At 44.7% G+C, this 57,671-nt stretch carries 52 protein-coding genes (1 of these 52 only partly in view); 27 read left to right on the forward strand and 25 right to left on the reverse strand.

The features are described from left to right. Window positions 1–168 precede the first annotated feature (168 nt). Both AC1DCV_RS13850 and AC1DCV_RS13855 read left to right on the forward strand, forming a co-directional pair. Window positions 169–1,188 (forward strand): VWA domain-containing protein, encoded by a 1,020-nt coding sequence (locus AC1DCV_RS13850; RefSeq protein ID WP_477023695.1) that lies wholly within the window; start codon window positions 169–171, stop codon window positions 1,186–1,188. Between the two features lie 11 nt (window positions 1,189–1,199). Continuing rightward, a complete protein-coding gene (locus AC1DCV_RS13855) occupies window positions 1,200–1,991 on the forward strand; it encodes a tetratricopeptide repeat protein (RefSeq protein WP_477023696.1) in 792 nt (263 codons plus the stop codon). Window positions 1,992–2,406: 415 nt separating this feature from the next. On the opposite strand, the gene AC1DCV_RS13860 is transcribed toward AC1DCV_RS13855, so the two are convergent. The 4 genes from AC1DCV_RS13860 to AC1DCV_RS13875 form a co-directional block, all read right to left on the reverse strand. Continuing rightward, on the reverse strand, window positions 2,407–3,555 hold the full coding sequence (locus AC1DCV_RS13860) for an efflux RND transporter periplasmic adaptor subunit (protein ID WP_477023697.1): 1,149 nt from the start codon (window positions 3,553–3,555) through the stop codon (window positions 2,407–2,409). A 25-nt stretch (window positions 3,556–3,580) separates the two neighbouring features. Continuing rightward, window positions 3,581–6,823 (reverse strand): efflux RND transporter permease subunit, encoded by a 3,243-nt coding sequence (locus AC1DCV_RS13865; RefSeq protein WP_477023698.1) that lies wholly within the window; start codon window positions 6,821–6,823, stop codon window positions 3,581–3,583. A gap of 128 nt (window positions 6,824–6,951) precedes the next feature. Next, window positions 6,952–8,367: a TolC family protein gene (locus AC1DCV_RS13870; RefSeq protein ID WP_477023699.1), complete on the reverse strand. Its 1,416-nt coding sequence runs from the start codon at window positions 8,365–8,367 to the stop codon at window positions 6,952–6,954. A gap of 112 nt (window positions 8,368–8,479) precedes the next feature. Beyond that, the gene (locus AC1DCV_RS13875) at window positions 8,480–9,343 is read right to left on the reverse strand and encodes a helix-turn-helix domain-containing protein (protein ID WP_477023700.1); all 864 of its coding nucleotides are present in this window, start codon (window positions 9,341–9,343) and stop codon (window positions 8,480–8,482) included. 164 nt (window positions 9,344–9,507) lie between these two features. On the opposite strand from AC1DCV_RS13875, the gene ispG reads away from it, so the two are divergent. From ispG to AC1DCV_RS13905, 6 genes are all read left to right on the forward strand, one after another. Beyond that, a complete protein-coding gene (ispG, locus tag AC1DCV_RS13880; RefSeq protein ID WP_477023701.1) occupies window positions 9,508–11,472 on the forward strand; it encodes a (E)-4-hydroxy-3-methylbut-2-enyl-diphosphate synthase in 1,965 nt (654 codons plus the stop codon). Between the two features lie 81 nt (window positions 11,473–11,553). After that, complete coding sequence (locus AC1DCV_RS13885) at window positions 11,554–11,895, forward strand: hypothetical protein (RefSeq protein WP_477023702.1); 342 nt, start codon at window positions 11,554–11,556, stop codon at window positions 11,893–11,895. Window positions 11,896–12,182: 287 nt separating this feature from the next. Beyond that, complete coding sequence (locus AC1DCV_RS13890) at window positions 12,183–13,184, forward strand: c-type cytochrome (protein ID WP_477023703.1); 1,002 nt, start codon at window positions 12,183–12,185, stop codon at window positions 13,182–13,184. Window positions 13,185–13,205: 21 nt separating this feature from the next. Next, entirely contained in the window at window positions 13,206–13,625 is a 420-nt protein-coding gene (locus AC1DCV_RS13895; protein ID WP_477023704.1) for a DsrE family protein, read from the forward strand. A gap of 9 nt (window positions 13,626–13,634) precedes the next feature. Then, a complete protein-coding gene (locus AC1DCV_RS13900; protein ID WP_477023705.1) occupies window positions 13,635–14,552 on the forward strand; it encodes a molybdate ABC transporter substrate-binding protein in 918 nt (305 codons plus the stop codon). A gap of 22 nt (window positions 14,553–14,574) precedes the next feature. Then, a complete protein-coding gene (locus AC1DCV_RS13905) occupies window positions 14,575–15,468 on the forward strand; it encodes a LysR substrate-binding domain-containing protein (protein WP_331961384.1) in 894 nt (297 codons plus the stop codon). A 16-nt stretch (window positions 15,469–15,484) separates the two neighbouring features. On the opposite strand, the gene AC1DCV_RS13910 is transcribed toward AC1DCV_RS13905, so the two are convergent. The 7 genes from AC1DCV_RS13910 to AC1DCV_RS13940 form a co-directional block, all read right to left on the reverse strand. Then, window positions 15,485–15,991 (reverse strand): GNAT family N-acetyltransferase, encoded by a 507-nt coding sequence (locus tag AC1DCV_RS13910; protein WP_477023706.1) that lies wholly within the window; start codon window positions 15,989–15,991, stop codon window positions 15,485–15,487. Between the two features lie 32 nt (window positions 15,992–16,023). Next, on the reverse strand, window positions 16,024–16,770 hold the full coding sequence (locus AC1DCV_RS13915) for a metal-dependent hydrolase (protein WP_477023707.1): 747 nt from the start codon (window positions 16,768–16,770) through the stop codon (window positions 16,024–16,026). A gap of 165 nt (window positions 16,771–16,935) precedes the next feature. Beyond that, window positions 16,936–17,427 (reverse strand): hypothetical protein, encoded by a 492-nt coding sequence (locus tag AC1DCV_RS13920; protein WP_441577639.1) that lies wholly within the window; start codon window positions 17,425–17,427, stop codon window positions 16,936–16,938. A gap of 127 nt (window positions 17,428–17,554) precedes the next feature. After that, a complete protein-coding gene (locus AC1DCV_RS13925; RefSeq protein WP_477023708.1) occupies window positions 17,555–18,046 on the reverse strand; it encodes a hypothetical protein in 492 nt (163 codons plus the stop codon). Window positions 18,047–18,179: 133 nt separating this feature from the next. Then, entirely contained in the window at window positions 18,180–18,650 is a 471-nt protein-coding gene (locus AC1DCV_RS13930) for a hypothetical protein (protein WP_477023709.1), read from the reverse strand. Further along, window positions 18,641–19,141, reverse strand: a complete 501-nt coding sequence (locus AC1DCV_RS13935; protein ID WP_477023710.1) for an RNA polymerase sigma factor — start codon at window positions 19,139–19,141, stop codon at window positions 18,641–18,643. The genes AC1DCV_RS13930 and AC1DCV_RS13935 overlap by 10 nt, the downstream gene beginning before the upstream one ends. Before the next feature lie 117 nt (window positions 19,142–19,258). Beyond that, window positions 19,259–19,765 (reverse strand): GNAT family N-acetyltransferase, encoded by a 507-nt coding sequence (locus tag AC1DCV_RS13940; RefSeq protein WP_477023711.1) that lies wholly within the window; start codon window positions 19,763–19,765, stop codon window positions 19,259–19,261. A gap of 144 nt (window positions 19,766–19,909) precedes the next feature. On the opposite strand from AC1DCV_RS13940, the gene AC1DCV_RS13945 reads away from it, so the two are divergent. The 3 genes from AC1DCV_RS13945 to AC1DCV_RS13955 are packed head-to-tail and all read left to right on the forward strand — an operon-like array spanning window position 19,910 to window position 22,776. Further along, a complete protein-coding gene (locus tag AC1DCV_RS13945; protein WP_477023712.1) occupies window positions 19,910–21,181 on the forward strand; it encodes an acetyl-CoA hydrolase/transferase family protein in 1,272 nt (423 codons plus the stop codon). Between the two features lie 26 nt (window positions 21,182–21,207). Next, entirely contained in the window at window positions 21,208–22,215 is a 1,008-nt protein-coding gene (locus AC1DCV_RS13950; protein ID WP_477023713.1) for a lipid A deacylase LpxR family protein, read from the forward strand. A 24-nt stretch (window positions 22,216–22,239) separates the two neighbouring features. Further along, entirely contained in the window at window positions 22,240–22,776 is a 537-nt protein-coding gene (locus tag AC1DCV_RS13955) for a hypothetical protein (protein WP_477023714.1), read from the forward strand. Here AC1DCV_RS13955 and AC1DCV_RS13960 read toward each other — a convergent pair. Continuing rightward, a complete protein-coding gene (locus AC1DCV_RS13960; RefSeq protein ID WP_441577631.1) occupies window positions 22,760–23,239 on the reverse strand; it encodes an SRPBCC family protein in 480 nt (159 codons plus the stop codon). The two genes, AC1DCV_RS13955 and AC1DCV_RS13960, sit on opposite strands and share 17 nt — an antisense overlap. A 137-nt stretch (window positions 23,240–23,376) precedes the next feature. On the opposite strand from AC1DCV_RS13960, the gene AC1DCV_RS13965 reads away from it, so the two are divergent. Together AC1DCV_RS13965 and recR are read left to right on the forward strand one after the other, a co-directional pair. Beyond that, the gene (locus tag AC1DCV_RS13965) at window positions 23,377–24,834 is read left to right on the forward strand and encodes an Ig-like domain-containing protein (RefSeq protein WP_477023715.1); all 1,458 of its coding nucleotides are present in this window, start codon (window positions 23,377–23,379) and stop codon (window positions 24,832–24,834) included. A 59-nt stretch (window positions 24,835–24,893) separates the two neighbouring features. Further along, complete coding sequence (recR, locus tag AC1DCV_RS13970; RefSeq protein WP_441577629.1) at window positions 24,894–25,514, forward strand: recombination mediator RecR; 621 nt, start codon at window positions 24,894–24,896, stop codon at window positions 25,512–25,514. Window positions 25,515–25,619: 105 nt separating this feature from the next. Here the strand turns inward: recR and AC1DCV_RS13975 are convergent, their stop codons facing one another. Next, window positions 25,620–25,838: a hypothetical protein gene (locus AC1DCV_RS13975; RefSeq protein ID WP_133807689.1), complete on the reverse strand. Its 219-nt coding sequence runs from the start codon at window positions 25,836–25,838 to the stop codon at window positions 25,620–25,622. Window positions 25,839–26,260: 422 nt separating this feature from the next. Here AC1DCV_RS13975 and AC1DCV_RS13980 point away from each other — a divergent pair, with 422 nt between their 5' ends. The 6 genes from AC1DCV_RS13980 to AC1DCV_RS14005 all read left to right on the forward strand — a co-directional run bounded on the left by AC1DCV_RS13980 (window position 26,261) and on the right by AC1DCV_RS14005 (window position 32,211). Continuing rightward, on the forward strand, window positions 26,261–27,277 hold the full coding sequence (locus AC1DCV_RS13980; protein ID WP_477023716.1) for a homocysteine S-methyltransferase family protein: 1,017 nt from the start codon (window positions 26,261–26,263) through the stop codon (window positions 27,275–27,277). 44 nt (window positions 27,278–27,321) lie between these two features. Beyond that, window positions 27,322–30,087 carry a methionine synthase gene (metH, locus tag AC1DCV_RS13985; RefSeq protein WP_477023717.1) on the forward strand — a complete coding sequence of 922 codons (2,766 nt, stop codon included), beginning with the start codon at window positions 27,322–27,324 and terminating at the stop codon, window positions 30,085–30,087. 162 nt (window positions 30,088–30,249) lie between these two features. Continuing rightward, entirely contained in the window at window positions 30,250–31,014 is a 765-nt protein-coding gene (locus AC1DCV_RS13990) for an exodeoxyribonuclease III (RefSeq protein ID WP_477023718.1), read from the forward strand. Between the two features lie 26 nt (window positions 31,015–31,040). After that, window positions 31,041–31,343, forward strand: coding sequence for a DUF4286 family protein (locus tag AC1DCV_RS13995; RefSeq protein WP_441578188.1), 303 nt, complete (start codon window positions 31,041–31,043; stop codon window positions 31,341–31,343). A 316-nt stretch (window positions 31,344–31,659) separates the two neighbouring features. After that, window positions 31,660–31,929: an HU family DNA-binding protein gene (locus AC1DCV_RS14000; RefSeq protein ID WP_029465307.1), complete on the forward strand. Its 270-nt coding sequence runs from the start codon at window positions 31,660–31,662 to the stop codon at window positions 31,927–31,929. Window positions 31,930–32,082: 153 nt separating this feature from the next. Continuing rightward, on the forward strand, window positions 32,083–32,211 hold the full coding sequence (locus AC1DCV_RS14005) for a 30S ribosomal protein THX (protein WP_331957710.1): 129 nt from the start codon (window positions 32,083–32,085) through the stop codon (window positions 32,209–32,211). Window positions 32,212–32,320: 109 nt separating this feature from the next. Here AC1DCV_RS14005 and pdxH read toward each other — a convergent pair whose 3' ends face one another. Further along, window positions 32,321–32,968 (reverse strand): pyridoxamine 5'-phosphate oxidase, encoded by a 648-nt coding sequence (pdxH, locus tag AC1DCV_RS14010; RefSeq protein ID WP_477023719.1) that lies wholly within the window; start codon window positions 32,966–32,968, stop codon window positions 32,321–32,323. A gap of 86 nt (window positions 32,969–33,054) precedes the next feature. On the opposite strand from pdxH, the gene AC1DCV_RS14015 reads away from it, so the two are divergent. After that, the gene (locus tag AC1DCV_RS14015) at window positions 33,055–34,173 is read left to right on the forward strand and encodes a DUF3298 and DUF4163 domain-containing protein (protein ID WP_477023720.1); all 1,119 of its coding nucleotides are present in this window, start codon (window positions 33,055–33,057) and stop codon (window positions 34,171–34,173) included. A gap of 106 nt (window positions 34,174–34,279) precedes the next feature. On the opposite strand, the gene pyrH is transcribed toward AC1DCV_RS14015, so the two are convergent. From pyrH to AC1DCV_RS14055, 8 genes are all read right to left on the reverse strand, one after another. Next, window positions 34,280–34,993, reverse strand: a complete 714-nt coding sequence (pyrH, locus tag AC1DCV_RS14020) for a UMP kinase (RefSeq protein ID WP_133807696.1) — start codon at window positions 34,991–34,993, stop codon at window positions 34,280–34,282. 200 nt (window positions 34,994–35,193) lie between these two features. Further along, window positions 35,194–36,018 carry a translation elongation factor Ts gene (tsf, locus tag AC1DCV_RS14025; RefSeq protein WP_441578191.1) on the reverse strand — a complete coding sequence of 275 codons (825 nt, stop codon included), beginning with the start codon at window positions 36,016–36,018 and terminating at the stop codon, window positions 35,194–35,196. A gap of 148 nt (window positions 36,019–36,166) precedes the next feature. Continuing rightward, window positions 36,167–37,171: a 30S ribosomal protein S2 gene (gene rpsB / locus AC1DCV_RS14030; protein WP_477023721.1), complete on the reverse strand. Its 1,005-nt coding sequence runs from the start codon at window positions 37,169–37,171 to the stop codon at window positions 36,167–36,169. A 103-nt stretch (window positions 37,172–37,274) separates the two neighbouring features. Further along, window positions 37,275–37,664, reverse strand: a complete 390-nt coding sequence (rpsI, locus tag AC1DCV_RS14035) for a 30S ribosomal protein S9 (RefSeq protein ID WP_079471350.1) — start codon at window positions 37,662–37,664, stop codon at window positions 37,275–37,277. Between the two features lie 14 nt (window positions 37,665–37,678). After that, complete coding sequence (gene rplM / locus AC1DCV_RS14040) at window positions 37,679–38,122, reverse strand: 50S ribosomal protein L13 (protein WP_079471351.1); 444 nt, start codon at window positions 38,120–38,122, stop codon at window positions 37,679–37,681. A 261-nt stretch (window positions 38,123–38,383) separates the two neighbouring features. Beyond that, window positions 38,384–39,769 carry a RagB/SusD family nutrient uptake outer membrane protein gene (locus tag AC1DCV_RS14045; protein WP_477023722.1) on the reverse strand — a complete coding sequence of 462 codons (1,386 nt, stop codon included), beginning with the start codon at window positions 39,767–39,769 and terminating at the stop codon, window positions 38,384–38,386. 14 nt (window positions 39,770–39,783) lie between these two features. Then, a complete protein-coding gene (locus tag AC1DCV_RS14050; RefSeq protein WP_477023723.1) occupies window positions 39,784–42,855 on the reverse strand; it encodes a SusC/RagA family TonB-linked outer membrane protein in 3,072 nt (1,023 codons plus the stop codon). Window positions 42,856–43,140: 285 nt separating this feature from the next. After that, the gene (locus AC1DCV_RS14055) at window positions 43,141–43,833 is read right to left on the reverse strand and encodes a zinc metallopeptidase (protein ID WP_477023724.1); all 693 of its coding nucleotides are present in this window, start codon (window positions 43,831–43,833) and stop codon (window positions 43,141–43,143) included. Window positions 43,834–44,391: 558 nt separating this feature from the next. Here AC1DCV_RS14055 and radA point away from each other — a divergent pair. From radA to AC1DCV_RS14085, 6 genes are all read left to right on the forward strand, one after another. Next, window positions 44,392–45,768 (forward strand): DNA repair protein RadA, encoded by a 1,377-nt coding sequence (gene radA, locus AC1DCV_RS14060; protein WP_477023725.1) that lies wholly within the window; start codon window positions 44,392–44,394, stop codon window positions 45,766–45,768. 35 nt (window positions 45,769–45,803) lie between these two features. Continuing rightward, window positions 45,804–46,493, forward strand: coding sequence for a ComF family protein (locus AC1DCV_RS14065; RefSeq protein WP_477023726.1), 690 nt, complete (start codon window positions 45,804–45,806; stop codon window positions 46,491–46,493). A 202-nt stretch (window positions 46,494–46,695) separates the two neighbouring features. Continuing rightward, a complete protein-coding gene (locus AC1DCV_RS14070; protein WP_477023727.1) occupies window positions 46,696–47,217 on the forward strand; it encodes a glutathione peroxidase in 522 nt (173 codons plus the stop codon). A gap of 127 nt (window positions 47,218–47,344) precedes the next feature. Next, window positions 47,345–47,896 (forward strand): hypothetical protein, encoded by a 552-nt coding sequence (locus tag AC1DCV_RS14075; RefSeq protein ID WP_477023728.1) that lies wholly within the window; start codon window positions 47,345–47,347, stop codon window positions 47,894–47,896. Window positions 47,897–47,929: 33 nt separating this feature from the next. Continuing rightward, window positions 47,930–49,069, forward strand: a complete 1,140-nt coding sequence (locus AC1DCV_RS14080; protein WP_477023729.1) for a DNA polymerase III subunit — start codon at window positions 47,930–47,932, stop codon at window positions 49,067–49,069. Window positions 49,070–49,216: 147 nt separating this feature from the next. Beyond that, window positions 49,217–50,779 (forward strand): PSP1 domain-containing protein, encoded by a 1,563-nt coding sequence (locus tag AC1DCV_RS14085; RefSeq protein WP_477023730.1) that lies wholly within the window; start codon window positions 49,217–49,219, stop codon window positions 50,777–50,779. Between the two features lie 437 nt (window positions 50,780–51,216). Here the strand turns inward: AC1DCV_RS14085 and AC1DCV_RS14090 are convergent, their stop codons facing one another. Further along, window positions 51,217–52,269, reverse strand: a complete 1,053-nt coding sequence (locus tag AC1DCV_RS14090) for a nucleoid-associated protein (RefSeq protein ID WP_477023731.1) — start codon at window positions 52,267–52,269, stop codon at window positions 51,217–51,219. A 154-nt stretch (window positions 52,270–52,423) separates the two neighbouring features. On the opposite strand from AC1DCV_RS14090, the gene AC1DCV_RS14095 reads away from it, so the two are divergent. After that, complete coding sequence (locus AC1DCV_RS14095) at window positions 52,424–53,323, forward strand: SMP-30/gluconolactonase/LRE family protein (RefSeq protein WP_477023732.1); 900 nt, start codon at window positions 52,424–52,426, stop codon at window positions 53,321–53,323. A 134-nt stretch (window positions 53,324–53,457) separates the two neighbouring features. On the opposite strand, the gene AC1DCV_RS14100 is transcribed toward AC1DCV_RS14095, so the two are convergent. Beyond that, window positions 53,458–56,481, reverse strand: a complete 3,024-nt coding sequence (locus AC1DCV_RS14100) for a glycoside hydrolase domain-containing protein (RefSeq protein ID WP_477023733.1) — start codon at window positions 56,479–56,481, stop codon at window positions 53,458–53,460. Window positions 56,482–56,598: 117 nt separating this feature from the next. Next, a protein-coding gene (locus AC1DCV_RS14105) for a RagB/SusD family nutrient uptake outer membrane protein (protein ID WP_477023734.1) crosses the window boundary here: on the reverse strand, window positions 56,599–57,671 show its 3' portion. It continues 412 nt past the right edge of the window; 1,073 of the gene's 1,485 nt are visible here — the last part of the coding sequence; the start codon falls outside the window, past its right edge — the gene reads right to left on this strand; its stop codon occupies window positions 56,599–56,601.

Here is a 57,671-nt window from a genome sequence, read left to right on the forward strand (position 1 = left end):
CCTCCTACATTTAAGGCGCACCCAACCTTGCAAAAGTGCACTCCAATAACAAGTGATCGTTAAAAAAACGATAAAACCCCACCTCAACGGCTTGCAATACGTGACAAAAAAATTATTTTTGATATCTTACCTGGTTTACTACCGGTAACGGATATCTTAAAATCGAATATGTTACGATTTCAGCATAGTGAATATTTATGGGCATTGGTGCTCCTGTTAGTATTACAGGTGGCCTTCCTGGGTGTATCCTGGTGGAAACGCCGTTCTATACGCCGTATTGGAGACCAGGCACTGGTAGAAAAGCTTTTTACCGGCTATTCCCGCAAACTGTTTGTATTAAAGTTCCTGCTTATCTTCCTGGCCTTCTTTTTTGGTGTAGTGGGCCTTGCTAACCTCCAGAAGGGTAGCCGCATGGAAAAGATCACCCGCAAAGGAGTGGATGTAATGATTGCGCTGGATGTAAGTAAAAGTATGCTGGCCACCGATGTACAGCCAGATCGCCTTACCCGTGCACGCCAGCTGATCAGCAAATTGATGGATAAGCTGGACAACGACCGCGTAGGCCTGGTGGTATTTGCCGGCAATGCCTATCTGCAAATGCCGCTGACGGTGGATTATTCCGCTGCCAAAATGTATCTCAGCACCGTATCTCCGGATATGATACCTTCACAGGGTACTGCTATCGGACAAGCCATACAGGTATCTGATGATGCTTTCAATAAAAAAGAACGTAAACATAAAGCCCTGATCATTATCTCCGATGGGGAAGATCATGACGAAACAGCAATACAACGAACTAAAGCCGCCTTCGAAAACGGCGCGGTGACTAATACCATCGGCATTGGATCGGTATCTGGTTCTCCCCTCCCCGACCCTGAAACAGGTGGTTATAAAAAAGACCGGGAAGGAAATACCGTTATCTCCAAGCTGAATGAAAACGAACTCAGATCTATTGCTGCTGCCGGTAAAGGTATTTATCAGCACCTGGATAATAATACAGACGATGTGGTGAATACCCTGGTGAATAAAATAGACAGCATGGAACAGAAAGAGTTTGGCGAAAATGTATTCACAGATTACAATAGTTATTTTCAATATTTCCTGGGCATCTGCCTGGCATTGCTGCTGATTGAATTTTTTATCCCTGAAGTACGTTTCAAACGTACGGCAGAAACACCCGCAGCTTAATACAACGGCTCATGAAAATTATTTTTATAAAATATTGTTTTATTACCACGGTAGCGCTGCTCTCCGGTGCCAGCCTGTTTGCTCAAAACGGCACCAATCAGTATATCCGCAAAGGCAACGAGTTGTATAAAAAACAACAATTCACCGATGCTGAAGCCAATTACAAAAAAGCACTGGAACAAAATGCCCAATCTGCGATAGGTAATTATAACCTGGGGAATTCCCTGTATCAGCAGAAACGCTACGATGATGCCCGTAAACAATATGCCAACACCCTGAAACTGGGCGATAAACCAGGCATAAAATCGGATGCAGACTACAACATCGGCAACACCTTTATGGAAGATAAAAAGTGGGAAGAAAGTATCAAATCCTACAAACAAGCCTTGAAAATAAATCCTTCCGATGAAGATGCCCGCTATAACCTCGCTTATGCACAGGCGATGCTGAAAAAGCAACAACAAGGCGGTGGTGGTGACGACAAGAAAGATAATAAGGATAAAAACAAAGACAAGAATAAGAACGACAAGAACAAAGACCAGGATAAAAACAAAGATCAGAACAAAGACCAACAGAATAAAGACAAGGACAAAAATAAAGACCAGAACAAGGACCAGCAGAATAAAGATAAAGATCAGGGTAAAGACAAAGAAGATCAGCAGAAACCAGAGCCACAGCCCAGCAAAATGAGCAAGCAGGAAGCAGAACGTTTACTGCAGGCATTATCACAGGAAGAAAAGAAATTACAGGATAAAGCGAAGAAAGTGAAGGGACAACCGGTGTCTAACGAGAAAGACTGGTAAGCATTTCATCCCTCATTATACATTAACGTCCAAAAGTAAGTCCACTTGCTTTTGGATGTTTTATTTAGCGGCAGAGGGTAATGTACCGGAGTAGCTCCATATCCACTGAAGGTATTGTAGGCCGGACATAAAAAAACCGGAACAAGAGTATTCCGGCCGTTTTACCTAAACCTACAATTGTTACACGATGGCAACAATTCTCTTTCGTGTTTTAAAGCAACAGCGCCCCCTTTACGGAAGCGCTGTAATGCCCATTCATCGCGAAGTAATTTGCCTGCTTCTTTTCTTTTTTTTACACTACTGTATATAGGCCGATTAATTGATTCTTCATCACTCGATTCATTTAACCTTTTATCTGATTCCTTAGCCAGTTCGATTCTTAATTCCGCAAATTACTTCCTCCTTTAAACACACATTATTTTGCAACTGCCTGTAAGGCTGTTCCTTCTTTTATTTCATCGCTGCCGTTTTGTACCAGTTGATCATTGTCTGATAAATCACCAAAAACTTCTACCAGTCCGTTAGATTCATTCCCACACTTCACTGGTATCCACACCGCTTTGTTGTTGACGGATTTGATCACAAATACTTTCTCTGAATTAGTGATGATGGCGGATTTCGGCACCACGTACACATCTTTCTTACCGGGCATGGGCATTTGTACTTCTGCATACATACCGGGCAGCAGTTTGGCGTTTTTGTTGGCCACATCCATCTCCAGTATTTCTGAGCGAAGCTTTACATCCAGACTACCGGCAATACGGTTTACTTTGGCGGTAAAAGTATCTCCAGGTAATGATTTCACGGTGAAACGAACATCTCCTGCGTGGGCCGCTTCGTCTGTATATATTTCAGGTACGGCTACGGACAAACGCAGTTTCTGCTGTTCTTCCAGGCGAAACAAAGGTCTGTCAGAACCTTTCCCCGCCGGGCCTACATAGGTGCCCGGATGTACGTTACGTTGACTGATAACGCCGCTGAAAGGTGCCCGGATCACGAGATAGCCCAACATCTGTTGCACTTCATGATAGGAAGACCGGGAGGATAATAACTCCGCGCTGTCTGCACTCATTTTCTCAAAAGCCATATCCAGGTCGTTGGGGGAAATGGTACCTGGCACTTTACTTGTTTTCAGCAAACGCTCGTAGGTAGCGCGGCTGGCACGGAACATGGCTTCTTTAGTGTGGAGGCGTGACTGCGCTTCCAGCAATTGTGTATTCATTTCAGGTGCATCCAGTGTAGCCAGCACCTGGCCGGCGAGTACCTGGCTTCCCAGATCTACATTCACATTTTTCACATAGCTATTTACCTTTGCATACAGGTCGGCAAACTGGAAAGGCTTTATTTCTCCCGGTAACCTGAGAGATGCATCCAGCTGGCTTTTCTGCAGGTGAATAATTTTCACCTGTACACTTTGATTCTCCGAAGTATTTTCATCATCTGCCCGGGAACTATGGCAGGAAGCAAAAAACAGCCCTATTGGTAACAACGCAGCAGCCGTCATGACCCGATACGACAGGCTGTATTTATTTATATTCATGATATTGGTATGTCGTTTAGTCATTATAGTTATACTTAAAACGGCGCTGTTAAACACGTTCCGCGCCGGGAACATAATACTGACTGTTTTCATCTTCCGGATCCAGCGACACCGATTTCACGGTAGTTTTCTGTTGTACCCAGGAGAAAATCAAAGGCAGAATAAACAGGGAAGCAAACGTACTGGCGATCAATCCGCCAATTACGGCACGACCCAATGGAGCCGTTTGATCACCCGCTTCACCCAAACCGGAAGCCATTGGTATCATACCCGCCACCATGGCGATACTGGTCATCAGGATGGGACGCAAACGAATAGAAGTACCTTCCAGCGCAGATCTGCGGGCATCATGATTTTCCAGCCGCAACTTCTCCGCATTTGTAATCAGCAGAATAGCATTGGCCACCGATACCCCCACCGACATGATAATACCCATGTAAGATTGCAGATTGAGAGTAGAACCGGTGATCAGCAACATGATCAGCGAACCGGCCAATACCGCAGGGATAGTAGAAATAACCACCAGCGCCACTTTGAACGACTGGAAGTTAGCTGCCAGCAATAACAGGATCACCACAATAGCTACCGCCAAACCGGATTGTAAGCTATCCAGCGTTTCTCCCAACAAATTCATCAAGCCGCGCTTTTCTACGGTAATACCACGTGGTGGCTCACCGGCACGCTTAATAGCCGCCGCAACTGCCGCAGAAGCATTGCCCAGATCTTTCTTATAAATATTAGCACCAATAGACACAATTCTTACGGCTCCGATACGATCATATTCTCCTACAATGGTATCCGGTGTGAGTGTAGCCACATCTCCCAATGAAGGGCGGGACTTATCTTTACTCACCGGGATAGCCGCCATATCATTGATACTGCTCATTTCATTTTCAGGTACAGATATCTGTACAAAATAAGAGGTGGCGTTTCGCTCATCCAGCCAGTTATTCTTTTCCGTAAAGCGGCTGGAAGAAGTCGATGCAGTCAGCGACTTGGCGATATCTGTTACGCTTACGCCCAGCTGCCCGGCCCTTTCCCGGTCGATGTTAATACGGATAGCCGGATAATCCATCGGTTGATTAATCTGTATATCACGCAGGTAAGGAATCTTTTTCATCTCTTCCATTACCTTCTTGGCAAACGGTACGCTTTCTTTCAGGTTTTTACCCATCACCGCAATTTCAATCGGCGTAGCGGCACCCTGGCTCATTACCTTGTCGGTCAGATCAATAGGCTCAAAGCTCATCTTCACTTCCGGCATTTGTTCGTGGATACGCTTACGGAGTTTCTCCTTAAACTCGTCCATATTCACCTTGTAATCCTCTTTCAGATTTACCTGTAGTACGGCCTCGTTAGGAGTGGCCATGAACAGGTAAATGGGATTGGTAGAATAGGACGAGGGATGTGTACCGATAAAGGAGGAGGTGATGTCGATGTTTTTAGCACCGACCATCTCCTTCAGAATCTCCGTTGATTTAATAAGCATGGTTTCCGTCCGTTCCAGGCGGGTTCCCGTTGGCTCTTTCAGGCGCAACTGGAATTGTCCGTTATTCAGTTTAGGTAAAATATCACGGCCTATAATACTTATGCAAAGGGCTACTATTCCGAGAACACCCAGGAAGTACGCACCTATGACTAGTTTCCGTCTTTTTAGTAATGTTTCCAGCCATCCGATAAAGCGAAGCTTAAACCGGTCGAAGCCTGAAATAGTTTTCGTGTGTTGTTTTTCATCTGCTATCTCTGTTTCTATATAGCCGGCTGTTTTATGCGCATCATTACTATGGACATGCGGACGGGCATGATGCTGAAATTTTTCTTCCTTCAACATCCAGTTCGCCAGGATAGGCACCAGTGTTTGTGACAGCAGGTAAGAAGCAATCATGGAAAATCCGATGGCCAGCGACAATGGCATGAACATCGCGCGGGGCACACCTGTCATGGTAAAGGAAGGTGCAAATACCGCGAGTATACATAGCAGGATCAGTAATTTCGGGAAAGCAATTTCCTGACATGCATGCCATACTGCCTGGGCTTTGGGCTTACCCATTTCCAGGTGCTGGTGAATATTTTCAATGGTAACGGTAGACTCATCTACCAGGATACCGATTGCGAGTGCCAGTCCACTCAGTGTCATAATATTGATGGTTTGCCCGAAGAGTTTCAGGAACATCACACCGATGATGATAGACACCGGAATAGTGATGATCACAATGTAAGCGCTACGGCGATCTCCAAGGAACAGCAGCACCATCAGGGCTGTCAGTACTGCACCAATTACCCCTTCACTGATCAAGCTTTTCACTGCATTGATCACATATACACTCTGGTCAAATACAAAAGATATTTTTACATCTTCCGGTAATAACTTCTGTATCTTGGGTAATGCATCTTTTAAATTATTCACCACCGTCCAGGTAGAAGCGTCTGCTGTTTTAATGATGGGCAGGTAAACAGAACGCTTACCATTAATAACTGCATAGCTACTGGTCACATCTGCCGCATCTTCTACTTTGGCTACATCTCTCACAAACACGGTAGGACCATCTCCCATTACCAGCGGAATATTTTCAAATTCCTTTACAGTGCGGATCACCGTATTAGCGGGGGTGAGATAGGTGATATCACCGATACGTACGTTACCTGCCGGAGATATCTGGTTATTATCTTTGATGGCGGCAACTACCTGGTCTGCCGTAAGATGGTGACTGCGCATCTGTTCCGGATCTACGTGAATTACGATGGTGCGGGAGTTACCACCAAAAGGTGCAGGTGAAGTAAGACCGGCAATACGGCTAAATGATGGTCGTACTACGGTCATGGCCAGATCCTGTAGTTCGTTATTGGAACGGGTAGGACTGCTCAGTGCCAGCTGCCCGATGGGCAAGGTGCTCGCATCAAAGCGAATGATAAAAGGCGGTTGCGTACCAGACGGCATCGCGGAGAATGCACGATTGGCCATGGCAGTCACTTCCGCCGCGGCTTGCGCCATGTTGGTCCCTTCATAAAAAGAGATCTTAATCATGGTGAGGCCCTGAATATTTTTGGCTTCAATATCCTTTACACCTGTTACATACAGGAAGAGGTTTTGATAGTTGGTAGCAATAAAACCTTCCATCTGTTGTGGCGACATACCACCATAAGGTTGTGATACGTAAATGGCCGGCAGGTTGAGGTCTGGGAAGATATCTATTTTAATATCCCGCGTAGATTTAATACCAAAAAACAAGAGGCCCATCACAACTACGATGATGGCTATTGGTTTTTGTAATGCGGTTTTAATCAGGTTCATGTGAGTTCGTTCAAAAATTGAAGGTTTTTATGGAGCTGTTAGCAGTTAGCTTTTAGCTTTTAGATTAGAGCGGATAACTTATGAAGCTAGTCGCTCTAATCTAAAAGCTAATAGCTAATAGCTAAAAGCTATAGCTGGCTTAGAAACAACTGCAAATCCCCTACTGTAGCAGATTTATAGAGTATTGCCTGCCATACGCCGTTGTAGGCAATATCTCTGTCTGTTTCCGCCCGGTTAATATTATACAGGGCCTGGGCCAGGTCTGCGATATTGGATAATCCGTTTTCATACAGGGTACTCTTCTGCAGAAATGCGTCACTGGCTGCTTTCAGGCCAACAGGCGCTTCCCGGTATTTCTTCACTGCATTATCTATTTGTTGTTCCGACAGTTGCAGCTGATGTTGCAGGCGGCTGTAGGTTTGATTGTATTCATTCTTCAATCCTTCTGTGGTATAGTGCTGACGGGCTACCTGCGAGTGCGTGCGCCAAAGATCTGTTACCGTCCAGGAAAGGTTGAGGCCCACGAGATAATTAGCTACCTGTGGTTTCACACCCGACCAGTATCCCTGGCTGTAGTGGCTCAGGTTAGCGGCGCTATAGTCGTAGTCAAAACCGGAGCCTCGCGTTTGCATCACACCCATGAATGATAGGCGGGGCATGGCGTTTTTGCTGATCAGTTGTTGATTGGCTTCACTCAGGGTAACGCGGGAGCTGAATAATTTCAGCAGTGGTTGTTCTTTCAAAGACACGGAATCCTGTGCTGATACTGTTTCCAGCAGCTTATTTGGAATTTTGGTAACGAAAGTGGTGTCCAGGATAAAGTCCTGTGCCGGTACATCCATCATTTCCGCCAGTTTGTTGCTCTGAGCATTTTCATAATTCACTGCATCCACCAGCGTCAGTTTGGCTTTGGATACTTCTGCGTTGGCGATGGAGCTGTCTACCCCGGCACTGAGGCCATTCAACGCGCGTGATACAATAATATGTTGCAGGTCCTGTGCACGTTTCAGGTTGGATTCCATGGAACCTCTCAAACGTTGCGCTGCCAGCAGATTGAGATACGCGCCGGCAATACGTATTTGTTGTTCAAATGTTTCCTGGTCCAGGTCTGCGCGGTTAGTATTCAGTTGTTCTTTAGCTGCCAATACTTTTGCGTGTTGGCGCCCAAACGTCACTACATCCCAGCTGATGTTAGCCAGATATAGTCCGCCAAAAGCGGCATTCCAGTTTTGCGTAGGCAGTGCCGGTCCGGAGGCGCCGGTCGTCCAGCCTTTGTAGCCCCACATCGGGCCATTTTCTCCATTCACAGTACCATAGCTGTTTTGAGCGGAAAGATTCAGATCAGGTAAGTATTCTCTTTTAACTGCGCTGATATTTTCTGTAGCTGCCTTAGCATAGTTTTCTTTTGCCTTGATGGACTGATAATTTTTCAATCCTGTTTGTAGTGCTTCCTGCAAGGTGAGCGGGCGGGTTTGACCCATCACAGCCGCCGAACTGCAACCTGCTGTAATGACCAGCAGGCAAAGCGGTTTCCAGATGTTCATATATTAATCTATAGCGTCTAAAAAAAGCCGTTGATAAGGGCTGGCAAATAAGTATGCAAATATAAACCGGGGTTAGTGGAGCATGTTAGGACAATTCAGCTATTGACTTGTACTATTTGAACATCATGTCCCGGAAATCCTGTGGAGAGATACCCGTATTATTTTTAAAAAAGCGGCTAAAGTAGGCAGGGTCTTCAAATCCAAGCTCATAGCAGATCTCCTTGACACTTTTATGACTAAATGCCAGGTTGCGTTTGGATTCGAGCACAATCCGGTCGTGCAATAATTCTGTCACTGTGCGACCGGTGGTGTCTTTCGTAATTTCGTTCAGTCTTTTTGGGGTAAGGGCAAAAGCGGCGGCATAAAAAGATACCTGGTGTTCACAATGGTAGTGTTGCTCCAGCAGGCGCCGGAGCTGTACTACCCGGGCATCGTGGGTAAGCGGCATCATGGTTTCTGTGGCATTGCGTTTCTTTTCCCTTTCCGCCAGCAATAAGAAGGCATTCAGGTAATGTTTCACAATACCCTGGCTGCAGTTGGGGGCAAAGTTTTTTTCTCTGCTCATCAGCTCAATCAACCCCTGCAAAGATGCAGTGGCATTGTCGCTGATCCGGATGGGCCCGTATCCGTGCCAGTTATCGAAAAGCGTCGTAAAGTCGTACAGTGTTTCTTTATCATGTTTGTTAGTGAAATAAAACTGTTCTGTAAAATACAGGAAGTAGCCTTCCCGTTCACAGTCCAGCTGATGTACCTGTCCGGGTCTGAGCAGAAAGATCATATTATCATCCACATCATACCACACGAAATCCACCATGTGCCTGCCTTTACCCTTTGTAAACCAGATAATCTGAAAGTGATCATGGCGGTGAGGCTGGTCTGTCAGTTCATTGCGGAACATGCCCAGTGATGCGATATTAAACTGCCCTTTAAATGGTAGCTGCTGATAAGGTATATCAATGCTTTTATTAACTAACATATGAAGGCTCAAATTTACGGCTTTATCCCCTATTTGTGTCGCCCTGCAACCACCGTTCGTGGAATTTAATGTAGCTTTAAGGTGAGCTCATATATGACCTCTTTTTTGACTTTTACTAAGCAGGTTTAGTTAACTTTGCTTCCGCAGGAAAACAAAACAAACGTATGCAACTTTATTGCGACTCTCTGACAGAATACAAGCGATTGGCCACACTGGAAGTTAAGGTGGGAGATCTTATTATCGGAAATTTTAACCCGATCCGCATTCAAACGATGACCACCACCGATACCATGGACACCGCCGCCACAGTAGCGCAAACGATCCGTTGTATCGAAGCTGGTGCAGAACTGGTGCGTATTACCGCCCCCAGTAAAAAAGAAGCGGATAACCTGCTCGTGATCAAAAACGAATTACGCAAACAAGGCTACAACGTTCCTTTGGTAGCAGATATCCACTTTACCCCCAATGCAGCAGAAATAGCCGCACGCATCGTAGAAAAAGTACGTGTGAACCCGGGGAACTATGTAGATAAGAAGAAATTTGAACAGATAGATTATACCGACAGTGAATACCTGGAAGAAATAGACCGCATCCGCGAACGTTTTTCTCCACTGGTAAAAATCTGTAAGGAATATGGCACCGCTATGCGCATCGGTACCAACCACGGTTCGCTGAGCGATCGTATCATGAGCCGCTACGGCGATACCCCCATGGGTATGGTGGAAAGTGCCATGGAGTTTTTGCGTATTGCAGAAAACCTGGACTACCGCAATATTATACTGAGCATGAAAGCCAGTAACCCACAGGTGATGGTACAGGCTTACCGTCTGCTGGTGCAAACCATGCAGCAGGAACTGGGCCACTGCTACCCGCTGCACCTGGGCGTAACAGAAGCCGGCGATGGTGAAGATGGTCGTATTAAATCGGCTATCGGTATCGGTACATTGCTGGAAGATGGCGTAGGTGATACCATTCGCGTATCCCTGACAGAGGACCCCGAATTTGAGCTGCCTGTATGTAAGGATATTGTGAAAAGATATGCTAACCGCAACGACTATACGACTATTCCACCGGTAACCACCGTGCCCTACTCTCCTTTTACATACCAGCGCCGCGAAACTACCCATGTGGAAAACATCGGGGAAAAACAGGTGCCTGTAGTAGTAGCAGATTACAGCGCAAAAGAACACCTGCAACCGGCAGATCTCACCGCCATCGGCTACCAATACGATGAACCCAGTGATAAATGGAATATCGGCGATGCAGCAGCAGACTACATCTACACCGGCAAACAACTGCCTTCCTTCGGATTGCCCGGCACTTTGCGGGTAGTGATAGATGCTCAATACTGGAATACTTTGGAAAATAAACTGGAGCTGGTTCCTTATTTCAATCCCCGGGAATATATACAGGCCTGTGAAGTTGATAAAAGAGCGCGCATTAATTTTGTTCAATACAACTGTAACTATCAGGAGCAAGACACGCTGCCCCATATGGAACTGCTGCGTTACCTGGTTCGGCCCAACATCGCTAACAGCACTGTGCTCGTAGCTTCTGCCACCGGAAGTAATGCCATGGCCGCTATCAGACGCCTGTTCATTACCTTGCTTGAAAATAACATCACCGTTCCTGTTATCATCCATAGTATCAGTCATCAGCCTTCGGCAGATGAACACCTGATCCACCACGCTACCGAAGCCGGGGCGCTGCTCCTGGATGGTTTCGGCGATGGACTGTGGTTAAGTAATGCGGATAACACCCCTGCACTACTCACTTTGAACAATGTAGCATTTGGTATTTTACAGGCTACCCGTACCCGCATTTCCAAAACAGAATATATTTCCTGCCCTTCCTGCGGCCGCACCCTGTTTGATTTACAGGAAACTACTGCCAGGATCCGGGCAGTAACCCATCACCTGAAAGGTGTGAAAATTGCCATCATGGGCTGTATCGTGAATGGTCCTGGTGAAATGGCCGATGCCGACTTTGGCTATGTAGGCAGCGGTGTAGGCAAAATCACCCTTTACCGGGGTAAAGAAATCGTGAAACGTGGCCTTAACAGTGATGTTGCCGTGAATGAACTGATTAACCTGATCCGCGAAAACGGTATGTGGGTGGAGAAAAACTAATTATTAAATATTGCTTAAAATGGCCTGTAGCGGATACAGCAATGAAGAAAAAAGCTTAAATTTTCGTAAAACATATTTGATATGAAAAAGCTCCTCACCGGATTGTTGGCCATGTTCATGGGTTTAACCGTAACAATGGCGCAAACACCTGCCACCGCGAAAAAAGAAGTAAAGGCCACTAAAACTAAAACAGAAAAGAAAGCAGAGAAAGCAGAAAAGAAAACAGCAGCAACAACAGCGCCTGCAACAGCTCCAGCTCCGGCAGCTACCGCCGCTAAAACAAAGAAAGACGGTACGCCAGATAAACGCTTTAAAGAAAACAAAACTACTGCCGCTCCAGCAGCAGGACCTACCAAAAAAGATGGTACACCTGACATGCGCTACAAATCAAATAACAAAAACGCAGGAAAGAAGAAAGCGTAAGCTGATCATCTGAACTGAAGCTAAATAATTAATTTCCCCGAGAGGATGTATCATATGATACATCCTCTTTTTATTATTAACACACAACTCCTCCTTTACTCATACTCTTATTTTACCACTGATAACACCTGCTTTTTCATTCAAAAACATTTTCTCTATTTTGAGCACTTACGTTTTTAATCACTTGTTGTCAATAACTTATAGTTATCATTAATAGTTATTAGTTATTTGACTTCGCTATGGTGGCGCCCTACTTTTGTATCGTAATCCACCAACCTGTAATTTTAATGGAAACCAATAAGATTCAACGTTATAAGCGGATCCTATCCGGATCTTTTGCATGCCTGTTAATGTTAGTGATGCTACTCGGTATTGAAACATTGTTGCTTTGCACACGCGATTTAACTCACCCGGACATTCCAAAGGCACCTGCTGCGCTGGCAGCTGCAACACCCATATGGCGCCCACCAGCTGTTACTACCATTCCCAGCGGGGAAAAGGGGACTGCTATTCTTTACGGACAAGCACTGGTAAGTGAAACGGCCCGATACCTGGGACCCAAAGGTAGTGTGCGATCCATCACCAATGGGATGAACTGTCAGAACTGTCATTTGCAGGCCGGCACAAAACCATTCGGTAATAACTACAGTTTTACTGCCGCGTCCTACCCCAGATTCAGGGCAAGGTCCAACAGTACGGAAACACTTAATAAACGTATCAGCGACTGTTTTGAGCGTAGTTTAAATGGCACCGCACCAGACAGCAACAGCAAAGAGATGGTGGCTATAAAAGCCTATATTGAATGGCTGGGCAGTGAAGTAACGCCACAGGCAAAGCCGGATGGTAGTGGCATCAAAAAAATCGCCTTCCTGGCCCGTCCGGCAGATCCCCAAAAAGGCGCCCAGGTATATCAGCAACAATGCCAGAGCTGCCACGGCGCCAACGGAGAAGGAGTAAAAACGCCGGATGATATCACCTATACCTTTCCGCCACTATGGGGCCCGCACAGCTACAATGATGGCGCAGGATTATTCCGCCTTTCCAGCTTTGCCGGCTACGTGAAATACAATATGCCCTTTGGCGTAGATCATAATAATCCCCGCCTCACCGATGAAGAGTCCTGGGACGTGGCGGCATTCGTTAATTCACAACCAAGGCCGCATAAAGATCAGTCGGCCGACTGGCAGGATATAAAACGAAAACCTATCGACTTTCCTTTCGGACCCTACGCAGATGCCTACTCAGAGAAACAACATAAATACGGACCGTTTAAACCCATGCAACATTAATCGTTAAACAATAGAAGAACCATGAAGAAAGTAATGATCCTGCTCTGCCTCTTTAGCATATTGGGCACCCAATATGCCATGAGTCAGCGTAAAACGAAGTACAAGGCTATTTATCAGCTCAACAGCGATGACGATAAAGTGATCCGTAATACCCTGCGCAACATTAAAAATGCCCTGGAAGATCCGCGCCTGCAAAACAAAGTAACCATTGAATTGGTGGCCCATGGAAGCGGTGTTACTGCCTTCAAAAAAGATCATCCTTACGAATCATTGCTACAGGAACTGCAGACCAAAGGCGTGCTGATGGTAGAATGCGAAAACACCCTGCGGGAAAGAAATATCCCTAAAGAAGATTTGTTTCCCTTCATCAGTTACACTCCCAGCGGTAACGGTGAATTAATTATCAAACAAGCGGAAGGCTGGTCCTACGTACACCCATAAACGAAAAACATGAAATACTTTATAACAACGCTGATGGTAACCCTACTATTGGCAGGGGCGCTACATGCCCAGGATCATCACTTCGATCCCCCCTGGAATACACCACCAGCCGCGGGCGTGGCCTTTACTGTACCTGGCATCGATAACGTACCTGATTTATACGGCGACATTATCGATCCGCAACTGGTCATCTTTTTTGCAGGCAATCAGTTTATGGTCATCGATTCCCTGATCACTGATTTTAAGAAGACATATCCACAGTACAAGCGCGTATTTGCAGAAACATTGCCACCTGGCATACTGGCGCAGCAAATCCTCAGCGGATCGCTGGTATTGGGTAATCTGCGTATTGCCATACAACCGGACATCTATACCGCAGGCAAAGGCCGCATAGATCAGCTAAAGGATAGCTTCTCCCTGGTAAAAAATTATGCGGGCAACACCCTGGCCATTATGGTACCAAAAGGCAATCCTAAAAAAGTGAACCGTCTCGCTGACCTGGCCCGCAAAGACGTAAGGGTAAGCATGCCCAATCCCGCCTGGGAAGGCATCGGTAAGCGGATAGAAGAAGCCTATGTAAAAGCAGGTGGCACTATGCTGCAACAAACCATTATGAAAGATAAGGTAGCCAAAGGCAGCACCTATCTCACAAAAATCCATCATCGGGAAACACCTTTACGCATTCTGTACAAACAGGCAGATGCCGGCCCGGTATGGTTTACAGAAGCTTATTATCAGCAAATGATTGCCCACCCGGTAGACGTGGTAAGAATACCGGAAAAGGAAAACATCCGGGCCTCCTATTGGGCTGGTATCCTGAAAAGTGCACCACATCCGGAAGCTGCAAAGGCTTTTATGGACTTCCTGATGGGACCACAGGGACAGGGTATTTATAAACACTTTGGCTTTACGCCGCCTGAGTTGTAAGGTTATTTTGTATTTTTATTGCATGTTCGATTTCAGACTCAGGGTATTTCATACCGTAGCCAAACGCCTTAGCTTCACCAAAGCTGCAGAGGAGTTATACATTTCACAACCAGCTGTTACCAAGCATATACATGAGCTGGAGCAGCAATTGGGGATGGCTATGTTTGAAAGAATAGGCAACAAAATAAAATTAACCCGTGCCGGTTTGCTGGTGATGCATCATGCAGAAATCATTTTCACCGATTACCGCAACCTCGAATACGATGTAAATCAGCTCAAACATATGCAGGGCGGGCTGTTACCAATAGGCGCCAGCACCACTATTGCGCAATACCTGATACCACCCCTGCTCGCTAAATTCAACCAACGTTATCCGGATGTAAAAACATCCCTGACAAATGGTAATACTGAGCAAATTGAACAGGCCCTGTTTGAAAAAACTATACAGCTGGGCATTATAGAAGGTAGTTCTAAAAATCCGTTGCTGAAATATGTGGAGTTTGCGAAAGATGAAATTGTGCTGGTAGGCAATGTTAAACACCAGTATGGCACCGGGGAACCGTTGACAGCGGCTGACCTGAAAACCATTCCGCTGTTGATGCGGGAACATGGTTCCGGTACCCTGGAAGTGATCACGGAAGAACTGAAGCGCTTAAAACTAAAGATCACTGACCTGAATGTGGCCATGTATATGGGCAGTACGGAAAGTATCAAATCATACCTTCACCATTCGCCCTGTGCTGCATTTGTATCCTTACATGCAGTACAGCGCGAACTGGAGCTGGGAGAGTTTACCATTTTGCCGGTGAAAAACTTTAAGTTGGTAAGGAAGCTGCATTTCACTTATCTGCAGGGGCTTCAGGACAAACTTTGCCAGCTTTTTATCCGTTTTGCAAAGCAAAATATGACGGAATAACGACTACGTATCTACGCTATTTATTCAACAAATGCCAATGCAGCATTTCTCCTGAAGAAGCTATTTCTTCCATGCCCAGGTGTTGTAAAACTTTCATAGACGCAACGTTGGTAACATCGCACTCGGCAATCAGCTTTTTCACATGTGGCTGCCGGAATGCCCATGATACCAGGGCGGCGGCAGCTTCCTGCATATATCCCTGGCCCCGGTGAGATGGCAACATGGCATAGCCAATTTCCACTACCCCATTTTTATCAGGGCGTCCTTTAAAGCCGGCATCTCCTATCACCACTTTCTCATCTTTGGATACAATAATCCATAACATCCAGGGAAATGATTTGGGATCATGTTGCAGCAGCTCTATAAAGTGAGGCAATTGTTCTTTCAGATCCTCCTGTGGCCATTCTTCCGGTATGCCGGCCTCCAATACTTCGCGGGCATGAGGGTGCCGCAGATATATTTCCGTCAGCAAGGGCAAACGGCATGGATATATGAATAAGCGTGCAGTACTCAGGGGTAACATGAATCGGGATTTAACTATTCTTCTACATTTCGCTATCGGTATCTCGTTCTTATGATACTGGTATCTAGTATTTCTCCGGGCTTCAGCGCATGAATTTCCAATCGGTCTACATCTTCTGTTAAAGCCGCCAACTTTTCCGGAGTGCCGCTCAGTGTAGGCATGGTACCATAATGACAAGGAATTACATGCTTTACTTTCAACAGCCGGATGGCGAAAGCTGCTTCCAATGGCCCCATCGTGAAACGGTCACCAATGGGCAGAATAGCAATATCCGGCTCGTAAATTTCGCCTATTAATTCCATGTCGGCAAATACAGAAGTATCGCCGGAATAATAAACAGAAACATCATCGCTCATCCATACAATGAAACCGTTGCTGGCATGAGGATACCCGATCTTACCATCTGGCAGATTGATATGCGCAAAATGAAAAGCATTGGTCATCGTTATTTTTACATTCAGGATACTGACCGTACCACCGGCGTTCATCGGTTCAAAGACGTGATCCGGCACGCCTTGCTCCTGTAAATAAAAGCGTACAATGGGATTGGCAATTACCTTGGGAGATTTGGTACGTATGATATCTACTATTTTGCTATCCAGGTGATCACGATGCCCATGTGTAATCAATATCAGGTCTACCTTTTCCGGGATTGTCAGATCGGCTGGCATTGCCGGATTATTGGTATACCAGGGATCTATTAAAATAACATGTCCTTCGGGCGTGGTGATCTGGAAGCTGGCATGTGCCAGGAATTGAATTTGGGAATGCGTGCTCATAATTCTGGTGCTTGATTATTGCTGTCTAAATATACTATTTTTAGCTTTTAGCCATTAGCTTTTAGCTTTTAGAAAAAAATGCAGCGGAACATTTAAGCATATTGCTATACTTAAATGTTCCGCTGCATTTCTAAAAGCTAAAAGCTAATGGCTAACAGCTCTATACTATTTGCGTTGCAATGTGTAGATAATTGCCGCGCTCTTACTTTCGAAGTTTACATTTGCTCTCCAGGTCATCGTGCTACCTGCACTCACCACTTCCACTCTGTAGCCGGTTGTTACGTTTTTGGCTTTATCGCCACTGTACAGCTTTTTAAAGCCGAACATGGTAACACCACCTGATTTGGTCAATGTCCATGCAATATTTTGTGTTACTGCGCTGCAACCACCATCTGTAGAAGAAAGCGTGTAAGAACCACCTGCCCAGTTGTCAGGAAGTACCCACTGGCTACCGATAAAGCATTTTGCATTCGCTTCATCGAATACAGTTACTTTGGCATTGTCAGGAATACCTTCATATTTAATATCGGTTAATACCCAGTTACCCTTTACCGCGCTTTTGTTAATGTCTTGTGTAACACCTTGTTTTGGGGAGCAGGAAGATGCAAAAACGGCCACAATAGCCATCAGTAATGCTGCAAATGAAAATTTTCTCATGGGAAATTAGTTTGTGTGTTTAAATGCCATAGTATTCAACACGCAGTTATCAAATAAGGTTTATAACAGCACGAATACGGCGGCAAGTTCAGCATTTGCAAGAAACGTACCAAATGAAAGTGAGCCTTTAATGGGTGGCTGGTGCAGGATTGTTTACCACCGGGACTTTGAGCTTTATGAGCACGTCTTCCAGTTGTTCGGCGCGATGATAGAAATGCCAGGTACTGGCGGCGAGCGCCATCGTCAGCACTACAATGGCAATAAACGCGCAACGCCACCACATGCTCACAGATATGCGGCGGTTCCAGAAAGGCTCCAGGTGTATATATGTAGGGCCCGGGTTCGTATGTTCATGGTTGTTATAGTTCCCCCAACTTCGTTCCTTTGGGCCACTACTCCGCCGGATCCGCTGAAGTACAGTATTTCGCAGTTCATGGGGAGGATTTACCCCTTCTTCCAGCAACTTGTCCTCGAAACGAAGCTCTGCTGCTGTAATCTCCAGTTCCAATAGCGGATAAATCTGGCGTAGATGAAGTAATTCCTCTTCCTGTTCGGGAGAAGTAAGGCCAAGCAGGTAACGCTCTATAATGCCACTTTCTATATAGTTACTGATGTTCAAACTACGAGATTACGAAACGACTCAAATGCAAAAAATAATTAATAAATACCATGTCAATAGATACGTTAAATCCGAACATGGCGGATTCTCAAATTGAGAAAATATTTTTAATAACGATTTTCCAGCCGGAAAATTACGCTATTGTATTTTGTGTTTGTTCCTGTTTGGTTTGGTGGTGGAGATTGTCGCCATGCTGTTCCTGCGACATGCGGTATTTGAGGTAATAAAAGATAGCCAGGAAAAGAAATACTTTGGACATGATGAAGAAGATAATGAAAAATATCTTCCACCAGCGGTGAACGGTGATATGGCTCCCGTCTTTTGGTTGAATGTTAATAAAGGTATAGTTGGAAGAGGGATCCGAATAAGCATGCCCCTGCTCCCACCTGATTTTTTGCAGTACACGATCGCGCACTTCCGCGGGCGGAAGTGCAGGCTCATCAAATGCAGCCCTTTCCAAACGGCGCTCCACGAATTCCACTTCTGTATCCAGTTCAGGATATAGTTTTCTCATGTGTTGCAGCTCTTCTACTTCTGCTTCAGAAGCGAGGCCCAGCACAAAGGACTCGATAATACCGCTTTCTATGTAGAATTTTAGTTCCACGTATCTTTTAAGAATTGTCTGAAAGATTTCATTGCATCTCCCAGGATGTCATTTATTTGCTCTTCCGGCAGGGCCAGTAAGCGAGCTATCGTTGTGATTGATAATCCTTTAAAATAACTAAGCCGGAACACTTGCTGCTGGTCGGCTGGCAGCACTAAATAAAAACGTTGTAATACTCCTTCTTCCTGTTTCATCAGCTCTGATCCGGTTAACGCGGTTTCCGGCAGTGCTTCTTTAATGGCAAGCTCTCTTGCTTTGCGCATCAGCCACGCAAACAAAGTCTTGTAACCCGATGAATGAAATGTTGCAATGTGATGAAAGGCCCAGGTAAATACCCTTACAATTACATCATCCGCCCGCTCTCTTATTGGCACCAGCTGTAGCACCATACTATAAAGCGCTCCCGCGTAGCGGTCATACAACAACTCTTTTGCCGCAGGATCCCCTATTACTAATCGCTCAATGAGCACTTGCTCACTTATATGTGCCAAATCACGCCGCAAAGAAGTTGTGTACCAGGTTTTAGATTGCTAATATAGAAAATTAAAGCATGTACAAGTCACAACAGATAATATGAATTTATCAACATATAGAGCTAAAATGGATAACTATTGTCGTAAATCCTTGCTGTACAACCAGTATTGCTGCCCCAAAATAGGCTCCAACTCGCGAATCAGTGTAAACCCAAGTTTACCATAAAGGTGCCGGGCATCCGGCATTATGGTACTGGTATGCAACCCCAGGATTTTCTCTCCGTTGATGCCCGCCTGCTCAATACACATTTCTGTTAACCTGCGGCCAATCCCATGTCCCCGGTACCCGGGATGAACGCCCAAACGGCGGATATAGGCCCAGTCGGCAGGATAAAGAGGCGTTGGATTTCCGGATGGCACCAGGAATACCACACCTGCCAGTTCGTTGCCGGTATCGCAGACAAAGATGGTGGCAATACTCATCAGCTCATCCAGCATCTCCGGATCACTCATACTATGTTTCATTCTTTCCCAGTGCTCCGGCGCCAGCACGTTTTCAAACTGGCCGTAGCTCCGCATGGAAACCTCCCTGATAGCCACCGTATCTGCCGCCACTGCGGGTCTGTAATTTAGTATATCCATCACCGTTATTTCAAAGAGAAAGTCCAACAATTTCTGATGATTGTTTGTTGACAATAAGCAGTCACTAAAAATTAAATTTACGACATGACTTTACTCATAGTTATTTTTTTTGCTGCACGATAATTTTGGAGAAAATCATCCACTATGTCCTACACATCGATTAAAGCAGCTGTAGAGTTAATACAGTCCGGACACACCGTATTTATACACACCGCAGCAGCTACCCCCAGAGAACTGGTAAATGCAATGACCGCCCGCAGTCATGAGTTAAAACAAGTGCGCCTGGTAAGTATTCATACCGAATGGGAAGCTCCTTATGCTGAACCCGAGCATGCACATGCTTTTCAGATAGATGCTTTTTTTGTTGGTAAAAATATCCGCAAAGCAGTAAATGAAGGACGGGCAAATTATGTACCCATGTTCCTCAGTGAAATACCCCGCTACTTTCGTAACAGCGAACAACCAATTGATGTAGCACTTATATCTGTATCACCTCCCGATAAAAACGGGTATTGCACGCTGGGAGTATCCTGCGATGTGAGCAAGGCCGCCGTGGATGTGGCAAAGATTATTATTGCAGAGATAAATCCACAGATGCCACGGGTGCTGGGCGATGGTGTAATCCATATTTCCAGGATACATGCCGCCGTAGAAGTAGATTACCCAATTTATGCACAGAAAATTAATGCACCCAGTGATATAGAACTCTCCATAGGCCAGCATGTAGCCTCGCTGATAGATGACCGTGCGACCCTGCAAATGGGTATCGGCGGTATTCCCAACGCGGTACTGCAATGCCTCTCCAATCACAAAGACCTCGGTATCCATACGGAAATGTTTTCTGATGGTATTATTGACCTGGTAGAACGGGGAGTGATTACCGGCAAGTACAAAGCCGTACATCCCGGTTTGCTGATTTCCAGCTTTGCCATTGGCAGCCAGCGGTTATATAATTTTATGGACACCAACCTGATTATGCGGCTCATGGATGTAGAATATGTGAATAACCCAACTACTATCCGCAAAAACCCCAGGGTGACTGCTATCAATAGTGCTATCGAAATAGATATCTTCGGACAGGTATGTGCAGATTCCATTGGATTCAGACAGTACAGTGGTGTAGGCGGACAAATGGATTTTATGCGGGGAGCCGCTCTTTCTCAGGATGGCAAGCCCATTATAGCCCTCCCGTCTACCACCTCCAAAGGAATTTCCCGTATTGTATCCCGGCTGCAGCCCGGCGCCAGCGTAGTGACTACCAGGGCGCATGTACATTATGTTGTTACCGAATATGGTATTGCACACCTGATGGGGAAAAACCTCAAACAGCGTGCGCAGGCACTTATCAGCATTGCCCATCCGGACCACCGGGAACAACTACAAAAAGATGCGTTTGACATCTTCAAGGTATTCTGATTTCGTCCTCCTTAAATAGCCACTGCATGAAGAAATTGTTACTTCTCTTATTCCTTTGTGCCAGTGTAAGGGTAGCATCCGGGCAAATCACCCAGGATGCTACCAAACAATTACGTATATACGAAGATGATGACTTTTTTAATATATGGGGCCGGGGCACCGACCGGGGCTATAGCAACGGCTCTCAGGTCAGCTATCTTTATATGAAACAAAAGAAATCCGTTTTCCTGGACAAATGGATATTGCCAGTAGCCGGCAGCTATGCCATCAACGTATTTGAATGGGACCTGATGCAGATTATGATTACCCCCAACCAGATAGCAGATAGTAGTTTCATCCCCTCTGACTTTTATTATGCAGGCGCCTTGTTTGCCACGCATGGTCTTACTTCTTATAACCCCGAAAAAAAGTACAGTTTTCATTCCGAGTTTGTATTCGGCGTGATGGGCCCATGGGCGCTTTCCAAGGAAACCCAAACCTTCTTTCATCACCTTATTGGCTATCAGCCACCCCGGGGCTGGGAATACCAGGTGCCCAATGCACCGCTGATCAATTATAATTTCACCTATGAAATCATGTTGTGGAACCCCATCAAAAACCTGGAAATAGTAGGCAGCGCCAATGGAAAAATAGGCACCATGACTACCAGCATCAGCGCACTGTCCTATATCCGGTATGGTCTTTTTAATCCCTATTTCGGGAACCGGAACCTTGCAGCAGCTACCAGCAGAAGGTTTCAGTTATATGTCCTGGCAAGACCACAGTTTAGCTTCATTGCCTATAATGCCCTCCTGCAGGGCGGTATTTTCAGATCCCGGGACACTAACTTTGAACAATTGTCTGGCAGTCAGCAAACACATATGCGGCATTGGACCATTGGCATGGATTATGGGATAGGCATTGTGATTAACCGTATGAGCATCAACTATACGCAGAAAACGCGTACGGAGTGGATGAGCGGCACCGGGAAACATTCGGTGGGTAACATCACCCTGTTAATACCCATCTCCCGTAAAACTATTATTGGCGATTAACGTTATTTATCAAAAACATACTCCATGCATTTCAAATTGTTTGTACTTGCGGTTTGTACACTTGCCATCGTTTCCTGCGTGAACAGCGGAAAGAAAACGAATACCGACTCCACTGATAATGATACTGCGCTATCTGTGCAGGCATCTACTGAAAGCCAACTGGAGGTAAAACCGATATCGGGATACTTTCTGAAGAATACAATTAAGGTAAGTGACAGTCTTACCTACTGGATCATTGATAACCAGACGTCTTTTGACAGTTTATTCGGGATGGCTAAAACCATGAACAATACCATAGATAAGCCTGATTTTGGTACCTCGATCGTTATCGCTGCTACCATGCCCCCTACTTATTATGGCACCCAGATACAGCTGGAATCTGCTACTTCAGACAATGTAGATAACAACGCCACACTACACTTTGTGGCTACAGCCAATCCTGATAAAAGCTCGGCTGCTACCGTTCCTTTATGGCTGGGCGCTGTGCCTAAAACAGGTAAAAGCACCTTTAAACTGTTTACCGGAGATAATTTAACAAAAACCATTACTGAGCAGCAGTAGCCGGGCCAAAGATTTTCTCCACGGCTTTGTGCCTGTAGGTAAATAAGGACTCCAGCTGTTTTTTCACAAACAGGCCATGCGCGAGCTTTCCTAGCCATCCAAAGGGTAGGCGGTAATGTACAATGTCTGTCATATTAACGCCACCGGGTACTATCTGGAAATGGTGTTCATGATGCCAGATGCTGTAGGGGCCCACTCTTTGTTCATCTACAAAATAATCGAGATAGGCTACATGGGTAATTTCCGTCATCCACTCCAGGGGAATACCTGCTATGGGGGCTACGGTGTAAGTAATCACCTGCCCCGGATATACCTGACCCGTATAAGGAGGCGATGTAACGGTGAAGCGCATATAGGCGGGGGTAATATGTGGCAGGTTGCCTGGGGTGGAAAAATAGTTCCATACCTCCTCTGGCGTAGCCGGGATGAATTGTGTGCGCTGCAATAGATAGATACTGGCCATAATTTTAAGAAGCGGAAAGCGGAAAGCTCCCTAAGCGAAGATACAAGTGGATAGATTACCAATAACAGAATTGCTCATATCTTCGCTTAGGGAGCTTTCTGCTTTTTGCTTTCTGCTTTCTGCTTTATCTTCGTCATATGAATCAATTTTTCAGGGGCTGGGTTTTCTGGCTGATGTTTATTATCGTTTCCATTTCATTTACGCGATGCGCCAACATTGTACCACCCAGCGGGGGGCCGAGGGACAGTCTTCCTCCGGTACTGCTACAGGTAACGCCCCGCGATTCCACCCTTCACTTTCACAGCAAAAAAGTGGCGTTCATATTTGACGAATATGTGGAGCTGGATAATGTAAACGACAAGCTGATTGTGTCGCCTACGCTGAAACGCCCGCCCATAGTGACGGCCAAACTGCATACCGTTACCCTTGAAATCAAGGATACACTGGTACCCAACACCACTTATACTTTCAACTTTGCGGATGCCATCCGTGATATCAATGAACGCAATATTACCCAGGATTTCCAGTATGTGGTATCCACCGGCGACTACCTTGATAGTTTGCAGGTAAGCGGACACCTCATAGATGCAGAAAATGGCAGAGTAGATAGTAACGTAGCCGTGATGCTATATCGCGACCTGACAGACTCTATTGTTTCGAAGGAAAAACCGGTATACTACGCCAAAACCAAGGGGGATGGCTCTTTCCGGTTCAAAAATATTGCACCTGGTGCGTACAAGATCTTTGCATTAAAAGAAGAAGACCGTGATCTGCAATATAATCAGCCCACCGAGCAGATTGCATTTGTGGAAGAGCCRCTGGTACTGAAAGAAAGCAACCTTTCAGATGTGAATATGCTGTTGTTTATGGAAACAGACAGTACTATAAAACCACCACCAGAGCCCATAGACTCAACAGATATACAGCCGGAAGAAGACGAAAAGAAAAAGAAGAAATTACCTAAGTTAACGGCCACCGCCTCCCTGGAAGGCGGGCAGCAGGAATTGCCCAAGCCGCTGAAGATCACTTTTTCGCTGCCGCTCAGGAACCTTGACAGCAACCGGGTAATATTAGGAGAAGACAGTGCCTATACTCCGGTGACCTTTACCAACAATATGGACTCTACCAAAACGCAGTGGACTGTGGGTTATCCCTGGAAAGAAGGAACGCTGTACCGGCTCATTATTCCAAATGATGCCCCTACAGATACCGCAGGGCAACACCTGGCCAGGGCAGATACCATTAAGTTCAGCTCTAAAAAAGTGTCTGATTATTCCATTTTTGCAGTAACAGACCTAACCATCGGCGATAGTACCAGGAATGCTATCAACGATACCGCCATGCATTATGTAGTGCAGCTGGTGCAGGACAAAACCGTTAAATATTCCGGCACTATCGTGAACGGTAAATGGAGCCAGCGTTTCATTACGCCCGGTGAATACGAAGTGCGGTTGTTGCTGGATACCAATGGAAATGGTAAATGGGACCGGGGTAACTATTACTCCCACCCCAGGAAGCAGCCGGAGCGGGTGATCGTTATTGAAAAGATCAACCTCAAGTCCAACTGGACGCTGACAAAGAAAATAAGCATTTAAATAACGATAGCGGAGGGGACGGATTACTCCCTCCGCTGCAATATTCCTAACTTTGCACTATGATATTTTCGTCTGCACTGATAGAAAACGCGGTAAATGAATTTGCGAAACTGCCGGGGATCGGTAAAAAAACGGCCCTGCGCCTGGTGTTGCACCTGCTGAAACAGGAAACAGCCCAGGTAGAGCAGTTTGGTGATGTGATTGCACGTATGCGGCAACAGATCCGGTTTTGCAATGTGTGTCATAATGTATCGGATGCAGAAGTGTGCAGTATTTGCAGCAGCCATTCCCGGCAAAAGCAGGTGGTATGTGTGGTAGAAAGCATACGGGACGTAATGGCGATAGAAAACACCCAGCAATTCAATGGTTTGTATCACGTGTTAGGGGGCATCATTTCTCCCATTGATGGTATTGGCCCGGATCAGCTGAATGTACACTCGCTGGTAGAAAGGGTGCGGTTCCAGGGTGTGGAAGAGGTTATTATGGCGGTAAGTCCTACTATTGAGGGAGATACTACTATTTATTATCTCTCTAAAAAACTAAAAGAATTTCCGGTAAAAATTACCACGATAGCCCGTGGTATTGCTTTTGGGGGAGAATTAGAATATGCAGATGAAATGACCCTGGCACGTTCTATCAGCAACCGGCTGCCGTTGGAAAGTTATGTACAGAATAAATAAATGAATTTGTGGATAGTTACCGGCAAGGTAATTCACTAAAAAAAATACGGGTGCTGAATAGCACCCGTCTTCGTTTAACCTGTAATTCCACGTTATGAAAAGTTATCAGACTGCATCCTTTAACGGATCGTCCTGAAATATTGTATGATTGGTTTCTGATTCCTTTTTTTCCTGCAGCTCTTTCCACCGCTGCATTTCATATTTATTTAAAAAACATACCTTAAAAACTTCCGGTTGCCTGTCATCATTTGATACGGGTACTGGTTGTAATCCCAGACTGGCCAGGTGTTTATGCAGGGTATGGATATGTTCTGATATTGTCATGACTGACGTAAATTTTGTTGTAATAAATAATTGAGAAGAACTTAATGACGAATCTGTTAATTGCAACAGCAATTACAAGGAGTGTAGGCGGAGGGCTGGTGGGTGGCCATGGCCGGGTAAATCACTATATTTCTATCATTTTGTTGCATTGTGTCTTTCTATTACCCTACAAATATAGTAGACTTTATAGACTACTACCAAATTAATTTTCCGGATATAAACAAAATCTATATTTAACCTTATAAGTATAGAGTTGGGGGAAATACGGTCAAAGTCCGGCCACATCTTAACAAACACAAATTCACAAAACAAAAAATTAGCTGGGAAAAGGTTATATTTGTGGGGACTTTTACAGGGTGGATTTGTTTATTGTTCGACCCTGTTCTCTTTTCTTAACGGTAACTAATAAACGCCTTGATAATATGAAATCTTTACAAGACTGCGCCAATGAGCGCATACTTATCATCGATGGTGCGATGGGCACCATGATACAACGCTATCAACTCCAGGAATCTGACTACAGGGGCACCCGCTTTGCTAACTATCCCAGCGATCTTAAAGGCAACAACGACCTCCTGAATCTTACACAGCCGCATATCATTGAAGCCATTCACAAAGAGTACCTGGAAGCAGGCGCTGACATTATTGAAACCAATACTTTCAGCAGTACCTCTATTGCAATGGCCGACTACGACATGCAGGAACTGGCCTATGAGCTGAACGTAGCTGCAGCTACCATCGCTAAAAAAGCAACTGCAGAATATAACGCCAAAACACCCGACAAGCCTCGCTTTGTAGCAGGAGCGATTGGTCCCATGAACAAAACGCTATCGCTGTCGCCAGATGTAAATAATCCTGGCTTCCGCTCCGTATACTTCGATGAAGTAGCCGCAGCCTACGAAGAGCAGGTCAAGGGCCTCTCCGAAGGTGGTGTGGACATCCTGCTGATAGAAACCATTTTTGATACACTGAACTGCAAAGCAGCTATATACGCCATCAAGAAATATTACCGTGAATCAGGGAAGCCGGAAATACCGGTGATGATATCCGGTACTATTACAGATGCCTCCGGCAGAACCCTCAGCGGGCAAACACTGGAAGCATTCTATATCTCGGTGATGCATGCCAACCCCTTCTCCATTGGCTTAAACTGCGCCCTGGGCGGACAACAGATGCGTCCTTATGTAGAGGAGCTCTCCAACATAGCCAGCTGCTATGTAAGCTGCTACCCTAACGCCGGTTTACCTAACGCCTTTGGTGAATACGATGAGGAACCGGAAGATACTGCCTGTATCATCGAAGACTTTGCCGCATCCGGCTTTGTTAACGTGGTAGGTGGTTGCTGCGGTACCACACCAGATCATATACGCCACATTGCAGAACATGTGAAACATATCAAACCACGTCTGAAACCAGTATTAGCCGAAACACTGGCATAATCAATTACGGCAGGTTTTCTATTTAACTCCCACTAACAGCAACAATGAGCGAAACTATCATACATAATACAGAACTTACCAATGAACCTATTGTCAACGAAGAACGCAGGGTAATCAAGCCCTTTATGCGTTTGAGCGGACTGGAACCACTGGTGGTGCGACCTGAAACCAACTTTCTTAACGTAGGGGAACGTACCAACGTAACCGGATCCAAAAAATTTGCCCGTCTCGTCAGGGAAGGTCTTTACGAAGAAGCCTTGTCTGTAGCCCGCCAACAGGTGGAAAGCGGCGCACAAATCCTGGATGTAAACATGGACGATGCCCTCCTCGATGGAGAAGTAGCCATGTCTACCTACCTGAACCTCCTGGCAGCAGAACCGGATATTTCCCGTATCCCGGTAATGATTGACTCCAGTAAGTTTTCTGTTATTGAAGCCGGGTTGAAATGTGTACAGGGTAAATGTATTGTGAACTCCATCAGCTTAAAAGAAGGAGAAGCCAAATTCATTGAGCAGGCACATATCTGCAAAAGCTATGGTGCTGCCGTAGTAGTGATGGCCTTTGATGAACACGGCCAGGCAGATACCGAAGAAAAAAGGGTCACCTTCAGTCACCGTGCTTATAAGATATTGACAGAAGTGGTGGGATTTGCCCCGCAAGACATCATCTTCGACCCCAATATATTTGCGATTGCCACCGGTATTGAAGAACATAACAACTATGCCGTAGAGTTTATCAATGCTACCCGCCGCATTAAAGAACTGATGCCGCTGGCTAAAATAAGTGGTGGCGTGAGTAACGTATCATTCTCCTTCCGGGGGAACGAAACCGTCCGGGAAGCCATGCACTCCGTATTCCTCTTTCATGCCATCAAAGCCGGCATGGACATGGGTATCGTGAATGCAGGTATGTTGCAGATATATGACGATATTGAACCAACGCTCCGGGAATTATGTGAGGACGCCATACTAAACAGACGGGACGATGCCACCGAAAGACTGATTCAGTTTGCAGAAACAGTAAAGGCCAAAGGAAAGGTAATAGAAAAAGATGAGACCTGGAGGCTGGGCACTGTGGAAGAGCGGTTAAGTCATGCCCTCGTAAATGGTATTACTGACTATATAGATGGAGATACAGAAGAGGCCCGCGTTAAATATCCCCGTCCGCTGGACGTGATTGAAGGCCCGCTGATGGCTGGTATGAACATCGTTGGTGACCTATTCGGCAGTGGTAAAATGTTTTTACCTCAAGTGGTAAAGAGTGCCCGTGTGATGAAAAAGTCCGTGGCCATTCTGACCCCATATATTGAGGAAGAGAAACTACGCATGCAGGCAGAATTTGGCGGAGAAATAAAAGCCGCCGGTAAAATACTGCTGGCTACCGTAAAAGGAGACGTACACGATATCGGTAAAAACATCGTAGGCGTGGTACTGGCTTGTAATGGCTATGAGATTATCGACCTGGGTGTAATGGTACCGGCAGAAAAAATTCTGCAGGCAGCCCGCCAGGAAAAAGTAGATATTATCGGTCTTAGTGGCCTGATTACCCCCAGTCTGGATGAAATGGTACACGTAGCCCGTGAGCTGAAAAGGCAGGACTTTAACATCCCGCTGATCATTGGAGGTGCTACCACCAGCCGTACCCATACTGCTGTTAAAATAGCCCAGGAATATGGTCATGGTGTAGTACACGTACTGGATGCTTCCCGTAGTGTAACGGTAACCGGCAGTTTGCTTAACAAAGCGCTGAAACCCGACTTCCTGGCTGGTATACAGGCAGAGTATCACAAACTGAATGAAGCATTCAGGAATAAAAAACAAACAAAACAATTCCTTCCGATCGCCGTAGCGCAACAAAACAAAACCCTTATCAACTGGGATACCTTTACACCTGTAAAGCCTAAGAAGACCGGGGTGATGAAGTTTGAGAACTACGATCTGGGAGAAATTGCCGCATATATTGACTGGCAGCCATTCTTCATTGCCTGGGAACTGCATGGTAAATTCCCGCAGATCCTCACTGATGAGATTGTAGGTGTGGAAGCTACCCGCTTGTTCCACGATGCAAAAGAATTACTGGACAAAGTGATTGCAGAAAAATGGCTGGGCGCCAATGCTGTAATAGGCCTCTACCCTGCTAACCGCGTGGCTGCAGACTCCGTGAAGGTAACTCCTGAGCAGGCAGATATTGCGCCGGTACAGCTGGAGTTCCTGCGTCAGCAGGTAAAGAAAGCCCCGGGACAGGCTAACTTCTCCCTGGCTGATTTCATCGCCCCTGAAGAAAGTGGCAAAACCGACTACATTGGCGGGTTTGCGGTGACTACTGGTATCGGCATTGAAAAGTGGCTGGATAAATTCAAAGAGGAGCATGATGACTATAACAGCATTATGCTGAAAGCGCTGGCCGACAGGCTGGCGGAAGCTTTCGCAGAACTCATGCACGAACGTGTACGTAAAGAGTTCTGGGGATACGCTACAGAAGAGCATCTCAGCAATGAACAACTGATTAAGGAAGAATACGCAGGCATACGTCCGGCACCGGGTTATCCTGCCTGCCCTGACCATACCGAGAAATACAAGTTGTTTGACCTGTTAAGTGCCACCGAAAACACCGGCATTACACTGACAGAATCGCTGGCGATGTACCCCGCCTCCAGTGTGAGTGGCTGGTATTTTGCGAATCCGGAAGGCAAGTACTTCGGATTAGGCAAAATAGAAAAAGACCAGGTAATAGACTATGCTGCCCGCAAAGGCTGGACAGTAGAAGAAGCTGAACAATGGCTTCGCCCCAACCTGGAATACGATATGTAGTTAAAATAGCGGTTAGCTGTTAGCCATTAGCTGTTAGCTGTTAGATTAACGCGGATGGTTGAAGGTGACCAAAATATTAGATTAAATAGCTGTTAGCTTTTGGCAAAATGCACCAGATCCGCTGCATTTTGCCAAAAGCTAACAGCTAAAAGCCAAAAGCTAATGCGAATCATATCTTACAATGTAAACGGCCTGAGGTCAGCCATGACTAAGGGGTTCACCGAATGGTTACAATCAGATCCTGCCGATATTATCTGCCTGCAGGAAATCAAAGCTCACCAGGAAAACATCGATTTTGCCCAATTTGAGAAACTGGGTTATGAACATTACTGGTATCCTGCACAAAAGAAGGGATATAGTGGAGTGGCGGTGCTGACGCGTATTAAGCCCGACTTTGTACAGTATGGTAATGGTCATGAACAGAGTGACACAGAAGGCCGCTTTATAAGGCTGGATTTCGGCGATATTACCCTGATCAATACCTACTTCCCTTCCGGGACGAGCGGGGATATCAGACAGACCTATAAATACCAGTGGCTGGAAGAGTTTTTCCAGTACCTCGATGAGTTAAAGAAAACCCGTCCAAAGCTGGTGGTATGCGGCGATTACAACATTTGCCACAAGCCAATAGATATACATGATCCGGTGAGCAATAAAAATTCTACCGGCTTTTTGCCTGAAGAACGGGCCTGGATGGACCGTTTCTTTGAGAGTGGCTTCGTAGACAGCTTCCGTCATTTTAATACAGACCCACATCAATACAGCTGGTGGAGCTTCCGGGCCAATGCCAGGAACAATAACAAGGGCTGGCGTATAGACTATATCAATGTTACAACGCCCCTGAAAGAACAGCTTAAACATGCCACTATATACCAGCAGGTAAAGCATTCGGACCATTGTCCGGTGTTTGTGGAGCTGGCCATATAAGCATTTTAGAACAAGCCCTATTTAATATGATTATATACAATGTAACCACGAAAGTGGCCACAGACAGGGAGTTTCAGTGGCTGCAATGGATGAGGGAGTCACAGATTCCGGCTATTATGGCCACTGGATTGTTTAGTGATTACCGTATGAGCCGGTTACTGGAGCAGGACGATACAGAAGGGCCTACTTATGTAATACAATATTTTGCGGATAGCCTGGAACAATACAATATCTTCTCAGAAAGGCACCAACAAGGGCTCCGGGAAAGTGCGTATGCTATTTTCGGGGATCGTTTTATTGCCTTTACAACCGTTATGGAGGTGATTTAAGTAAGGGGTCTTGACTAAACTTATCCACAGGAAATCCACTATTTTCAAGGCATCCGGACTTTGGTACAATACTTGGTTTAAAGCCGCGTTAATAGTAAAAAAACAGGCAAACATGCCACGGTGCAGGGTTCTACAAGATCCTGCTAAAGCTCACTACTTTAGCACGGATCAGGTCAATCAGCTGTAACCGTTACCAGTAGCGTTTTTCAGCCGATAAATTTTTCTATAAAAAAGTTGTAAAAAATTTGGTAATCTGATAAAACGCGCTATATTTGCTCACATCAAACATTTTTTCACTAGTTAAATCTTACTAACTATGAACAAAGCCGAATTAATCGACAAGCTTGCTAAAGATGCAGCTATTACCAAAACCCAAGCTAACGAAGCTCTGGATTCTTTCACCAAAGCAGTTGCTGATACCCTGAAAAAAGGTGGCAAAGTAACTTTGGTTGGTTTCGGTACTTTCTCCGTTTCTAAACGTGCTGCACGTAACGGTAGAAACCCACAAACCGGTCAGATCATCAAGATCAAGGCTAAGAAAGTTGCTAAGTTCAAGGCTGGTAAAGCTTTATCCGACAAGCTCTAATCAGTTAGCACAACTTATTCAAGCAAGGAACAATCATGTTTCTTGCTTTTTTTTTATATCAAACGGCCGACACTATACAATTTCATCGAATTACAGTAATTTGCAGCCTGATAACATCATATTTAATAAACAACAAACTTCAAATTATTCGTTATGGGTAGAGGAGATATCAAAACCAAAAAAGGAAAGATCTTCAGTGGATCCTTCGGTAAAGTAAGATCTGCTAAAACAAGAAAAAATACTGCAGCCAAGACTGCCGCTACAGCTGCACCAAAGGCATAAGCATAAAGCATAAGGCAAAAAGCTATTGAAGCGAATAATTAAAGCAAGGGTTAATACCCGCTTGGATCATTCGCTTCAATAGCTTTTTGCTTTTTGCCTTATGCCTGCATCAGGGCGCCAGACGCTCTATTTTCCAGCTACCATCCGCTGTTAAAGTATATAAAATCCGGTCGTGCAGGCGACTACTTCTACCCTGCCAGAATTCTATCACCTGAGGCTTCACTACATAACCACCCCAATAATCGGGTCTCTGAGGGTCTTCTTGCTGATATTTTGCGGTTGCCTGGTCTACCTGTTCCTCCAGGAAAGATCTGCCCGGAATAACCTTGCTTTGAGGCGAAACGATGGCACCTATTCTGCTACCTAATGGACGGCTGTTATAATACTCATTACTGATCGCTACCGGCGCTTTACTAACGGTACCCTCTATACGAACCTGTCTTTGAAGCTCCCGCCAGAAGAAAAGCAGTGTAACATGTGGATTCTCTGCCAGCTCTTGTCCCTTGCGGCTTTCGTAGTTAGTGAAAAACAAAAACCCATCTTCACCAAAGCTTTTCAGCAATACAATTCGTGCCGAAGGATGCCCGTCCGGCGTGCTGGTCGCCAGGGTCATGGCATTGGCTTCATCTATTTCGCTATGAATGGCATCGTCCCACCACTTCCCGAATTGTGCTAAAGGATAGGCTGCTATCTCGCTCTCATCCAGGGACGCCAGCTTATAATCTTTCCGTAAATCAGCTATTTTCTGGTTCAACATGGTCTGTTAATTTTATTGGTTCAAACGGGTCATCAAAGGTATGGAAGGATAATAGTAATTTTGACGAATCTGATATAAATCATACTATGAAAAGAGTTTCATTTTGGGTATTACTGATGACTGTCGCGCTGCTATCCTGCCATACGCGCAATGAAAAAGACAATAGTGCTACCGGTAATACTGCTGATATCATTGTCCCATTGGTGTCTACTCCCCTGTTTTATACACAGCTGAAAGGTAAACTAGGTGATAAAGAAATTACCATGCAACTGCTGAAAACCGCACCCAACCTGTTTCGTGGCTACTATAGTGACGACAGCACAGGACGGCCCATTGCATTATGGGGTACCCTGGATTCCAACCTGGTCAATATTTATGAAGAAACCAATAACAGTGCGGAAGACCGGTTGTTCAGCGGATATCTTTCTGATGATGGGAAATTCAAGGGGGTATGGCATGGCAACGGTACTTCCTACCATTTTGAATTTCATACAGACCTGAAGAAAGCCGTGCCATTACAGGTGTTTTACCAGATAGACTCTGCCAAACTGATACCTTCCTTTCCGAAATCACCAATAGGAACCGTTTCCGGGAGTGTGATATGGCCAGATTCCCTGGTAGACTCCACCATTGCCAATTTCATCATTCAGCAGGTAACTGGTGGTAGTCATTTCAAAAGTCCGCAGCAGTATCTGAAAAGAGGAATTGACTCGTTTATCCTGAGCTATCGTGTATCCGCCAAAGATGCAGATAGCAGTGAATTCAGTGATGCGTCTGAGGCAATGTCGTGGAACTGGACTACAGACAATGATACAAAGGTGGTGTACAATACCTGGCCATTACTGGTGATAGAGAAGTATGTATATGATTTTACAGGCGGCGCACACGGCAATTGGGGCGCCACTTATAAAACCCTGGATCTGTCTAAACGGAAGGTGCTTACACCCGATGATATTTTCAAACCTGGTTATAAAGAAACGCTGAGTGCCTTACTGGATAAAGCTTTCAAAGACAGGTTTCATATGAGTGAAGAAGAAGCACTGGATCAGAATCTGTTGGTAAAAAGTATTCCCCCTAATAATAATATGATTGTTACAGGTAAGGGTGTTGCCTTCAGCTATGTACCTTATGAGATAGGGCCGTATGCTTTAGGGCAGGTAACGTTGTTTGTACCGTTTACGGCAATGAAGGGAATACTGAAGTAATAGCTTTTAGCAGTTAGCTTTTAGCAAAAATGCAGCGAGAAACATAATATATGTTCTTCGCTGCATTTTTGCTAAAAGCTAAAAGCTAACTGCTAAAAGCTAAATATTATCCTTTCACTAAAGTACCTACATTTTTACCCATGATAACGTTCAGGAGGTTACCCTGGCGGTTCATATCAAACACGATGATAGGCAGTTTATTTTCCTGGCAAAGGGTAAATGCTGTCATATCCATCACGTTGAGGGATTTCTGGTATACTTCTGAGAAAGTAATGGTTTCGTAGCGGGTGGCTGTTTTATCTTTTTCAGGATCTGCGGTATAGATACCATCTACGCGGGTTCCTTTAAGGATTACATCAGCCTGAATTTCTATAGCGCGCAGGGAAGCAGCGGTATCAGTGGTAAAATACGGGTTACCGGTACCTCCACCAAAAATCACAACACGACCTTTTTCTACGTGGCGGATAGCGCGGCGGCGGATATAAGGTTCAGCGATTTGTTCCATTTTGATGGCAGATTGCAGACGGGTGTAAAGACCAACTCTTTCTAATCCACTTTGCAGGGCCATACCATTGATCACTGTTGCGAGCATTCCCATGTAATCGCCTTGTGCTCTTTCAATGCCTGTTTCGGCTTCATTCATACCGCGGTAGATATTACCTCCGCCAATTACGATGGCTACCTGTACCCCGAGGTCGGTAACCGCCTTAATATCGTAGGCGTACTGTGTTATCACCTTCGGATCAATACCATAATTTGCATCCCCCATGAGGGCCTCACCGCTCAATTTGAGCAAAATACGCTTATACTTTGGCAACATGACGCTATAAAATATTGTAAGATTGTGATTTCCTAATCTGGTTTACGGTATTCTAATATACAACTTAAATGCAGAAAGGAGGAAATGAAGGAAAAAATGCCTTTTTTATTGCCTGTTTCCTGTGGGTTAAAGTGTATGATTAGTTATGCGCAAAAAAAAGGAGAGAAACGAATTCTCTCCTTTTTTTTGATATGTTTTTCTTAACCTAAAGCGATTCGCTTAAAGCCAACCACTTTCAGATCAGCATCTACTGATTTCAGGTAATCCGCTACGGACTTGTTGTTGTCCTTAACGAAAGCCTGTGGCAGCAGGGTGCTTTCCTTGAAGAATTTATTTACTTTACCGGCAGCAATTTTCTCCGCCATTTCAGCAGGTTTGCCTTCAGCTTTCACTTGTTCAACCGCGATTTCTCTTTCGCGTGCGATCAGTTCAGCAGGAACACCATCTGCATCAACTGCGATAGGGTTCATAGCTGCGATCTGCATAGCGATATCTTTACCTACTTCCTCAGAAACAGGTTTAGAGAAAGCTACCAGTACACCCATGCGGAAATTACCGTGAATGTAAGCGGTTACGCTACCAGCTTCAACGAATTCGAATTTATTGAGGGTGATTTTTTCACCGATTTTTGCTACCTGATCGTTTACTTTATCAGCTACTGTAGCGCCGTCCAGAGGAGCAGCGTTCAGATCTTCAACGGTTTTGATACCGCTGGTCAGTGCCAGATCAACGATAGACTGTGCAAATTTTACGAAGTCTTCGTTTTTAGCAACGAAGTCAGTTTCACAACCCAGACCTACGATAACACCGGATTTACCATCAGCTGCTGTTTTAGCGATGATAACGCCTTCTTTGGTTTCACGATCGGAACGTAATGCAGCCACTTTCTGACCTTTCTTACGCAGGTAGTCTACTGCTTGTTCAAAATCACCATCACTTTCTACCAGTGCCTTTCTGCAATCCATCATACCAGCACCAGTTTGCTGACGCAGTTTATTTACATCAGCTGCTGTAATTGTTGCCATGAGCTATAATTAGTTTAATTGTTGTAAAAATTTATGACCAGCTTTTAGCTATTAGCCTTTAGCTTTTATTAAATGCTGTGAAGAACATTTTATGTTATCTCCCCTGCATTTAATAAAAGCTAAAGGCTAATAGCTAAAAGCTTAATGATTATCTTCCGCCGCCTGGTTTTCTAGGACCACCGCCGCCAGCGCCAGATGGACGACGTTGTCCGCCTGCTGCACCGCCACCACGGTTTCCACCTGCACCACCGCCACGGTTAGCACCGCCGCCCTGGCCACCTGGACCACGACCGCCGCCTTGACCACCACGGTTAGCGCCACCTGGACCGCCTTGACCACGTCCACCACCTGGTGCACCTGGTTTACGACCTCTTTCACGATCTTCACCGCCTTCAACATCGAACTTGCGTGCTTTGTCGTCTGCTTCTTCTTCTTCCTCTACTTCTTCAGATTTCTCTGTAGCTCTTTCAGAAAGACCTTCAGCGATAGCTGCGCAAATGTAGCTGGTGATGATAGCGATAGATTTAGTAGCATCGTCATTCGCCGGGATAGCGAAATCTACTTTAGTAGGATCAGAGTTAGTATCCACCATACCGAAGGTAGAGATACCCAGACGCTTAGCTTCTGCCAGTGCAATGTGTTCGTGGCTGATATCAACCATAAACAGCGCAGCTGGTACACGTGCCAGTTGGGCAATACCACCCAGCACTTTCTCCATTTTCTCTTTATCGCGGCTTAAAGTAAGACGTTCTTTCTTTGTGATGTTGTCGAATGTACCGTCCTGCAGCATTTTTTCAATGCTCTGCATTTTCTTAACACTCTTACGGATCGTAGAGAAGTTAGTGAGCATACCACCTAACCATCTTTCAGTAACGAAAGGCATGTTGATGTTACGCGCAGCATCTGCTACGATTTCTTTCGCTTGCTTTTTAGTAGCAACGAACATGATCTTTTTACCGCTTTTAGCGATAGATTTCAGGGCAGCTGCTGCTTCCTGTAATCCTTCTACGGTTTTGTTCAGATCAATGATATGAATACCTTTCTTTTCTGCGAAAATATAAGGCAGCATCTTGGGATTCCACTTTTTCTTCAGGTGACCGAAGTGAACACCTGCCTCCAGTAACTGCTGCTGCAATGAGGTATTATTTTCCATGTTTATATTGCTCAATTAAAAGGATCAAATAATGTTTAGCTCTTGGCGGTTAGCGTCCAGCAATTAGCTAAAGGCTAACAGCTAATGGCTAACAGCTCAAATATTAGCGTTTAGAGAACTGGAAGCTTCTTCTTGCTTTTGCTTTACCTGGTTTCTTACGTTCAACTCCACGTGGATCACGTTTCAGCAGACCAGCAGCTTTCAGTGCGGGACGGAACTCGATGTTCACTTCGCAAAGAGCACGGGCAATACCCAGCTTAATTGCTTCTGCCTGACCTTTGATACCACCACCCTGTGCGTTCACTTTCACGTCAAATTTATCGAGTGCTTCGATAGTTTTGAAAGGCAGTTCCACCTGATTTTGCAGGTAGATCAAAGAAAAGTAGTTTTTATAATCTTTGTCGTTAACAGTAATGTTACCGGTACCCTTGTTGATGTAAACACGGGCAACAGCTTCCTTACGACGACCTATTGTATTTTTTTGCTTTTCCATGTATCAGAGAAAAATTAGAAAGTTAAAGGTTGTGGTTTCTGCGCAGCATGAGGATGTTCAGCACCAGCATATACAAATAATTTTTTGTACATCGCACGGCCCAGACGGTTTTTAGGCAACATGCCTTTAACAGCCTTTTCGATCAACACCTCAGGACGGCGACGGATCAGATCCTTAGCCAACTCGATTCTCTGACCACCTGGGAAACCAGTGTAGTGCATATATTCTTTCTCCTGCATTTTGTTGCCGGTTAAAGCAATCTTTTCTGCATTGATTACGATGATATAATCACCACAATCAGTATGAGGCGTATAGTAAGGCTTGTTTTTACCTCTTAAGATAGCCGCCATTTTAGCTGCAACTCTTCCCAGAGTCAGGTTGGTAGCATCTACTATATGCCAGTCACGCTTTACGTAAGCGTCGTTAGCCGATTTAGTTCTGAAACTTAATGTATTCATTGTTGTATACGATAAAAATTACGTCTTGTAAACAATTCCCCATTATGAGGAGTGCAAAGGTACATTGCACAATCTTAATAACAATACATTTTGGGCACTTTTTTCCTGGACACCTTTGTAATAGACTGATTTTCAATAAAAAATTTGTATAAAAGTTATTAACAGAAAAAGAAATGCTGTTAATATTATTAATATTTCTTTAATAAAAGAGGGCTTCCCGGTTGCGGGAAGCCCTCTTTAGACCTATTATATTAAGATAAATTAGTATCCTGGGTTCTGGGTAAGCTTCTTGTTAACATCCGTTTCACGTTGAGGAATGGGCAACACCAACTTATCATCGAGGTAAGTTAAAGTGCCTACATTCTTCTTCAAACGTTTGTACGTCCAGAGCTTGTCTCCTTCAAACGGCAGTTCTCTTATACGTTCCTGCACAACAATATCAGGTGTAACCTGAGTGAGTGTACTATCGTGAGACCTTTGTCTTACCGCATTGATATCAGCCAGCGGGGTAGCTCCAATAACAGTTCCTGCACGAAGATTGGATTCTGCACGGGTCAGCAACATTTCTGCCAGGCGCACAACTATATACACTTTATACTGCTCTCTCCATTTTGTTGTATAGGGACTCGTACCGACATTAATCCCGCGATCCATATAAAAGAAGCTCTTGCGGTCATCGGTGGCTTCATTATAAGGCAGCTTATCCAGGTGAACGACAATATCACCCCTGCCACCGGTCAACCGGCGACCTCCATAAAAAGTCTGTAATCCATTATCTGCAGTTCCGGCATTACTTTGATTCGTTTGCTGAATAGCAAAGATGTCTTCCGGAGAGTTAGAAGCGTTATTAAAGGCTTTATCAAATGAAGTAGCCAAAACAAACGCGTTACTCTTAATCACAGCATCCGCTGCTGTTGCCGCCTCTTTATACAATCCTTCTGCCAGATAAACTCTTGAAAGGATGGCATAAGCTGAATATTTGGTGGCCCTTCCATTCGTATTTTTCGCTGGAAGATTTTCCGCAGCATATTGCAGATCTATCAATATTTGTTTATGTATTGCATCCACAGTGGCCCTGGGTTGATTGCCCTTTTCGAGATCTGCCTGCGCAACAATAGGATCAGTGATCAGCGGTACAGCAAGGTTAGTGGTAACAGCTCCTGCAGAATACGGCTTACCATACAAATTGCACAAATGGAAGTATACCAATCCGCGGATAAATCTTGCTTCTCCTTCTATTGTTTTTTTGTTATCATCAGACACCAACTTAATATTTCCTATAACTATATTAACGTTGTTGATAGTTTTATAACCGCGCTGCCAAATGCCTTCAGCAATACCGTTCGTTCTCAGCTGCGATTTCGCTTCAATCTGACGATAGGGAAGAAATGTTCCCTCAAAGGATAATTCACCTTCATTAGCCAGCAGATCAGGGATTAGAAGCGCCCGTTCACCATAAGCATCATAATGTTGCAAATTAGCATAAGCGCCTAACAATTCTGCGCGCACATCACTTTCGTCTTGTACCTGATCCGGAGTGATGTAAGATCCTGGTGCCACATCCAGCTTTTTGTTACAGGCCGAAAATCCTGCAACGGAAACCGCCAACAGAAAAGGGGCTATATATCTTTTATATGATTTCATCATTTACATGTTTAAGATTAAAATTTAACATTCAGTCCTACAGTGATCTGTTTAGCCTGTGGTATTGTGTAGTAGTCGATACCACCTGCAATATTGCCCAGTACATCTGAGTTAATTTCAGGATCACCAAAATACTTCGTTTTTGTCCACAGGTTATAACCCGCTACATATACACGCAAACTTGAAATTTTCAGTGTATTGATCACGTTTTTAGGCAATGTATAACCAAGTGTCAGTGATTTCAGGCGGATGTATGAACCATCATATATCCAACGGCTGTTAGCAACACCAGCACCTCCGTCAGCATAGTAATAAGACAAACGGGGAACATTGGTAATATCGCCCGGCTTCTGCCATCTCTTCAACACATCAGTGAGCTGGTTATCAAAACCTCCGGCAAATCCGTTATCCTGGTAAACAGCTGCACGGTTAAAAATGCTATTGCCCTGTACAAATGAGAAGAACGCACTCAGATCAAATCCATAAGCAGAAAAGGTATTCGTCAAGCCTCCGGTCCAGTCTGGAGTAGCTTTACCCACTACCATTCTTTGCGCCTTTGAAAAATCTGCATTCGGCTTACCAGATTCGTCGATATATAACGCATCACCGGTTTGTGGATCTACGCCTGCAAACTTGGCCATATAGAAAGCACCGATAGGCTGTCCTTCCACTGCACGCTGTTCACCATTAGGAGATTCAATGATCTGTCCTTTGATGTCTTTCACCTTGTTCTTATTGTAAGAAAGGTTCAATGAGGTATTCCATTTGAAATTACGGGTATCGATATTTACACTGTTCAGCAAAATTTCCACGCCTTTATTTTCCATATTACCAATGTTCAGGTATTGGAAATCATAACCACTTGTGTAAGGCAGATTAGCTTCCAGCAACAAGTCTGATGTTTGTTTATTATAGTAATCTACTTCTCCGCTCAAACGGTTATCAAACAACCCGAATTCCAAACCAACGTCAAATTGTTTTGTTTTTTCCCATTTCAGATCAGGATTTCCCATTTGTCTTGGGCGAAAGCCAGGTAAGCTTGGATAGGAGGTTGCTTCCAGCAGTGTAAGATATCTGTTTTCGCCAATTTCAGCATTACCGGTAGTTCCATAGCTTACGCGGAGTTTCAGGAAATTCAGTGTTTTATTGTCTTTCAGAAAATCTTCCTGAGAGACTACCCATCCCAATGATGCCGCGGGAAACACGCCATAACGGTTATTCGGGCCAAACCGGGAAGATCCATCAGAACGTACACTTACTGAAGCCAGGTACTTGTCTTTATAAGCATAGTTGGCCCTTCCAAAATAAGACAGGAAGGTATAGCGTTGTGCTGTAGATGTACCAAATGTAACAGAAGCTGCTGCTACCAGTTTTTTGACGATATCTGACGGGAATAGTTCTGCAGAAACCTGTGTGGTAGAGAAATCATTCTGCAGATAACTCATACCGGCAGTCACACTCAGGTTATGATCTTCTCCCAGCTTTGGTGTGAGTGTAAAATAGTTATTCGTATTCAACGATACATTCTGCAGATAGTTAGATGACCCACTACCTTTACCAAGTGCATCGGATGCTTTAATGCCTATATACTGATCTTCTGTAAGACTTGAAATGTCTGCACCTAATTCTGAGCGGAATGACAGTATTGGCAGTATTTTATAATTAAGGAACACATTACCTAAAGTACGGAAAGTAACCTGCCTGTTAGAGTTGTACTGTGCATCATACAATCCGTTTGGATAAAGGGTGTTATTATTGATGGCGCCAGTAGAATCGCGTAAAGGAGATAATGGCGATTGTGCTACTAACTGGCTGGGGGTTGAAAAGATATTATCATTACTTACACGATCCAGTTGAGAACGGCTTACGTTCACATTCATACCGAAGGAAACCTTATCTGAAACAGTATGCTCGAGATTCAAACGGCCGCCGTAACGAACAAATTTATTATTGATCACAATTGCTTCCTGGCTATTGTAAAAGCCGGAAACATAGAATTTGGTTTTTTCAGTACCGCCAGAAGCAGATAAATCCAATTGTTGTGAATGCGCAGGATTTCTAAATTGGGCATTTTCCCAGTCAGTGCTATAACCAAGGTTATTAAAGTCTTTGCCCAAAGCAAGCTCAGACATCTCTCCATCTACCTCATCTGTAAAAAAAGCAATTGCCTCTGCTTCTGTAGGAAATGGCTCACCAGTAAAGCTATCGTCTTTTGTTGCGAATGCAGTTCTACCATCATTTGCTGCTCTTTCATGCAGAAGTGTTACGTAGTCTTTCGCATTTAGGAAGCCCCTTTTCGTAGTTGGTTTTGCCCAACCAGTACTGGTATTTAGTTCAATTTTGGTTTTTTCACCTGATCTACCTTTTTTGGTAGTAATCAGGATTACGCCGTTTGAACCACGTGCACCATATATCGCAGTTGCAGAAGCATCTTTCAATACATCGATAGACTCGATATCATTTGGATTGATATCTGCCATCGGGTTGGTTGGATCGTTGTTTACATCTGTTTTACTGATGGAGTTTACCGGCATACCATCCACTACGTAAAGCGGCTGGCTGTTAGCAGAAATAGAGGAAGTACCGCGTATGCGTACTTTAATACCCTGTCCTACTTTACCACTTCCGGACTCTATCACCACACCAGGTGTTTTACCCTGGATGGCAGATTCAAAGCTCGCTACCGGCTGGTTTTCTATTTCTTTTGCAGAAATCTTGCTTACCGCCCCGGTCAGGTCGCGCTTGTTTTGGGTACCATAACCCACAACCACCACCTCAGAAAGGTCTTTATTTCCTGAACTCAGGACTACGCTGATTGATTTTTGGTTGCCTACGGCTATTTCCTGGTCATTATAACCAACAAATGAAAATACCAGGAAAGCTCCCTTTTCAGGAACATCCAGTTTATAACTTCCGTCTGGAGTTGTTACGGTTCCGGTCATTGTTCCTTTTACTTTCACGGTAACGCCTGGCAGACCGCTACCATCTTTCTGGTCTGTCACCCTACCAGTAATTTGTCTTGACTGGGCAAATGTCAAGGTACTGCATAGGAACAGCAACATGCCCACCATCGAGTAGAATCGCAACATGGTTCTTAGTTTAGATTTTGAGTTATGAACAGCAGTTTAATACACATTTGGTTGATGAGGTAATTTTGGGCCTTATCAATTAAGCAAAAACACAAGCAATGCACTCACAGTACATTTTACACAAGCAAACACTATAAAATTGGCTGAATTAACAATCCAGGATTTAAAAATATAAAAATATTTCCACTTTCTTAACAAAATGTTAAAGGCGAGTTTATTACATGATAAAAATAAAAAGAGACGGCTGCCGCCATCTCTTCATCATATAAGTATATTATATCTCTTTTAATTGTTTCTGTTCCTGGCTCCCATATAAATGAGAATATACTGGAACAGGGTAACTACGGAAGCCAGAGCGGCTACCACATAGGTCATGGCTGCCCACCAGAGTGCATTCTTCGCCTTATCATGTTCGTCTGCTTTCATAACCCGGCTACTATCCAGCCAGGCGAGTGCCCTCCTGGAGGCATCGAATTCCACCGGCAGCGTTATAAGGGCAAATAAGGTGGTAATCCCAAAAAGGATAATACCCCCAAGGAGCAGTTGCGGGAAGGTGTTTATAAGGAAGATACCGGCCAGCAGCACCCATGAAACCAGATTAGAGCTGAACTGTACCGCCGGCACAAGTTTGGACCGTAATCCCAGCCACGGATAAGCTGCTGCGTGCTGAACAGCATGCCCACACTCATGGGCGGCCACTGCTGCGGCGGCCACATTAGCGCCGTTATATACATCGGGGCTGAGGTTGACGGTTTTATCGGCCGGATTATAGTGATCGGATAGGAAACCTTCTGTTTCCCGGACCTGAACGCCATATATCTGGTTGTCTTTCAGCATTTTATCTGCAATCTGCTTCCCGGTAAGGCCGGAAGAGGTGGGTATTTGGCTGTAAGCCTGGAACTTACTCTTGAGTACGTAGCTTATCAGCATACTGATCCCCACAAAAATCAGCGATAAAAACATGATTCCAGGTGTCATATTATGTAAAATTTGGTAAAAAAGGGGCGCAAATATCTCACCAGATCCCCCCTTTTAAGTTTTATTTAGCACTTGTCTGCCATCCCTTCCCTTTGTCTTAAAATTATAAATTTAACACTGCCATTTTGTCGTTTATATTATTTTTTTAGCCCAAAAAGCGTCTGTTTGTCATTTAAAAAAATGTGTCTTATTAGTAAATTTTCATATGCAAAAATCATCAACATCAACCCTATTTATCAACATTTTACGAGTACCCAATGAAAGTAATATTGGATAAAAACAACCCCTGAAACAAGCGATGGCAGCCACTTTGTTAGATCGGGCAAATGGCTCAAAAGTTATTCACATCAATTAAATAAACTTTTTTATTCTGAAGCCATTTTGTAATTTAGACCTGAATTTAATGGGTTAGTAAGTAGAAAGAGTCAGCGGAATCTTCCGTTTGGCTCTTTTCTCATTTTATACCTTTTCTCCTCTCTTTTATCGCTTCTCTTTTTATCATTTCGGTGCAATAAGTATAAAACCATTTACTTTGTATGCATCCTCTTTAAAAAAATTATGAGTAAAATAAGAACTGCTTTTTTCTGTCAGAATTGTGGATACGAATCAGCTAAATGGAATGGAAAATGTCCGAGTTGCGGAGAATGGAATACGTTTGTTGAAGAAAGAGTACAAAAAGATATTCCACAGAAGCAACAAGACTGGAAAAACAACGACGCCCCCACTACCCGCACACATAAAATCATTAACCTTTCTGAGGTAGTTACACAAGAAGAAGAAAGGATATTAACCCCCGACAACGAATTGAATCGTGTGCTGGGAGGTGGCATAGTAGCGGGTTCGCTGGTATTGGTAGGCGGAGAACCCGGCATCGGAAAATCTACGCTCTTCCTCCAGAATGCATTACAGCTGAAGCATATTAAAACACTTTACATCAGCGGTGAAGAAAGTGAACAACAGATAAAAATGCGGGCAGACCGCATACAAAATTCCAATGAACAGTTTTATCTGCTCACGGAAACATCTACACAAACAATTTTCCAGGAAATAAAAAAACTACAGCCACAACTGGTCATCGTAGATTCTATTCAAACTCTCCACTCCCCTTTCATAGAATCTGCTCCCGGTAGTGTATCTCAAATCAGGGAAACAGCCGCAGAATTACAACGTTTTGCCAAAGAAAGTAACACGCCCGTATTCCTCATCGGGCATATTACCAAAGATGGCTCCATTGCCGGCCCAAAAGTGCTGGAACACATGGTGGATACGGTTCTGCAGTTTGAAGGAGACCAACATTATGCCTACCGCATCCTCCGTACCATCAAAAACAGGTTTGGCTCTACCGCCGAACTGGGTATTTATGAGATGACCGGAACAGGACTCCGGCAGGTCACCAACCCCTCTGAAATTTTAATCTCACAACGGGAAGATCTGTTGAGCGGTGTAGCCATATCTGCCACCATGGAAGGCATGCGTCCTCTCCTCGTGGAAGTACAGGCCCTCGTTACGCAATCGGTATATGGTACCCCGCAACGCACCGCTACCGGTTTCGACCTGCGCAGGCTACAACTCTTACTGGCTGTACTGGAAAAACGAGGCGGATTCCATTTCGGCGTGAAAGATGTATTCCTCAATATTGCCGGTGGCATCAGGGTAGAAGATCCCGCAATTGACCTGGCGGTATTATGTTCACTGCTTTCTTCCTATGAAGACAATGCCATCCCTCCTAAAATCTGTTTTTCCGGAGAAGTAGGACTGAGCGGTGAGATAAGAGCAGTAAACCGCATAGAACAAAGGATAGCAGAAGCAGAAAAACTGGGCTTCGAGAAAATATTTATCTCCCGTTACAACAAAAAAGGAATCGATTTCAGTAAATTCCATATTGAAGTAATTGCGGTAGGAAGAGTGGAAGAAGTATACCAGCGATTATTTTAAAACGCTATTCAAACCATATCTTTAAAACCCAAACCATGTTTACCAGTTTGTTATCCCCACTGGTTCACCTGTTTTATCCGCATTGCTGTGAACTCTGTGGCACAGATCTGCAACAAACAGATGAACTGTTATGTATTCGTTGCGTGCAGGCATTACCCGTTACTTATTTCCACCGGTACCCCGGCAATCCGGTTGCGAATGTATTTAACGGCAGGGTCGTTGTACAGCAAGCTACCGCAGCCTATTACTACAATCAGTCATCAGGTATGCAGCAACTTATTCATCGTTTTAAATACCGGCAGCGGCCAGATATAGCCACCTGGCTGGGTAAACAAACCGGCTATCAGCTGCAGGATAGCTCCTGGATCAAAGACATAGACATATTGGTGCCTGTGCCTTTGTTTCCCCGCAAAGAAAAACTGCGCGGCTACAACCAGGCCACCCTGCTGGCCAGAGGCATCGCACAGGTCATACCATTACCGGTGTATCCGGCGGCACTTGTGCGGCTGCAATTTACAGCTACCCAAACCAAAAAAGGACGGACAGACCGCTGGCAAAATGTGGCCGCCGCCTTCAAAGTCAATGGCAACGTTCCGGCAGGAATACACGTACTACTGATCGATGATGTTATTACTACGGGCGCCACCACCGAAGCGTGCTGCATGGCCCTCCAACAAGCCGGCGCCAGGGTAAGTATATGCTGTTTGGCCTATGCATGGAGCTAAAGGCTAAAAGCCATTGAAGCGAATCCTGTGGATTGAACAACAGAATATCACTTATATCCTCCGCTTCAATGGCTTTTTGCTTTCTGCTTTTAGCTTTGGGCTTCCCGAAAAACTTCTTCCTTTTTTTTGATGCGGGAATGCTAACTTTACAAGTACAGCCTTTTCCGTGTTCATTTTAATCAGTCTTTAAAAAAACGTCTATATGTTTAGGTTAGCAATACTATCAGTTGTTATGTTTTTTGCCTCATCCCATCTTTATGACTTCAAAGTAGATGCTGTTGACGGAGGAAAAATCGATTTCTCCAAATACAAAGGAAAGAAGATATTAATTGTAAATACAGCATCCCTGTGTGGTAATACACCACAATACGAAGGGCTGGAAAAACTGTATAAGAAATACCAGGGCAAACTGGTAATCATTGGTTTTCCTGCCAACAACTTCGGCTCTCAGGAACCCGGCAGCAACAAGGAAATACAGGAATTCTGCACTAAAAAATATGCAGTTAGTTTTCCTATGGCCGCCAAAATATCTGTAAAAGGTGCTGATATCCATCCGCTGTACAAATGGCTGCTGGAGGAAAGCAAAGCCAAACACTTTGAACCAGCCGAAGTAACCTGGAATTTCCAGAAATATCTGCTGGATGAAAAAGGAAACCTGGTGGCTGTATTCTCTCCAAAAACTCAACCCGAGTCTGCGGAAATCATTGCTGCGATAGAAAAATAGTCGTAGCAAGCACTTTATTATCCTGTTGCCAACTTTGTGTATATAAGATTTTGCAGGTGCTTGCGTTAACGTATATACGTTAACGTAAGTACACTGTTGTTTTTATTCACAATGTGTAACAGTATTCATGAAACACCAACTTATCCCCCGCCGGAAAACACTACCATTAGCCGCCATCGCTAGCTTTTTTCTGCTTTTTGCCGCTTGTCAAAACGATGCAGATGGACCATCCTTTTCCTGTCCGGAGATGAAGATGAATGCCACCATAGCTGGTCGCAGTAGCACAATGACTCTTACCAACAGTATCATATTCCGATCAACTACTGATAGTGGCAGTCACAAATTCCTGAATATGGAAACCATATCCGACACCTTTAAAATAGTATTCAATCTTACAGATGGTATGTTTGATGAAAATGCTATAAAGAATGATAGCCTGCACCTGGATACCTTCCGCTTTTCCCGGCTCGGTCCCCAAAAGAAGGGATTAGTAGCTGCCGCTTTTTTAAATAACAGCGGCAACTTTGATTTTCTGACCACAGATACTTCCAATATTATTATCCGTAAAATAAATACCAGGACGCAAACGATTTCCGGGAGCTTCTTTTTTATGGCAAATGGCCGGACCATCACTGGTGGAGGCTCTTTTGAAAATGCCTGCTATGTATCGTTGCAGTGACCGTGATTAGCCCCTTTTCATTATCTTGCGCCCATGCTATTTTCAGATATCATAGGACAAGCTGATGTGAAGCAGCAGCTCATTCAATCCGTTCAGCATAACCGGCTTAGTCATGCCATGATACTACTCGCTCCTGAAGGTGCGGGCGGTCTTCCATTAGGATTGGCATTTACACAATATCTTGTTTGTGAAAACAAAAAGGAGCACGATGCCTGTGGGCAGTGTGCTGCCTGTACAAAAGCGTCCCAATTTGTTCATCCGGATATTCATTACTCCTACCCTGTTATTCCCCGTAAGTCAGGTGATAAACCTGTCAGTACAGATTATATCAGTGAGTGGCGTGAATTTGTGGTGACACATCCTTATGGCAACGCTTATGACTGGTTACAGTTTATAGGCGCCGAAAATAAACAGGGGAATATTACAGCTACAGAGTGCCAGGACATTATCCACAAACTAAACCTGAAAAGTTTTGAAAGCGGGTATAAAATCCTGGTAATGTGGATGCCAGAATACCTGGGTAACGAGGGTAACCGCCTGTTGAAGCTGATTGAAGAGCCGCCTCAAAACACACTCTTTATCCTGATAGCCGAAAACCAGGAGCAAATATTAGCTACCATCTTATCAAGAACACATCTTATTAAAATAAATCCGCTGGAGAAAGCGGATATGATTACTGCGTTGGAAGTAAAAAGCAAGGTACCTGCTGCCCGGGCACAGCAAATTGCCACCCTCACGGCGGGCAACTACCGGGAGGCCTTATACCTGCTACAACATTCCGATGACGACTATCATGAGTTACTCCGTAGCTGGCTCAATCACTTATTTACCGGTAATCGGGTAGCCCTGCAGGAGTGGATAGAAGGTATTTCCAGCGCCAAAACCGGGCGGGAAAACCAGAAACAGTTTCTGCGTTACTTTATTAACCTGCTGGAACATACCCTCCGACTGCAATACCTGGACAAAAGCCTGCTGGCCTTTTCTCCCGAGGAAATGGACTTTGCGGCCAAGCTCGCTAAGCTGGCCAATCTGGACCAGATGCAGGAAATAACCGAGGAACTGAACAATGCCAGTTACTATATTGAACGCAATGCCAATGGAAAGATGCTATTTCATGCCCTGTCCATCAAGCTCCAATATATATTCAAAAAGAAACCTTTACCGGTTATGTAATAAGCACAGGTATCCCAGGGGGCTTATCAGCTGCTTTTCCCTATCTTTGTTGCTTCCGGCCTTTTGTTTTTCTGAAAGGAAAAACGTATTTTGAAGAACTGGAATAACCTGAAATGCTTATTTATAAAATTTAAACTAATTAATAATATGGCTTGTGCCGGATGTGGTACGGGTGTGGATGGGAAGCCGTCAGGATGCAAGAGTAATGGAGGATGCAGTACAGGAGGTTGTAACAGACTGAATGTATTTGATTGGCTGTCCAATATTCCCCTTGGTGATAGCTTAGCACCATTTGACATTATAGAAGTAAGTTTTAACAATGGCAGCCGCAAAGACTTTTTCCGAAATGTGACCAAACAACTCTTTGATAAAGGAGAAATGGTAACAGTGGAAGGTGTTAGCGGATTTGACGTTGGTACGGTGAGCCTGACAGGCGAACTGGTAAAACTACAGATGAAGAAGCGACGCGCGGAAGACACACCCGAAGTAAAAAAAGTTCTACGCCGTTCAACTAACGACGACCTGCAGCGAATGAATGACAACAAGTTACGTGAAAAAGAGGCACTTATTAAATCGAGAGCTCTTGCCCGTAACCTTGGACTTGAAATGAAACTCGCAGAAGTGGAAATACAGGCCGATGGCCGAAAAGCCACTTTCTTCTACACAGCAGATGATCGCGTTGATTTTAGAGAGTTAATTAAAGTATATGCCTCTGAATTCAGGGCCAAGGTGGAGATGCGCCAGATAGGCGCCCGCCAGGAAGCCGGAAAAGTAGGTGGCATCGGCAGCTGCGGCAGGGAGTTATGTTGCTCCACGTGGTTGTCTGATTTCAAAAGCGTAAATACTACCGCTGCCCGTTACCAGAACCTGTCTATCAACCAGGCCAAGTTATCCGGACAGTGTGGTCGTTTGAAATGCTGTCTGAATTACGAACTGGATACCTACCTGGATGCGTTGAAAGACTTCCCGGATGATGCGGATAACATTGAAACTGCCGGCGGGGTTGCCCACCTGCAGAAGAGAGATATCTTCAAAAGCCTCATGTGGTATTCCTACGAAGGCAGTAACAAACAATACCCGCTTACCATTTCCAGGGCCAAGGAAATACGCCTGTTGAACAAACAAGGTGTTAAACCAGACGACCTGAAACCGGTAGAAGTAGTAACAGCCAAACCAAAAGAAGCGGATCTTGGATACGCAGATGTGGTAGGATTAATCAGTCTGAAATCTCTCGAAAAAACTGCTCAGAAGCGGAAACAGAAAGACAAAGACAAGCAAAAACAACAAAAAGTCGGCGAGCAGAAACCAGCACAGGGCCCCGGTCAGCCAAGAACGGAGCAAGCGCCTAAACAAGCTCAAAGACCTGATAACCGCCAGCAGCAGGATCGTAAGCCTAAACAGGAAAACCGTCCTCAACAACAACGGTCACAAGGTGGTGGTCAACCTAAACAGGGACGTGAACAACAACCCCGTTCAGAACAGCAACCCCGCCCCGAGCAACAACCGCGGCAACAAGGTCCAAGACAACAGCAAGGCCCAAGACAACAGGGTCCGAAACAAGCAGGGCAACAACCTGATCAGCCAGGCCAACAGCCCGAACAAGGAGGGCAGCAAGGAGCAGCCCCCAGACACGACAGACGCCCCCCAAGGCATAAACACCGGTCTGGTAATCCAAACAAGAACAACAATCCTGAAAAGGATAACAAATAATAAAAAAGACAACCGTAATGGTTGTCTTTTTTGTTTGCATAAAGTGCAAAAAACTATTATTTATAGCTATTCCGGACAAGACAACCTGTATAGCCAGGTCAGGACGAGACATAGTGCGGTGAAAGAGTAGTAAGAGTGTAGTAAGAGTGTAGTAAAAGAGTAATGTAACAGTAATAAGAGTACGGTGGAACAGTAATAGCAATATAATGGGAATGTAATAGATAGACGAGTCCTAAGTACCGGAGAAGTAGCGGAGAAGTACACGAGAAGTAATAACAGTACCATCCGAGGGGGTATCTGTTAAAATAAAAGGCCGCCCAGACGAGGCAGCCTTTGTTAACAATTGGTTTTTGCTTATGAGAAAATCTTAAAAATTCGTTGTTATCCCTCTTCACAAAATCAACCACACAGGTGCCTCTACTGTTTCTTACACGAACCTACGCTTCATTTTCAAACAGTAACTTATAATAATTCATATTGGTAGCTTCGTCAAACCCGCGCTCAATCATCTCGCGGTTGCCGTGAATGTACACATGAAAATTCTTATCCAGTTTCAATATACTTTTAAATACTTTCTGCTGTTTCTTTACAGCAGGTGCAGATATTTCAAATTCGTCAGGGATATCTTGCTGAAAGTGATTCGCGTATTCATTTCGGTACTCTTTAAAAGAAGCTATCGCATCGGGATGCCCCAGTACTTCTTTTGCGAAATCATCCAGCTGGAATTGCTCTTTTTCCTTGAAATAGGCGGCTGATTTATTTAACAGATCTACCTGATCCACCCTATCCATCTCATACTCTGTTGGTAGCTTATTATGTATAAACTGTTTACACATGTCCACCGCTGTTTCTGTCTGATGGTAGCTATCTTCCCGGCGCTGAACCTGTAGAAAGGCATCTTTCCAGTACACCGCCTCGGTTTGTTTGCTATTACTATCTATAATACTAACCTTAAAACCTTCTGATTCTTCTGTATTAAAAACCAGACAGCCTTTGTCCAGCTTATTAATATTTATACCATCTTCATAATTTACCTGGTAATTTTCATCTGCCAGAAACACTTTTAAATAGGTGTCGCGGTTTTCCGACTTGAAAATGCCAATCGCCTCCACTTCTTCACCATCTACCTGGCACTTGCTAAAGTAGGCTATATATAGCTCTCCTCCTTTAATTTTAGGATGGGTGGAATGTTTATATAGATGCTTGGCAATATTGACCGACTGCTCCTGGAATTCATTTTGGTCAGTAAATATACGGCGACAATATTGAAATATTTCATTCAATTGTATATCTGCGTCATGACGGAACCGAAAATATTCCGCAGCGTTGGCAAAAGGCTGAATAAAATAAGTGATCAATAACTGGCTGATCGTTTCATCCTCCAGCTGCAAAGGCGCTTTGGAACAGAGTAAAGCCTCTTCATTTGAGGAATTCCCTACCTTATGTATTGTCAGGTGCGCCAAATCTTTAAACTCCGAAACATGGATCATGGGCGCAAAATTAATAAATTAGTTGACAAGGCAACGGAACCGATTCTGCCAGGAATTAATTCTTGATAATTTCATTACATAAGCCCCTCCCCGGATGAATACACGAAAAAATCCGGAACAGTTCCTTAATTTAAAGTTTCAAAACCCGATGAACATGCGAAAACAGATATGCCTGATGGCGATGATGACTGGCTGGGGCCTGCCAATGATGGCACAACAACCAACAGCCGCAAGACCCCTATACGAAACACGTGATCTGACAGCAGAAAATATGTTTTCCGTAAATATCGAAGGACCCAACTTTGACAAAGCGGGCAATTTTTATGTTGTAAATTTTAAACAAGACGGTACCGTGGGAAAAATAAATACCCACACCGGCGCCGGCGAAGTATTTGTGACCCTGCCCGATAGCAGCGTTGCTAATGGGATTCATTTTAATAGCAAAGGCGCCATGTTCCTCCCGGACTTTATCAAACACAATGTGCTTACCATAGATATGAAAACAAAAAAGGTAAGCGTATATGTCCATTCCGATAAATTCAATCAACCCAATGATCTCTGTATTAATCGCAAAGACCAGATCTTTGTATCTGATCCCAAATGGGCCAATAACACCGGGCAGCTGTGGCGCATAGATGCCAACCGCACCCCCGTTTTGCTGGAAGCCAATATGGGCACCACCAACGGAATAGAGCTGAGCCCCGATGAAAAAACCCTGTACGTAAATGAAAGTGTACAACGAAAAGTCTGGAAATATGAGGTGGACAAAGCGGGCAACATCTCCCATAAAACCCTGTTCGCTACCTTCCCCGATTTCGGATTCGATGGGATGAAATGCGATAAAGCCGGCAACCTTTATATCGCACGCTGGGGAAAAGGCGTCATCGCCGTCATGTCTCCTCAGGGCACATTAATCCGTGAAATACCGCTGAAAGGCAAACAATGCAGCAATCTTGTTTTCGGAGATAAAGATGGTAAAACAGTGTACGTAACCCTGCAAGACAGAAAATGTGTGGAAACATTCAGAGTAGCCATTGCAGGAAGGAAATATTGATATAGCTGTTAGCCATTAGCTTTTAGCTGTTAGCAAAAATGCAGCGGAGACATAAGCAAAGTATCATACACTTACGCTTATGTCTCCGCTGCATTTTTGCTAACAGCTAAAAGCTAACAGCTAAAAGCTAACAGCTAATTGCTTATAATCAGTATCCATCCTTTGTTCTTAGAAACCGGGATGCTGGCGTCTTTTCCAAATACCTGTCCCTGCTGGAAATTACGTATATCCGGCGCCGTTATCACTGCCTTTGCCGGGTCCAGCCCCAGGGCTTTCCAGTCGATGGTCAACTTGATAGTCGTATCTTCTGCTGCCCAGCTGGCAATGGATACGAGTACTGCACCATCTTTCCTGTAGATAGTAGCCGGCACCAACGGGTTGTTGGTTTTAACGGGGTTATTTTCTACCCAGCAACCAATCATTTTTGTGCCCTGCATACCAAAATCATCCCATACTTTCCAGATAGGACGTGGGTCTGAATTTTCTGTCCATGGCATGCGGTTAGTCATACCATACACCATACCACGCCATTGATTGCCGCCATCCTGCAGCATTTCGCCCATCAGCCCAAATGGAATGCCACTCACTTCTGTCAGGAAGAAGTCGGGGCTGTTCTTCTCATAGTCGAAGTATTCACCAAACCAAAGCCTATTCAGGTAAGGGAAGTTCTCCATATAAAGCACCGCGCTGTTAATAAATCCATCTGTTATATTATACTGATTCGCAGAGTGGAGGTCTATGATACCAGGATGATTATCCTTTGTCAGTACGCGTTTCACACGTTTCATTGTTACCCGGTCAAAGGCAACATCATCGAGATAGATACCATCTATACCTACGTTTTGTACCAGCCAGTTCATGCCTTCCACATAATAGTTGTGCCAGCGGTTCATGCCACTGTTGATAATAGCAGCATCCTTAAATTCCGGTACAAACCAGGCGGCGATATAATCTTTTGCCACGTGCTCCTGCAGCCAGGAGAAGCCACCACCTTTGCCCGGGCTGTATACCTCATGACCCAGACTGCGCAGCGGGAATGTTTCCCAGGCATGGTTAGACAATTCTCTTACCGTATTATAGATCTTTACTTTCAGGCCTTTGTGATGTGCTTCATCGATATAGTCCTTCATCTTTTTCCATTCAATAAATGGATAATTGATCCAGGGATTTATATCATTGCCATGGTGGATATTCACTACAGTAGCGCCGGTTGCTTTGATGCTATCCAGGTTATTATACCTGTGATAGAAACGGGTAGACCATTGAAAATCGGTATTAATAGTATGGAACGGCGTAATGATGAGATGGAAGTTATAATACAATACCTCGCCTTTATGCAGGGTTCTTTCACCGCTATAGCTGTTCACCAGGATCGCCTTTCCTTTTTCGCCGATGGTGATACCACCTTTATCGCCGTTACCCCAGGAAGTGGGCAACAGTAAGGGTTTTTGCAGGTAAAAGTTGGTGTTCAACGGGCGTACGTAATTTTCATCCCGGAGATTAAATTGTATCCCTGCGTTAACGTCTCCTATCCAGGCGCCGTCCTGATTTTTATTTTTCACATCCCATTTCCAGTCGATCTTTTCCGGACGCAGGCCTCCTTTCTGATTCAGGCCCATCATGTATTTGGCAGCGCCTTTATCAAATGGCAGGTGCATGGTAATTTCCTTCAGAGATGTCTCTTCCAGGGCGGTTACTTTTACCGTGTAGTCCATGAAGCCATCAAATTCGAGGGAAGCATTTACTTCCATCTGTAATCCGGTGGTGGTATTAACAGCCTTCCAGCTGATTTTACCGTCTTCTTTGGAAGTGATCTGCCAGCCATTGCTTTTCCAGGGAAGATCCTTGCCGGTAGCGGCAGATGTGAAATGAAAGTGTACTGGTTCCGTGAAAATATTCTTTGCCTGGGAAGACAATGTTGTCATTTCAGGGGTAAAGAAAGTTTGTATCTGTGCCGGGAAACCGTCTTTGTTGATCCCTACTTTACGACCCAGTAAGCTGATCACGCTGTCTTTTATTTCCAGTGGCGTATAAGGTGCTATCAGGGAATTATCCTGTGCCAGCGTAGAGTTCAGCCATTTTAAACGGGTTTGCTTCCAGGGCTCATTAAAGCCACTGTTTACCGCCAGTTTATTCGTTACCGTTAGCGTAATTCTTACCGGCATGGCAGGCATACCGGCAGCGCTGATCGTAACTGTTCCTTTATAAACACCTGCTGTAGCGGATGACGGCACATCTATACCACACCACAATGCCTGTACCTGGTCCGCGGGGATGTTTACCTTAGGTGCAAAAGGTTTGGCATCATAGGTAGTACCGCTGGTGTTGATGCAATTCAGCTGAGCAGCGGGAATTGTTTTGCCACCAGGTGCTGTAAGATCTGTAAAAGTGATCTGCGCCTCTTTCATATCATGACGGGCATAGATGCCGAGCTGAAAAGCATAGTATTCTCCTTTATCGGCTTCGCCGGTGAAGGACTGCGATGGTCCTTTCTTCACCCAGCGTTGCGGCAGGTCGTCCGTCATTTTAATCGGAAACTGCCTGTCTTCCGGAAACACCATATAGCCTGCGCCCGGGTGTTTTAGCAGCAGTTGTTGTTTTTCTGCTGCAGTGGCGATTACTTCCATTGGGTAAAAGCTATTGAAAGTATCAATGGCTTCTATTTCCTTTACGGTAGTATTGGGTTTTATACCGGCAGGGATGGATTGCAGCCAACTGTTATCGGCTGTTTGTTCCGGCGCCAGGTACATGCCTTTGGGGTAGTTATCACGGCCCTCATTTTTAGAAGGCAGATAATATATATAGTAATCGCCTTTACCGGAGATGGGTTCAAAGCAGATATCGCCTTGCTCGCGGGTAAGGGTCAACGTTTTTACATTGGTAATCTTCTGTTTTGTTTTTGCATCCTGGATGATGATGCGTTTCATCTCCGGATGTTCGTCGCGGCGGCGCCATGGAATGACTACGCGGGCCACTTTGGTGGCTCCGTTAAAGTTAACTACCGCGCGGTGGTTACCGAGCGAATCCGCGTTCCAGCTATTGTTACCAGCGGTATATTTCAGTTCCTGGGCCAGTGCCGTAGTGAGGAAGCTGAAAGTAAAGCCTGCCAGCAGCAATCCTTTCCTGATGTTGCGGGAATGGTGGTTGATCTGATACATGTAGGACGATAAGTTTTTAAATGTTCACCGGTTATAAATTTACTATTGTTGTGGTTTCTTTTCCGGATTATTTTATAAAAGCAAAAGCCCCGTAGAACGGGGCCTGTGCGGGATATTTTAATTAATCGGGTTCTGCACAAGGTTCGGGTCCAGCAGTATTTCCTGTTCTGGAATAAAGTGAACCACCCGTGCATTCGTGTAGGATATGGTTTGCGGATTAGTTTGTACACCTGGATAATTCCTGTATACGCTACGGTTGTTGCGGAACAGGTCAAATGAGCGGTGTGTTTCAAAGGCCAGTTCCAGGCGGCGTTCATCGAGCACTACATCCAATACGCTGGTATACCCTTGCATATTATTCTCACTGAACAGTGCGTTGCCACTTAATCCGGCCCTTGTACGGATAATGTTTACATCTGCCAGTGCTGCCGGGTTATTACCTGATTTAGCATTGGCTTCTGCACGAATCAGGTACATTTCAGCCAAACGTAGTACAACCGGTGAACTAAGGGTAGGTACGTTATCCTGGTTAGAATACTTCAGGATATACCATTTTTCCACACCGTTTCGTTTAGCGATCACTTTCTCGCCACTAACAGGATTTATAGAATCTTTACCATTAGCGCCTTTCAGGTGTACTACCTGTATAAAGGAGTTACGTACATCTTCCGGATGTTTTTGAATCAGGTCACGGAAGGATTTGGAAGCGTACATTTCACCATAACCCATACCACCAGGCGACATATAATACATAGAGCCTATAGAGCTCCAGGTACGGTCATCCTGCAGGGTATGATGAATAGCGAAAAGCGTTTCCTTGTTATTTTCATTCGACTTGGTATAGTAACCTGGAAGATCTCCGGTAGGCACCAATAAGCGATCTTTCGCATTGATCACAGAATCTGCATAGATACGTGCAGAATCATTTTTCCCCATGTAGAGATAAGTCCTTGCCAGCAAAGCCATTGCTGCATCTTTGGTAGCATAGCTGTTGGTATTGGAGTTATCCATCAGGTCTTTCCCTTTTTTCAGATCAGCTACTATCTGCGCGTATACATCTTTTACTGTATTACGTTTAGGCATAGCGGCTATATCAAATTTGGTAATTACCGGTACCCCCAGATTGGTTTCAGGACTCTGGCTGTAAGGACGGCCAAATGTTCTTACCAGGCTCCAATGAACGAAAGCAC

The sequence above is a fragment of the Chitinophaga sp. 10T418 genome (assembly GCF_056394125.1).

What these genes read in the sequence shown, in the direction of transcription:
- AC1DCV_RS13995 (WP_441578188.1), top strand. Translation starts at nt 31,041, where the DNA reads ATGATTATATACAATGTAACCACGAAAGTGGCCACAGACAGGGAGTTT.
- AC1DCV_RS14080 (WP_477023729.1), top strand. Translation starts at nt 47,930, where the DNA reads ATGCTATTTTCAGATATCATAGGACAAGCTGATGTGAAGCAGCAGCTC.
- AC1DCV_RS14045 (WP_477023722.1), bottom strand. Translation starts at nt 39,769, where the DNA reads ATGATGAAATCATATAAAAGATATATAGCCCCTTTTCTGTTGGCGGTT.
- AC1DCV_RS13910 (WP_477023706.1), bottom strand. Translation starts at nt 15,991, where the DNA reads ATGTTACCCCTGAGTACTGCACGCTTATTCATATATCCATGCCGTTTG.
- AC1DCV_RS14090 (WP_477023731.1), bottom strand. Translation starts at nt 52,269, where the DNA reads ATGATCCATGTTTCGGAGTTTAAAGATTTGGCGCACCTGACAATACAT.
- AC1DCV_RS14055 (WP_477023724.1), bottom strand. Translation starts at nt 43,833, where the DNA reads ATGACACCTGGAATCATGTTTTTATCGCTGATTTTTGTGGGGATCAGT.
- ispG (WP_477023701.1), top strand. Translation starts at nt 9,508, where the DNA reads ATGCAACTTTATTGCGACTCTCTGACAGAATACAAGCGATTGGCCACA.
- rpsI (WP_079471350.1), bottom strand. Translation starts at nt 37,664, where the DNA reads ATGGAAAAGCAAAAAAATACAATAGGTCGTCGTAAGGAAGCTGTTGCC.
- AC1DCV_RS13885 (WP_477023702.1), top strand. Translation starts at nt 11,554, where the DNA reads ATGAAAAAGCTCCTCACCGGATTGTTGGCCATGTTCATGGGTTTAACC.
- AC1DCV_RS14050 (WP_477023723.1), bottom strand. Translation starts at nt 42,855, where the DNA reads ATGTTGCGATTCTACTCGATGGTGGGCATGTTGCTGTTCCTATGCAGT.
- tsf (WP_441578191.1), bottom strand. Translation starts at nt 36,018, where the DNA reads ATGGCAACAATTACAGCAGCTGATGTAAATAAACTGCGTCAGCAAACT.
- AC1DCV_RS13990 (WP_477023718.1), top strand. Translation starts at nt 30,250, where the DNA reads ATGCGAATCATATCTTACAATGTAAACGGCCTGAGGTCAGCCATGACT.
- AC1DCV_RS14005 (WP_331957710.1), top strand. Translation starts at nt 32,083, where the DNA reads ATGGGTAGAGGAGATATCAAAACCAAAAAAGGAAAGATCTTCAGTGGA.
- AC1DCV_RS13900 (WP_477023705.1), top strand. Translation starts at nt 13,635, where the DNA reads ATGAAATACTTTATAACAACGCTGATGGTAACCCTACTATTGGCAGGG.
- radA (WP_477023725.1), top strand. Translation starts at nt 44,392, where the DNA reads ATGAGTAAAATAAGAACTGCTTTTTTCTGTCAGAATTGTGGATACGAA.
- AC1DCV_RS13895 (WP_477023704.1), top strand. Translation starts at nt 13,206, where the DNA reads ATGAAGAAAGTAATGATCCTGCTCTGCCTCTTTAGCATATTGGGCACC.
- AC1DCV_RS14070 (WP_477023727.1), top strand. Translation starts at nt 46,696, where the DNA reads ATGTTTAGGTTAGCAATACTATCAGTTGTTATGTTTTTTGCCTCATCC.
- AC1DCV_RS13905 (WP_331961384.1), top strand. Translation starts at nt 14,575, where the DNA reads ATGTTCGATTTCAGACTCAGGGTATTTCATACCGTAGCCAAACGCCTT.
- AC1DCV_RS14015 (WP_477023720.1), top strand. Translation starts at nt 33,055, where the DNA reads ATGAAAAGAGTTTCATTTTGGGTATTACTGATGACTGTCGCGCTGCTA.
- AC1DCV_RS13860 (WP_477023697.1), bottom strand. Translation starts at nt 3,555, where the DNA reads ATGACTAAACGACATACCAATATCATGAATATAAATAAATACAGCCTG.
- AC1DCV_RS13940 (WP_477023711.1), bottom strand. Translation starts at nt 19,765, where the DNA reads ATGGATATACTAAATTACAGACCCGCAGTGGCGGCAGATACGGTGGCT.
- AC1DCV_RS13915 (WP_477023707.1), bottom strand. Translation starts at nt 16,770, where the DNA reads ATGAGCACGCATTCCCAAATTCAATTCCTGGCACATGCCAGCTTCCAG.
- recR (WP_441577629.1), top strand. Translation starts at nt 24,894, where the DNA reads ATGATATTTTCGTCTGCACTGATAGAAAACGCGGTAAATGAATTTGCG.
- AC1DCV_RS13980 (WP_477023716.1), top strand. Translation starts at nt 26,261, where the DNA reads ATGAAATCTTTACAAGACTGCGCCAATGAGCGCATACTTATCATCGAT.
- AC1DCV_RS14065 (WP_477023726.1), top strand. Translation starts at nt 45,804, where the DNA reads ATGTTTACCAGTTTGTTATCCCCACTGGTTCACCTGTTTTATCCGCAT.
- rplM (WP_079471351.1), bottom strand. Translation starts at nt 38,122, where the DNA reads ATGAATACATTAAGTTTCAGAACTAAATCGGCTAACGACGCTTACGTA.
- AC1DCV_RS14075 (WP_477023728.1), top strand. Translation starts at nt 47,345, where the DNA reads ATGAAACACCAACTTATCCCCCGCCGGAAAACACTACCATTAGCCGCC.
- AC1DCV_RS13875 (WP_477023700.1), bottom strand. Translation starts at nt 9,343, where the DNA reads ATGTTAGTTAATAAAAGCATTGATATACCTTATCAGCAGCTACCATTT.
- AC1DCV_RS13890 (WP_477023703.1), top strand. Translation starts at nt 12,183, where the DNA reads ATGGAAACCAATAAGATTCAACGTTATAAGCGGATCCTATCCGGATCT.
- AC1DCV_RS14095 (WP_477023732.1), top strand. Translation starts at nt 52,424, where the DNA reads ATGCGAAAACAGATATGCCTGATGGCGATGATGACTGGCTGGGGCCTG.
- AC1DCV_RS13960 (WP_441577631.1), bottom strand. Translation starts at nt 23,239, where the DNA reads ATGGCCAGTATCTATCTATTGCAGCGCACACAATTCATCCCGGCTACG.
- AC1DCV_RS13920 (WP_441577639.1), bottom strand. Translation starts at nt 17,427, where the DNA reads ATGAGAAAATTTTCATTTGCAGCATTACTGATGGCTATTGTGGCCGTT.
- AC1DCV_RS13865 (WP_477023698.1), bottom strand. Translation starts at nt 6,823, where the DNA reads ATGAACCTGATTAAAACCGCATTACAAAAACCAATAGCCATCATCGTA.
- pyrH (WP_133807696.1), bottom strand. Translation starts at nt 34,993, where the DNA reads ATGTTGCCAAAGTATAAGCGTATTTTGCTCAAATTGAGCGGTGAGGCC.
- AC1DCV_RS13855 (WP_477023696.1), top strand. Translation starts at nt 1,200, where the DNA reads ATGAAAATTATTTTTATAAAATATTGTTTTATTACCACGGTAGCGCTG.
- pdxH (WP_477023719.1), bottom strand. Translation starts at nt 32,968, where the DNA reads ATGTTGAACCAGAAAATAGCTGATTTACGGAAAGATTATAAGCTGGCG.
- rpsB (WP_477023721.1), bottom strand. Translation starts at nt 37,171, where the DNA reads ATGGAAAATAATACCTCATTGCAGCAGCAGTTACTGGAGGCAGGTGTT.
- AC1DCV_RS13850 (WP_477023695.1), top strand. Translation starts at nt 169, where the DNA reads ATGTTACGATTTCAGCATAGTGAATATTTATGGGCATTGGTGCTCCTG.
- metH (WP_477023717.1), top strand. Translation starts at nt 27,322, where the DNA reads ATGAGCGAAACTATCATACATAATACAGAACTTACCAATGAACCTATT.
- AC1DCV_RS14000 (WP_029465307.1), top strand. Translation starts at nt 31,660, where the DNA reads ATGAACAAAGCCGAATTAATCGACAAGCTTGCTAAAGATGCAGCTATT.
- AC1DCV_RS13975 (WP_133807689.1), bottom strand. Translation starts at nt 25,838, where the DNA reads ATGACAATATCAGAACATATCCATACCCTGCATAAACACCTGGCCAGT.
- AC1DCV_RS14085 (WP_477023730.1), top strand. Translation starts at nt 49,217, where the DNA reads ATGGCTTGTGCCGGATGTGGTACGGGTGTGGATGGGAAGCCGTCAGGA.
- AC1DCV_RS13950 (WP_477023713.1), top strand. Translation starts at nt 21,208, where the DNA reads ATGAAGAAATTGTTACTTCTCTTATTCCTTTGTGCCAGTGTAAGGGTA.
- AC1DCV_RS13945 (WP_477023712.1), top strand. Translation starts at nt 19,910, where the DNA reads ATGTCCTACACATCGATTAAAGCAGCTGTAGAGTTAATACAGTCCGGA.
- AC1DCV_RS13955 (WP_477023714.1), top strand. Translation starts at nt 22,240, where the DNA reads ATGCATTTCAAATTGTTTGTACTTGCGGTTTGTACACTTGCCATCGTT.
- AC1DCV_RS13870 (WP_477023699.1), bottom strand. Translation starts at nt 8,367, where the DNA reads ATGAACATCTGGAAACCGCTTTGCCTGCTGGTCATTACAGCAGGTTGC.
- AC1DCV_RS14100 (WP_477023733.1), bottom strand. Translation starts at nt 56,481, where the DNA reads ATGTATCAGATCAACCACCATTCCCGCAACATCAGGAAAGGATTGCTG.